At 67.9% G+C, this 55,040-nt stretch carries 55 protein-coding genes (2 of these 55 only partly in view); 18 read left to right on the top strand and 37 right to left on the bottom strand.

Annotated elements, in window-relative coordinates:
• A protein-coding gene (locus K2X73_RS09720) for an MFS transporter (protein WP_294110325.1) crosses the window boundary here: on the bottom strand, positions 1-270 show its 5' end (the start). It extends 987 nt beyond the left edge of the window; the window shows 270 of its 1,257 coding nt (coding positions 1-270); its start codon is at positions 268-270; the stop codon falls past the left edge of the window.
• Positions 271-380: 110 nt separating this feature from the next.
• Here K2X73_RS09720 and K2X73_RS09715 point away from each other — a divergent pair, with 110 nt between their 5' ends.
• A complete protein-coding gene (locus K2X73_RS09715) occupies positions 381-2,081 on the top strand; it encodes a DUF885 domain-containing protein (protein WP_294110323.1) in 1,701 nt (566 codons plus the stop codon).
• A gap of 136 nt (positions 2,082-2,217) precedes the next feature.
• On the opposite strand, the gene K2X73_RS09710 is transcribed toward K2X73_RS09715, so the two are convergent.
• Genes K2X73_RS09710 through hpnI form a run of 3 tightly spaced genes read right to left on the bottom strand, consistent with a single transcriptional unit; the run spans position 2,218 to position 5,584 of the window.
• A complete protein-coding gene (locus K2X73_RS09710) occupies positions 2,218-3,612 on the bottom strand; it encodes an MFS transporter (protein WP_294110321.1) in 1,395 nt (464 codons plus the stop codon).
• 14 nt (positions 3,613-3,626) lie between these two features.
• A complete protein-coding gene (gene hpnK, locus K2X73_RS09705) occupies positions 3,627-4,466 on the bottom strand; it encodes a hopanoid biosynthesis-associated protein HpnK (RefSeq protein WP_294110319.1) in 840 nt (279 codons plus the stop codon).
• Positions 4,463-5,584 carry a bacteriohopanetetrol glucosamine biosynthesis glycosyltransferase HpnI gene (gene hpnI, locus K2X73_RS09700; RefSeq protein WP_294110318.1) on the bottom strand — a complete coding sequence of 374 codons (1,122 nt, stop codon included), beginning with the start codon at positions 5,582-5,584 and terminating at the stop codon, positions 4,463-4,465. The genes hpnK and hpnI overlap by 4 nt, the downstream gene beginning before the upstream one ends.
• Before the next feature lie 118 nt (positions 5,585-5,702).
• Here hpnI and K2X73_RS09695 point away from each other — a divergent pair, with 118 nt between their 5' ends.
• Both K2X73_RS09695 and K2X73_RS09690 read left to right on the top strand, forming a co-directional pair.
• Positions 5,703-6,026, top strand: a complete 324-nt coding sequence (locus tag K2X73_RS09695) for a hypothetical protein (protein ID WP_294110316.1) — start codon at positions 5,703-5,705, stop codon at positions 6,024-6,026.
• 59 nt (positions 6,027-6,085) lie between these two features.
• Positions 6,086-6,607, top strand: coding sequence for a hemerythrin domain-containing protein (locus tag K2X73_RS09690; RefSeq protein WP_294110313.1), 522 nt, complete (start codon positions 6,086-6,088; stop codon positions 6,605-6,607).
• On the opposite strand, the gene K2X73_RS09685 is transcribed toward K2X73_RS09690, so the two are convergent.
• The 3 genes from K2X73_RS09685 to K2X73_RS09675 all read right to left on the bottom strand — a co-directional run bounded on the left by K2X73_RS09685 (position 6,604) and on the right by K2X73_RS09675 (position 9,961).
• Positions 6,604-7,512: a DMT family transporter gene (locus K2X73_RS09685; protein ID WP_294110311.1), complete on the bottom strand. Its 909-nt coding sequence runs from the start codon at positions 7,510-7,512 to the stop codon at positions 6,604-6,606. The genes K2X73_RS09690 and K2X73_RS09685 overlap by 4 nt on opposite strands.
• Before the next feature lie 85 nt (positions 7,513-7,597).
• Positions 7,598-8,665, bottom strand: a complete 1,068-nt coding sequence (locus K2X73_RS09680) for a deoxyhypusine synthase (protein WP_294110310.1) — start codon at positions 8,663-8,665, stop codon at positions 7,598-7,600.
• Between the two features lie 75 nt (positions 8,666-8,740).
• Positions 8,741-9,961, bottom strand: a complete 1,221-nt coding sequence (locus tag K2X73_RS09675) for an alanine racemase (RefSeq protein ID WP_294110309.1) — start codon at positions 9,959-9,961, stop codon at positions 8,741-8,743.
• A gap of 142 nt (positions 9,962-10,103) precedes the next feature.
• Between K2X73_RS09675 and K2X73_RS09670 the strand changes: the two genes are divergently transcribed.
• Positions 10,104-11,066, top strand: a complete 963-nt coding sequence (locus K2X73_RS09670; RefSeq protein ID WP_294110308.1) for a threonine/serine dehydratase — start codon at positions 10,104-10,106, stop codon at positions 11,064-11,066.
• On the top strand, positions 11,063-11,242 hold the full coding sequence (locus K2X73_RS09665; protein ID WP_294110306.1) for a hypothetical protein: 180 nt from the start codon (positions 11,063-11,065) through the stop codon (positions 11,240-11,242). The genes K2X73_RS09670 and K2X73_RS09665 overlap by 4 nt, the downstream gene beginning before the upstream one ends.
• 125 nt (positions 11,243-11,367) lie before the next feature.
• Here K2X73_RS09665 and K2X73_RS09660 read toward each other — a convergent pair whose 3' ends face one another.
• The gene (locus K2X73_RS09660; RefSeq protein WP_294110304.1) at positions 11,368-12,024 is read right to left on the bottom strand and encodes an alpha/beta hydrolase; all 657 of its coding nucleotides are present in this window, start codon (positions 12,022-12,024) and stop codon (positions 11,368-11,370) included.
• A 93-nt stretch (positions 12,025-12,117) separates the two neighbouring features.
• On the opposite strand from K2X73_RS09660, the gene K2X73_RS09655 reads away from it, so the two are divergent.
• The 3 genes from K2X73_RS09655 to K2X73_RS09645 are packed head-to-tail and all read left to right on the top strand — an operon-like array spanning position 12,118 to position 14,557.
• Positions 12,118-13,164, top strand: coding sequence for an aminotransferase class V-fold PLP-dependent enzyme (locus K2X73_RS09655; RefSeq protein ID WP_294110302.1), 1,047 nt, complete (start codon positions 12,118-12,120; stop codon positions 13,162-13,164).
• The gene (locus K2X73_RS09650) at positions 13,161-14,228 is read left to right on the top strand and encodes a cysteine desulfurase family protein (protein WP_294110300.1); all 1,068 of its coding nucleotides are present in this window, start codon (positions 13,161-13,163) and stop codon (positions 14,226-14,228) included. Before K2X73_RS09655 ends, K2X73_RS09650 begins: the two co-directional genes overlap by 4 nt.
• Complete coding sequence (locus K2X73_RS09645) at positions 14,225-14,557, top strand: 2Fe-2S iron-sulfur cluster-binding protein (protein WP_294110298.1); 333 nt, start codon at positions 14,225-14,227, stop codon at positions 14,555-14,557. Before K2X73_RS09650 ends, K2X73_RS09645 begins: the two co-directional genes overlap by 4 nt.
• A gap of 17 nt (positions 14,558-14,574) precedes the next feature.
• On the opposite strand, the gene K2X73_RS09640 is transcribed toward K2X73_RS09645, so the two are convergent.
• The 8 genes from K2X73_RS09640 to K2X73_RS09605 all read right to left on the bottom strand — a co-directional run bounded on the left by K2X73_RS09640 (position 14,575) and on the right by K2X73_RS09605 (position 21,057).
• On the bottom strand, positions 14,575-15,474 hold the full coding sequence (locus tag K2X73_RS09640; RefSeq protein WP_294110296.1) for a cation diffusion facilitator family transporter: 900 nt from the start codon (positions 15,472-15,474) through the stop codon (positions 14,575-14,577).
• Between the two features lie 113 nt (positions 15,475-15,587).
• Positions 15,588-16,280 (bottom strand): HAD hydrolase-like protein, encoded by a 693-nt coding sequence (locus tag K2X73_RS09635; RefSeq protein ID WP_294110294.1) that lies wholly within the window; start codon positions 16,278-16,280, stop codon positions 15,588-15,590.
• Positions 16,231-16,698: an EF-hand domain-containing protein gene (locus K2X73_RS09630; protein WP_294110292.1), complete on the bottom strand. Its 468-nt coding sequence runs from the start codon at positions 16,696-16,698 to the stop codon at positions 16,231-16,233. The genes K2X73_RS09635 and K2X73_RS09630 overlap by 50 nt, the downstream gene beginning before the upstream one ends.
• A gap of 66 nt (positions 16,699-16,764) precedes the next feature.
• Complete coding sequence (queA, locus tag K2X73_RS09625; protein WP_294110290.1) at positions 16,765-17,790, bottom strand: tRNA preQ1(34) S-adenosylmethionine ribosyltransferase-isomerase QueA; 1,026 nt, start codon at positions 17,788-17,790, stop codon at positions 16,765-16,767.
• Positions 17,791-17,844: 54 nt separating this feature from the next.
• A complete protein-coding gene (locus K2X73_RS09620) occupies positions 17,845-18,438 on the bottom strand; it encodes a malonic semialdehyde reductase (RefSeq protein WP_294110288.1) in 594 nt (197 codons plus the stop codon).
• 20 nt (positions 18,439-18,458) lie between these two features.
• Positions 18,459-19,031 (bottom strand): NifU family protein, encoded by a 573-nt coding sequence (locus tag K2X73_RS09615; protein WP_294110286.1) that lies wholly within the window; start codon positions 19,029-19,031, stop codon positions 18,459-18,461.
• Positions 19,032-19,062: 31 nt separating this feature from the next.
• Positions 19,063-20,121 carry a patatin-like phospholipase family protein gene (locus K2X73_RS09610; RefSeq protein ID WP_294110284.1) on the bottom strand — a complete coding sequence of 353 codons (1,059 nt, stop codon included), beginning with the start codon at positions 20,119-20,121 and terminating at the stop codon, positions 19,063-19,065.
• Positions 20,122-20,187: 66 nt separating this feature from the next.
• Positions 20,188-21,057 carry an aspartyl/asparaginyl beta-hydroxylase domain-containing protein gene (locus K2X73_RS09605; RefSeq protein ID WP_294110282.1) on the bottom strand — a complete coding sequence of 290 codons (870 nt, stop codon included), beginning with the start codon at positions 21,055-21,057 and terminating at the stop codon, positions 20,188-20,190.
• 231 nt (positions 21,058-21,288) lie between these two features.
• Between K2X73_RS09605 and K2X73_RS09600 the strand changes: the two genes are divergently transcribed.
• Complete coding sequence (locus tag K2X73_RS09600) at positions 21,289-24,195, top strand: M16 family metallopeptidase (protein WP_294110280.1); 2,907 nt, start codon at positions 21,289-21,291, stop codon at positions 24,193-24,195.
• Between the two features lie 3 nt (positions 24,196-24,198).
• On the opposite strand, the gene mfd is transcribed toward K2X73_RS09600, so the two are convergent.
• A complete protein-coding gene (gene mfd, locus K2X73_RS09595; RefSeq protein ID WP_294110278.1) occupies positions 24,199-27,651 on the bottom strand; it encodes a transcription-repair coupling factor in 3,453 nt (1,150 codons plus the stop codon).
• Between the two features lie 141 nt (positions 27,652-27,792).
• Entirely contained in the window at positions 27,793-28,059 is a 267-nt protein-coding gene (locus tag K2X73_RS09590; RefSeq protein WP_294110276.1) for a succinate dehydrogenase assembly factor 2, read from the bottom strand.
• 71 nt (positions 28,060-28,130) lie between these two features.
• Between K2X73_RS09590 and recG the strand changes: the two genes are divergently transcribed.
• The gene (recG, locus tag K2X73_RS09585) at positions 28,131-30,191 is read left to right on the top strand and encodes an ATP-dependent DNA helicase RecG (protein ID WP_294110274.1); all 2,061 of its coding nucleotides are present in this window, start codon (positions 28,131-28,133) and stop codon (positions 30,189-30,191) included.
• A 62-nt stretch (positions 30,192-30,253) separates the two neighbouring features.
• Here recG and K2X73_RS09580 read toward each other — a convergent pair whose 3' ends face one another.
• Positions 30,254-30,724, bottom strand: coding sequence for a pyridoxamine 5'-phosphate oxidase family protein (locus tag K2X73_RS09580; protein ID WP_294110271.1), 471 nt, complete (start codon positions 30,722-30,724; stop codon positions 30,254-30,256).
• 123 nt (positions 30,725-30,847) lie between these two features.
• Here K2X73_RS09580 and K2X73_RS09575 point away from each other — a divergent pair, with 123 nt between their 5' ends.
• Positions 30,848-31,792, top strand: a complete 945-nt coding sequence (locus tag K2X73_RS09575; RefSeq protein ID WP_294110269.1) for an MBL fold metallo-hydrolase — start codon at positions 30,848-30,850, stop codon at positions 31,790-31,792.
• A gap of 313 nt (positions 31,793-32,105) precedes the next feature.
• On the opposite strand, the gene K2X73_RS09570 is transcribed toward K2X73_RS09575, so the two are convergent.
• From K2X73_RS09570 to K2X73_RS09560, 3 genes are all read right to left on the bottom strand, one after another.
• A complete protein-coding gene (locus K2X73_RS09570; protein ID WP_294110266.1) occupies positions 32,106-33,284 on the bottom strand; it encodes an acetyl-CoA C-acyltransferase in 1,179 nt (392 codons plus the stop codon).
• A gap of 12 nt (positions 33,285-33,296) precedes the next feature.
• The gene (locus tag K2X73_RS09565) at positions 33,297-33,785 is read right to left on the bottom strand and encodes a carboxymuconolactone decarboxylase family protein (protein ID WP_294110264.1); all 489 of its coding nucleotides are present in this window, start codon (positions 33,783-33,785) and stop codon (positions 33,297-33,299) included.
• 107 nt (positions 33,786-33,892) lie between these two features.
• Positions 33,893-34,354 (bottom strand): MaoC family dehydratase, encoded by a 462-nt coding sequence (locus K2X73_RS09560; protein WP_294110262.1) that lies wholly within the window; start codon positions 34,352-34,354, stop codon positions 33,893-33,895.
• A 95-nt stretch (positions 34,355-34,449) separates the two neighbouring features.
• On the opposite strand from K2X73_RS09560, the gene putA reads away from it, so the two are divergent.
• The gene (gene putA, locus K2X73_RS09555; RefSeq protein WP_294110260.1) at positions 34,450-37,557 is read left to right on the top strand and encodes a bifunctional proline dehydrogenase/L-glutamate gamma-semialdehyde dehydrogenase PutA; all 3,108 of its coding nucleotides are present in this window, start codon (positions 34,450-34,452) and stop codon (positions 37,555-37,557) included.
• A 199-nt stretch (positions 37,558-37,756) separates the two neighbouring features.
• Here putA and K2X73_RS09550 read toward each other — a convergent pair whose 3' ends face one another.
• From K2X73_RS09550 to K2X73_RS09535, 4 genes are read right to left on the bottom strand one after another with little or no spacing between them, the layout of a single operon-like run.
• Positions 37,757-39,199 (bottom strand): coniferyl aldehyde dehydrogenase, encoded by a 1,443-nt coding sequence (locus tag K2X73_RS09550; protein WP_294110258.1) that lies wholly within the window; start codon positions 39,197-39,199, stop codon positions 37,757-37,759.
• Positions 39,200-39,204: 5 nt separating this feature from the next.
• Positions 39,205-39,666 carry a hypothetical protein gene (locus K2X73_RS09545; protein WP_294110255.1) on the bottom strand — a complete coding sequence of 154 codons (462 nt, stop codon included), beginning with the start codon at positions 39,664-39,666 and terminating at the stop codon, positions 39,205-39,207.
• On the bottom strand, positions 39,663-40,394 hold the full coding sequence (locus K2X73_RS09540; RefSeq protein ID WP_294110253.1) for an A24 family peptidase: 732 nt from the start codon (positions 40,392-40,394) through the stop codon (positions 39,663-39,665). Before K2X73_RS09540 ends, K2X73_RS09545 begins: the two co-directional genes overlap by 4 nt.
• A gap of 16 nt (positions 40,395-40,410) precedes the next feature.
• The gene (locus K2X73_RS09535; protein ID WP_294110251.1) at positions 40,411-40,668 is read right to left on the bottom strand and encodes a hypothetical protein; all 258 of its coding nucleotides are present in this window, start codon (positions 40,666-40,668) and stop codon (positions 40,411-40,413) included.
• Between the two features lie 109 nt (positions 40,669-40,777).
• On the opposite strand from K2X73_RS09535, the gene K2X73_RS09530 reads away from it, so the two are divergent.
• A complete protein-coding gene (locus K2X73_RS09530; RefSeq protein ID WP_294110250.1) occupies positions 40,778-41,962 on the top strand; it encodes an acetyl-CoA C-acyltransferase in 1,185 nt (394 codons plus the stop codon).
• Between the two features lies 1 nt (position 41,963).
• Here K2X73_RS09530 and K2X73_RS09525 read toward each other — a convergent pair whose 3' ends face one another.
• The 4 genes from K2X73_RS09525 to dapB are packed head-to-tail and all read right to left on the bottom strand — an operon-like array spanning position 41,964 to position 44,893.
• A complete protein-coding gene (locus tag K2X73_RS09525) occupies positions 41,964-43,109 on the bottom strand; it encodes a mechanosensitive ion channel family protein (RefSeq protein WP_294110248.1) in 1,146 nt (381 codons plus the stop codon).
• Positions 43,110-43,137: 28 nt separating this feature from the next.
• On the bottom strand, positions 43,138-43,509 hold the full coding sequence (locus tag K2X73_RS09520; protein ID WP_294110246.1) for a hypothetical protein: 372 nt from the start codon (positions 43,507-43,509) through the stop codon (positions 43,138-43,140).
• Positions 43,509-44,168, bottom strand: a complete 660-nt coding sequence (nth, locus tag K2X73_RS09515) for an endonuclease III (RefSeq protein WP_294110244.1) — start codon at positions 44,166-44,168, stop codon at positions 43,509-43,511. Before nth ends, K2X73_RS09520 begins: the two co-directional genes overlap by 1 nt.
• Positions 44,165-44,893 carry a 4-hydroxy-tetrahydrodipicolinate reductase gene (gene dapB / locus K2X73_RS09510; RefSeq protein WP_294110364.1) on the bottom strand — a complete coding sequence of 243 codons (729 nt, stop codon included), beginning with the start codon at positions 44,891-44,893 and terminating at the stop codon, positions 44,165-44,167. Before dapB ends, nth begins: the two co-directional genes overlap by 4 nt.
• 108 nt (positions 44,894-45,001) lie before the next feature.
• Here dapB and K2X73_RS09505 point away from each other — a divergent pair, with 108 nt between their 5' ends.
• Both K2X73_RS09505 and K2X73_RS09500 read left to right on the top strand, forming a co-directional pair.
• Complete coding sequence (locus K2X73_RS09505; RefSeq protein WP_294110243.1) at positions 45,002-45,358, top strand: hypothetical protein; 357 nt, start codon at positions 45,002-45,004, stop codon at positions 45,356-45,358.
• 30 nt (positions 45,359-45,388) lie between these two features.
• A complete protein-coding gene (locus tag K2X73_RS09500; RefSeq protein ID WP_294110241.1) occupies positions 45,389-46,087 on the top strand; it encodes an NAD-dependent deacylase in 699 nt (232 codons plus the stop codon).
• Positions 46,088-46,268: 181 nt separating this feature from the next.
• Here K2X73_RS09500 and K2X73_RS09495 read toward each other — a convergent pair whose 3' ends face one another.
• Genes K2X73_RS09495 through lepB form a run of 4 tightly spaced genes read right to left on the bottom strand, consistent with a single transcriptional unit; the run spans position 46,269 to position 49,610 of the window.
• Entirely contained in the window at positions 46,269-47,222 is a 954-nt protein-coding gene (locus K2X73_RS09495) for a carbon-nitrogen hydrolase family protein (protein ID WP_294110238.1), read from the bottom strand.
• Entirely contained in the window at positions 47,210-48,106 is an 897-nt protein-coding gene (gene era, locus K2X73_RS09490) for a GTPase Era (RefSeq protein ID WP_294110236.1), read from the bottom strand. Before era ends, K2X73_RS09495 begins: the two co-directional genes overlap by 13 nt.
• Entirely contained in the window at positions 48,103-48,762 is a 660-nt protein-coding gene (gene rnc / locus K2X73_RS09485; RefSeq protein ID WP_294110362.1) for a ribonuclease III, read from the bottom strand. The genes era and rnc overlap by 4 nt, the downstream gene beginning before the upstream one ends.
• Positions 48,763-48,767: 5 nt before the next feature.
• Positions 48,768-49,610, bottom strand: coding sequence for a signal peptidase I (gene lepB / locus K2X73_RS09480; RefSeq protein ID WP_294110234.1), 843 nt, complete (start codon positions 49,608-49,610; stop codon positions 48,768-48,770).
• A gap of 103 nt (positions 49,611-49,713) precedes the next feature.
• On the opposite strand from lepB, the gene pgi reads away from it, so the two are divergent.
• Positions 49,714-51,201 carry a glucose-6-phosphate isomerase gene (gene pgi / locus K2X73_RS09475; RefSeq protein WP_294110232.1) on the top strand — a complete coding sequence of 496 codons (1,488 nt, stop codon included), beginning with the start codon at positions 49,714-49,716 and terminating at the stop codon, positions 51,199-51,201.
• Between the two features lie 13 nt (positions 51,202-51,214).
• A complete protein-coding gene (gene gor / locus K2X73_RS09470; protein WP_294110231.1) occupies positions 51,215-52,561 on the top strand; it encodes a glutathione-disulfide reductase in 1,347 nt (448 codons plus the stop codon).
• Positions 52,562-52,564: 3 nt separating this feature from the next.
• On the opposite strand, the gene arfB is transcribed toward gor, so the two are convergent.
• Together arfB and K2X73_RS09460 are read right to left on the bottom strand one after the other, a co-directional pair.
• Complete coding sequence (gene arfB, locus K2X73_RS09465) at positions 52,565-52,963, bottom strand: alternative ribosome rescue aminoacyl-tRNA hydrolase ArfB (protein ID WP_294110229.1); 399 nt, start codon at positions 52,961-52,963, stop codon at positions 52,565-52,567.
• Positions 52,956-53,615: an RNA pseudouridine synthase gene (locus tag K2X73_RS09460; RefSeq protein ID WP_294110358.1), complete on the bottom strand. Its 660-nt coding sequence runs from the start codon at positions 53,613-53,615 to the stop codon at positions 52,956-52,958. Before K2X73_RS09460 ends, arfB begins: the two co-directional genes overlap by 8 nt.
• Positions 53,616-53,669: 54 nt before the next feature.
• Between K2X73_RS09460 and K2X73_RS09455 the strand changes: the two genes are divergently transcribed.
• Complete coding sequence (locus tag K2X73_RS09455) at positions 53,670-54,404, top strand: M15 family metallopeptidase (protein ID WP_294110227.1); 735 nt, start codon at positions 53,670-53,672, stop codon at positions 54,402-54,404.
• Positions 54,405-54,489: 85 nt separating this feature from the next.
• Here the strand turns inward: K2X73_RS09455 and wrbA are convergent, their stop codons facing one another.
• Positions 54,490-55,040 carry the 3' portion of an NAD(P)H:quinone oxidoreductase gene (gene wrbA, locus K2X73_RS09450; RefSeq protein ID WP_294110226.1) on the bottom strand. 52 nt of this gene lie beyond the right edge of the window, so only the last 551 of its 603 coding nucleotides appear in the window; its start codon lies off the right edge, out of view — the gene reads right to left on this strand; its stop codon occupies positions 54,490-54,492.

Below are 55,040 nucleotides of genomic sequence, written 5' to 3'. Positions count from 1 at the left end.
AAGCGCGGCGCAGGCGCGCGCGATCCAGCGGCGATCGAAACTGTCCGCCGCGAGCCCGACCACCGGGGTGAGCAGGAACAGCGGCAGGAACTGCGCCGCGCCGACCATGCCGAGCAGGAAGGAGGCGTCATGCACGCTCATGCTCTGCCGCGCGAGCCCGTACACTTGCCACGCGAGGACCAGCGACAGCGAAGTCTGCGCGATCGTGGTCGCGAAGCGCGATGCCCAATAAGCGCGGTAATTGGCGATGCGGAACGGGTGCTGCTCCATGCCGCCTCGTGTAGAGCCCGATGGCGGCGGATCGCAACCGCCAAGCCAATCGCTTTTCTTGGGGCGGCTATCCCGCTAGCTATCGCAGCGAAAAGGTTTGGGGAGAGGTTATGCGCTTGAAATTCGTGGCCGCTTTGCTGCTCGCGGCGACCGCCGGCACCGCCGCCGCCCAGCCCGCCAAACCGTGGAGCGCCTTTCGCGACGCGTTCATCGACCGGCTGTTCCAGCTCGATCCGGCCTATGCCGTCTATCAGGGCAAGCATGACTATGATGGCCGCTTGCCTGATTGGAGCGCGGCCGGGCTGAAGGCGCAGGCCGATTTCTATCGCCAGACGATCGCCGCCGCGAAAGCGATCGACCCCAAGGGCCTGAGCAAGGACGATGCCTTCGAGCGCGCCTACCTGATCAAGGTCGCCGAGGGGCGGCTCTTCTGGCTGACCGACGCCGACCAGCCGCACCGCAACCCGGCTTATTATGTGAACAACGGGCTTGATCCCAACGTTTATATCGCGCGGCCCTATGCGACCAAGGCGGTGCGGCTGCGCGCAATGATCGCCTTCTTCAACCGTATCCCGACCGCCGCCACGCAGATCCGAACGAACCTGCAGGCGCCGTTGCCGGCGAGCTTCATTACTTATGGTGAGAAGGCGTTCGCGGGCTTCGCGGAATTCTATGGTGGCGATGCGCTGAAGGCCTTCGCCGAGGTGAAGAACCCCGCGCTCCAGGCGCAGCTGCGCGCGAGCAGTGCCAAGGCGGCGAAGGCGATGGCCGATCTCGCCAAATGGATCGCCGCGCAGCGCCCGCAAGCGACGCAGGATTTCGCGCTCGGCAAGGAGCGCTTCCAGCGCATGCTCGCCGCGACCGAAGCCGTCGAGCTGCCGGTCGAGCAGTTGCTCGCGCTTGGCGAGGCGGACCTGAAGAAGAACCAGGCCGCGCTCGCCGAGGCATGCGGCAAGTTCGCGCCCGGCGCGCCCATCGAGGCGTGCATCGCCAAGATGAACGCGAACAAGCCGGCTGGCGGCCCCGTCGCCGAGGCGCGCAAGCAGATCCCGGGGCTGCGCGCGTTCGTCGAGCAGAACCAGATCGTCACCATCCCCGGCACCGAACAGGCGCTGGTCGAGGAAAGCCCGCCCTATAACCGGCAGAATTCCGCCTATATCGATCCGCCGGGGCCGTTCGATAAGGGGATAGCGTCGGTCTATTACATCTCGCCGCCCGATCCCACGTGGAGCAAGGAAGTGCAGGAGGGGTTCATCCCCGGCAAGTTCGACCTGCTCTTCACCTCGGTGCATGAGGTGATGCCGGGGCACTTCCTGCAATTCCTCCACGCCAACCGCGCCAAGTCGCCGATCGGTCGCCTGTTCGTCGGTTATGCCTTCGCCGAAGGCTGGGCGCATTATGCCGAGCAGATGATGTGGGACGCGGGGCTGAACAAGGGCGATCCGGAGACGCATATCGGCCAGCTCGCGAATGCCTTGCTGCGCGATTGCCGCTATATTTCGGCGATCAAGCTCCATTCCTACGGCTTCAGCCAGGCGGAATCGGAGGCGCTGTTCAAGCAGCAATGCTATCAGGACGAAGGCACCGCCCGTCAGCAGGCGGCGCGCGGCACCTATGATCCGGCATACCTCAACTACACGCTCGGCAAGCTGATGATCCTGAAGCTGCGCGAGGACTGGACCGCGTCGCGCGGCGGTCGCCAGGCGTGGAAGGCGTTCCACGATGCGTTCCTGGGCTATGGCGGCCCGGCGATCCCGCTCGTGCGCCAGGCGATGCTGGGCGAGGCGGCGCCGACGGCGTTCGGGGGGTAGGGGCAGAGCTACGGCAGCCACGACAGCAATCGTCGTCGCCCCGGCCCCCGAGCCGGGGCCCCGCTTGTTCGTCGGTCGCAGGGCAGCGGGACCCCGGCGCGGGGGCCGGGGTGACGTGAATGGTGAGGGCTGCCCCTTAACGCGGCGCTCCCGATGCTCCCGGTCCGGCCACCGCCACCGCGCGGGGCTGGCGGATCGAGGGGCTGAGCCGCGCGACGCTGCACAAGGCGGCGACCAACGCGAAGCCGCCCGCCACGTATAGCGGCGTCACCCCCGCGCCCACGCCCATCGCCAGCAGCGCCGCGATCACCGTCGCCCCGCTGGTCTGCCCGACCAGCCGCGTGGTCGAAACCAGCCCGCCCGCCGCCGCCGCACGCTCGGTCGGCGCGCTGCCGATGATGAGGCGCGCATTGGGCGGCAGGAAGATGCCGAACCCCGCCCCACACAACGACATCCGCCAGGCGAGATCGAACCAGCTCGGATGCGGCGGCAGTGAGGCGAGGCTGAACAGCGCCGCGATCGTCACGCTCATCCCGATCCCGCCGAGCAGCCCGGCCGGCACCCGGTCCGATAGCCAGCCGGCAAACGGCCCGACGATGATGTTGGTCAGCGGCCAAGGCGCGATCGCCGCGCCGACCGCTGCCGGCGTGAAGCCATAGCCGTGCTGCAACCGGAAGGGCATGGCGAGCAGCACGGTCATTGAGGCGGTGAAGGCGGTGAACGAACTAACCGCCGACAGCGCGAGCACCGGCCGCGCGAGCAGATCGACCGGCAGGATCGGCTTCTCCGCGCGCCGCTCGCGCCGCACATAGACGATGCCGATCAACACCCCCGCGCCGACGATTGCCGCGGCGATCACCGGGCTGTCGCCATGCACGCCCGCTTCGATGCCGCCGGTCACCAGCCCGAACATCGCCGCGCAGAGGATGGCGCTCAACAGGTCGAACGGCTCGCGGCGAGGCGCGGGATCGGGCAGCGCGCGGCCCAGCGCGAGCGAGGCGAGCGCGAAGGGCACCGCGCTCGCGAACACCCAGGGCCAGGGCGCGACCGCGAGGATCAGCCCGCCAAGCGTTGGCGCGATCGCGGCGCTGGCGGCAACCGTCATCGAATTGACACCCAGCCCGCGCCCGAGCTGCTTCGCCGGATAGGTCGCGCGGATCAACGCCGCCGAAACACTGAGCAAAGCCGCTGCCCCGGTCGCTTGCACCGCGCGCACGATCAGCAGGAACGGCAGGCTGTTGGCGAAGAAGCACAGCAGGGTCGCGACCGTGAACAGCAGCTGTCCGCCCTGATAGGCGCGTTTCAGCCCCAGCCGCTCGCCAAGGCCCGACAAGGGCAGCAGCAGCATCACCAGCGTCAGTTGATAGATTGTGACGACGGCGACCGAGGCACTGTTCGTCACCCCCAGGTCACGCGCGATCGTGGGCAGCGCGACATTGGCGATGCCGCCGTCGATCACCACCAGCGCGGTGCCGAAACTCAAGGCGGCGATCGCCTGATAGCGGCGCGGGGTGGGGAGGCCGTCGGTCATGCCCGCGCCAACGCTCACGCGCGCAAATCGGCGAACCGCACTGGCCCCCCAGCGGCCGCCACCCCAGCCATCACGCGCGGATCGAGCAGCGCGCCCAGCTCCGCCTCGTACGAATAGCCCGGATAATGGCCCGGATAGGCGTCGTCGGTCGCGGGATGGGCGTAAATCTCGGTCACGCCGTCGGGCACGTGCGGGAGCAACCCCGCCAGGCGATCCGCCGTCACTGCGCCGCTCCAAGCAAGACCGAAGACTTGATCGGGCACCGACAGTCCAGCGCGCCGCAACCGGCGGCGCAGCAGCTTCGCCCACAGCCCGGCGATGCGCGCCTCGGCGCCAAGCTTGACCGGCTCGACCGCCGCGAGCGGGGCGAAGGGTTCGACCGGCGCACGCACCGCCTTCATGCCAAAGCGCCGTCCGATGGCGATCACCAGCCCCGCGATCGTCGGGTGCAGGTGGAAATGCTTGTGCGCGTTGACATGATCGAGCGGCAGCCCGGTGCGCGCGAAGGCCGCGAATTGCGCGGTGATCTCGGCCGCGAGTTGCGCGCGGGCGGCGGGCTTGAAGAACATCGTCGCTCCCGCGCGCGCCATATCGGTCCGGAAGCGACCGCTCGTATCGACCAGATCGGGCAGCTGCTCGGGCGGGAGCGCGGGCACGCCCTCCACCAGCACCAGATGCAGCCCGACGCCGAGCCGGGGCAGCCGCCGCGCGCGCGCGACGGCATCTTCGGCCGCAGGCCCTGTCACCATCAGGCTCGCGCAGCTGAGGACGCCATCGACATGCGCGCGCTCGACCGCCTCGTTCACTTCGAACGCGGCGCCGAAATCATCGGAGGTGACGATGATCCGCTTCATTGCGCCTCGATCCGCCCCGCCTCGCGCATCGCGAGCCGCGCGCCGCGCCACTCGACGCGGCGGACGAAAAAGCAGCTGACATGGACGCCGAACGTCAGCAGATCGCGCAGCGGCAGCAGCAGCCAAGGCGCGGTCTTGCACCCAGTGAGCCCATCCACCACCGCCGCAACCGTAAGCCTTGCCCCGATCGCGAGCGCCACCAGCGCCCCCGTCGCCCAACCGGGCGCGATCGCCAGCGCGGCGAGCGCGAAGGGCAGGGGGTGGAGAAGTGTCATCCCCACCATCCCGCCGGGCTTCAGATCGCGCACCGTCGCCGCCCAGCGCAGTTCGTGGCGCAACAGCGCGGGCAAGCTCGGCTCGACGCTACCATGGGTGACGATCACCGGCGCGAGCGCGACCTTCAGCCCTTGCGCGCGCACCGCCGCGCCGATCGCGTGATCATCGGCCAAAATGTCGGCGAAGGCCTCGAACCCGCCGATGCTCGCCAGCATCTCGCGGCGCAGCGCGATCGTCGACCCCATGCACGCGTCGCCGGTGCCGAGCGCGTCGGTGAACAAGACGCTGGGGAGGAACTGATAGCTCAGCATCGCCGCGCCGAGCAGCGACCAGAAACCGCCATCGCCGCGCCCGGCATAAGCGCAGGTGACGGCGCCCACCCCCGGCGTCGCAAGTGTCCCCGCGATGCGAGAGAGATAACCGCGCGGGGCGGCGATGTCGCTGTCCGAAAGCACGACCAGGTCGGCGTCGGCGGCGGGAGCCATGTTGACCAGGTTGCCCACCTTGGCGTTGGCGCCGTGGCGACGTGCATCGGCCACCAGTACCGCGCGGCGATCAGCGCCGGTGGCAAGCGCGGCGACCGCCTCGGCGGCGGGGTCGTCCTCACGCTGGATGCCGGCGACCAGCGTGATCGGCGCGGCCCAATCCTGATCGAGAAAGCTCTGCAGGTTGGCGCGCAATCGGGGCTCGGCGCCATGCAGCGGCTTGAGCAGACTCACGGGCTCTGCACGCCCGGGCGGCGCGGCACCAAAGCGCGCGCCGAAGCGCCAGCTCGCCCAAGCCGCCGCCAGCACCAGGCCGCTCCCGATCGCGGCTATGCCTCCCAGAATGATCACCAGCATCGCCCCGGCGCTTGGCACCCCCGGCGTGCCGCTGTCAAAGCCTGCGCGGTGCCCCCGCGCGCGGCGTGAAGCGTTTTGGTTCTTGCTGCATCGCAGCAGGCGGGTAGAAATGGCGGTGATGAGTCTGGAAGAACCTACCGGCCCGGTGCCGACGCTGCTGGCGGCGATCGTCCGGCGCAACTGCGTGACCGCGACCTATAATCGCGGAACGGTGACGCTCGCCCCGCACATCCTCTACACCCGGCATGACGAGCTGCATGTCGACGCGGTCGCGCTGGAGCGCGACGGGAAGGCGCCGCGCGAGCTGAAGCTTGGCACCTATCGCCTCACCGGCTTGGGCGACATCGCCGCCGCCGAGCGGCCTTTCTACCCGATCGAGGGCTTTGATCCCGCCGCCGAACGATACCAGGGTACCACCCTTCTCGCGGTCGACCGCGCCTGAGCGCGGAACCGGGGGCGCGCGCGAGCGATTGAAGCCGCGCCGGTTCCAGGAGGGTTAGCATGGCCAAGTCGAGCAAGCCGCAGGACGCCATCGCCCTGCTCAAGGCGGATCACCGCGCGGTCGAGGCGCTGTTCGAAAAGTTTGAACGCGCGCGCGGCGAGGCGACCAAGCAGGGCATCGCCGAGCATATCTGCCGCGCGCTGATCGTCCATGCCCAGATCGAGGAGGAAATCTTCTACCCCGCCTGCGAGGGCAAGGTGGACGACGACATGCTGAAGGAAGCGCGGGTCGAACATGACAGCGCCAAGCTGCTGATCCGCGACATCCTGGCGGGCGGCCCCGACGATGCCTTTTACGATGCCAAGGTGAGTGTGCTCGCCGAACAGATCGAACATCATGTCGGCGAGGAGGAAGCGCGGCTGGAGGGGATTTTCAGCCAGGCGCGGCGTGCTGGGTTCGATCTCGTCGCGCTCGGCACCGAACTTCGGACCCGCAAGGAAGCGCTGATGCGCGAGTATGAGCGTGAGTTGCCAATGCCAGAATTGAGCGCGGTGAAGCTGCCCGACGCGGTGCGCGCCTAAACGGGCTCGGCCATCGCCCCTTGCGTCTTCTCGCGCGCGCGCACCCGCTCGCGCCAGACGATGTAGAGGCCCGAGCCGATCACGAAGGGCGCGCCCATCCACGTCGTCCAGCCGGGAAGCACGCTGAACAGCAGCCAGCCGAACAGCGTCGCCCAAATAAGGCCGGTATAGTCCATCGGCACCACGATCGACACCGGCGCGAGCTTCAGCGACGCGGTCATGAACAATTGCGCCACGCCGCCACACAGCCCGACGAGCACCAGCAGGCCCCAAGTGGCGAGCGGATGCGGCATCGCGGTGAGCGCGAAGGCGATGCCGGTCGGCGGCACCGAAAGCGCGGAGAACCAGAACACGGTGGTCGCCGCGCCCTCGGTCTTGCCGATCTGGCGCAGCAGGATCGAGACGCCGGCGGAAAGCAGCGCGCCCATCAGCCCGGTGAAGACGCCGAGCGGCACCATTCCGCCGCCCGGCCGGGTGATGATCAGCACGCCGATGAACCCCGCGAGCACCGCGCCCCAGCGGTGCCAGCCGACCTGCTCGCGCAGCACCACCGCGCCCAGGATCGTCGCCCAGATGGGGAGGGTGAATTGCAGCGTGGTCGATTCGGCGAGCGGCAGCAGCAGGATCGTGCCGAACACGAAGCACATGCTCGTCAGCCCCATCGCGGTGCGCAGCAAATGCGCGCCGATGCGGCGAGTGGCGATCGTGCCGAGTCCGGGGCCGGCGGCAATCCACAAGGTCACCGGAATCAGCGCCGCGCTTTGGCGGAAGAACATGATCTCGGCGAGATGCGCGCCGCCGGCCTCGGCGAGTTTCACGACCGCGTTCATCACCGCGAACACGAATACCGAGGCGAGGCGCAGAAAAATGGCGAGCAGAACGCGATCGCCGGCGGGCTGAGGCATGGCGCAGGCTATCGGCCCTTGCGCGCCGCGTGGCAAGCCGATGCCGCGCTCCCTGGCGGGAAGCACGGCATCGGGCACAATTCGATCAGGCGAACAGCTGCGCCCAGCGGCGCTTCGGACGGTTCTTCCACAGCGCGCGGTGATAGGCGTCCGACGCGAGCAGCGGCATCACGCTGCCGGCCTCGGCGAACACCATCTGCTCGATCGCGGTCGAAACCTTGCCCCAGCTCGCCGCCTCTTGCAGCGTCGAGGACGAGCAGGCGCCGTCGCGGACATCGGCCACGGTGATCTGCACCGCGTATTTATGCACCGCCACATCCTCATGCCCCAGGATTTCGGCGCAGACGACCGTGTCCTGGATGAAGTTCTTCGGCACGCCGCCGCCGACCATCAGCAGGCCGCTCTCGCCGGCCTTGATCTTGATGTCGGTCAGCTCGCGGAAGTCCGCCACCGCGTCGATCATCAGATAGGGCTTGCCCTCCTTCATCCGATCGACCTGATGCTTGACGAGGCCGAAGCCCGCCGAGCTATCCACGAACGCCGGGCAGAAGATCGGCACGTCATGCTCATAAGCGAGTTTGACGAGGCTGTTCTCCTTTTCGCCGTGCTGGCTGAGGTAACGGCCCATCTCACGGATGAAGGCGCGGCTCGAATAGGCGCGCGGTTCCAGTTCGTTCGCGATCTTGTTGATCGTGAAGTCGCAGTCCTGCAGCTGCTCTTCGTCGATATAGGTGTCGTAGATGCGGTCGATATAGAGCGAGCGCAGCGTGTTATCATCGGGCACTTCCAGCGCCTGATAATGTTTGTGGCCGAGCCCTTCGAAGAAATCCATGTCGACGATCGTTGCGCCGGTCGCGACCACGCAATCGACCATGTTCGAGCGGACCAGCTCGGCATATAGGTCCATGCAGCCGCCGGCCGAGGTCGAGCCCGCGATGACCAGGAAGATCGTGCAATCGGGATCGGCGAGCATCTGATTGTAGATGCCGGTCGCACGCGCCAGATCACGGCTGGTGAAGCTCATCTTGCCCATCGAATCGATGATCGGGCGCGCGTCGAACGAGCGGATGTCGACATGCTCGACCTTGGTGGAGAGCAGTTCGGCCTTGCGGGTATCGTTGATGGCGCGTTCGGGCGCGTGGGTATCGGTCATCTTCAAACTCCAAAGGCCCCTTGCCCCCAGAGGAGGGGCAAGGGGTGTTCGTTGTTCAGTGTTGGCGGTGCTGCGTTACAGCTTCACGACGTTGGTCGAAACCGCCGCTTCGGGCAGATCGGTATAGAGCGAGACCATCGGTTCATCGTCCACGACGATCGTCTCGGTCGCGCCGAAGCCATTGAAGCCGGTGCGGAGCGCGGCACCATAAGCGCCGAGCATCCCGATCTCGATATAATCGCCGGCCCGCACGTCCGCCGGCAGCAGGAACGGACCGGCCATGTGATCAAGATCGTCGCAGGTGGGACCGTAGAAGCTGAACGGCATGTCGCGCACGGTCGACTCGGGCTCGCGCAGCAGCGCGACCGGGAAGCGCCAGCCGATATGCGCTGCATCGAACAACGCGCCATAAGCGCCGTCGTTGATGAACAGCTCGTCGCCGCGGCGCTTTTCCACGCGCACGATCAGCGAGCTATATTCGGCGCACAACGCACGACCCGGCTCCGCCCAAAGCTCCGCCGAATAGCTGACCGGCAGGCTTTCGAACGCGCGGTGGATCGTCTCGAAATAGCGCTCGAGCGCCGGCGGCTCCATCCCCGGATAGGCGGAGGGGAAACCGCCACCGACATCGACGACATCGACCGTCACCGCCGCTCCCACGATCGCCTGGCGCACGCGCTCCATCGCGTTCGCATAGGCGTCGGGCGTCATCGCCTGGCTGCCAACATGGAAGCAGATGCCCAGCGCATCCGCCGCCTGACGAGCCTGGAACAGCAGCTCTTTCGCCTCATCCGGCGCGACGCCGAACTTGGACGCGAGGCTCAGCTTCGAATGTTCCGACGACACGCGCAGCCGCACGCAGAGCGTCAGGTCGGTCGCTCCCTGGGTCGCGCGCATGATCTTCGCCAGCTCTTCCAGGCTGTCGAGCGAGAACACCCGCACGCCATGCTCGAAATACGCCTCGGCAATCGCTTCCTCGGCCTTGACCGGGTGCATAAAGCACAAGGTCGCCTCCGGCAGCGTTGCCGCGACGAGCCGGACTTCGCCAAGCGAAGCGACATCATAATGGGTGATGCCATTTGCCCACAGAACCTTGAGCAGGTCCGGCGAGGGATTCGCTTTTACCGCATACATCGAGCGGCCCGGAAACTTCTCAACGAAGAATCGAGCGGCCCGCGCCGCGGCGTGGGGGCGAATCAGCGTTACCGGCTGGACCGGGCGCATGGCGAGGGCGATCCCGCGAGCGGAATCGAAACGGGCAGTAGCTAGCCCCAGCGCGCTATGGTGCTTGTGCAACTCAAGGGACCTCCAATTGCCTTGCGGCAGACGTTGACCAAAAGCTGCCTTGCGGTTGGAAGTCCCATGGGGCAGCGGACGTGCGAGATAGGGAGCTAGCAGGCGTGTGTAAACAGCCAATTTGCGGGGGCGGGGAAATTTTATGACAGTTCGAAGACAGCCGACGCGCGCCGGGGTGCGCGATGCCGCGGCGAAGGTGGCGGCGGTCGTTCCGGCGACGCCCCTGTTCGCCCAGACGATCAATGGCGTGGAGGTGTTCTTCAAGGCCGAGTGCCTGCAGCCGATGGGCGCTTTCAAGCTGCGCGGCGCCTGGCACCGGCTGACCGCGATCGACGCCGATCAGCGCGCGGCAGGGGTGGTCGCCTTCTCCTCGGGCAACCATGCGCAAGGGGTCGCGTGGGCGGCCAAGCGGCTGGGGATGCCGGCGGTGATCGTGATGCCCGCCGACGCGCCGGCGGTGAAGCGCGATTCGACCCTCGCGCTTGGTGCCGAGGTGGTGAGCTATGATCGGATGCGCGAATCGCGGGAGGCGATCGCGGCCGGGCTCGCTCACGCGCGCGGCGCGGTACTGGTGCCAAGCTTCGACGATGCCTGGGTGATCGAAGGGCAGGGGAGCTGCGGGGTGGAGATCGCGCAGCAGCTGACGGCGCTGGGGCGTGACGCGCCGGCGCGCGTGGTGGTGCCGTGCGGTGGCGGCGGGCTCGCGGCCGGAATCGCGCTCGCTTTGCCCGAGGCGGCGATCACGATCGTCGAGCCCGAGGGGTGGGATGACATGCGCCGCTCGCTCACGGTCGGGGCGATCGAGCCCGTAGGCCCGCACGCGCCGCCGACCGCGTGCGACGCGCTGATGACGCCGCAAGTCTCGCCACTCACCTTCGACGTGCTGATGCGCCGCAAGGCCGAGGCGCTGGCGGTGAGCGAGGCGGAAACCGCGGCGGCGCAGCGCTGGGCCGCTTCCAAGCTGCGGCTGGTGGTGGAGCCGGGCGGCGCGGTCGGCCTTGCCGCGTTGCTCAGCGGCAAACGTCCGGTCGAGCCCGGTTCGGTGGTGGTGCTGTCGGGCGGCAATGTCGATCTCGACGGCTATGCCCGGACGCTCGCCGGATGAGCCCGCCGCTCACCCCGCTCGCGCGGGCGTTGCTGTCGATCGTGATGCTGGGCTCGATCCTGTGCGCGGGCGGCGGTGCTTGGCTGCTCGCCAAGCGGCGCGAACAGCGCAAGGCGTGGCTGCTGCTGGTGATGGCGCTGGTGCTGCTAGGGAATGTGCTGGTGTGGACCTTGTGAGCCGAGCCCATACGACGATAACTTCGTCACGGGCGAAGCCCGTGCCGTCGGTCGGCGCTATGGCACCGCCGGCCGGGCGCGCCGCTGGTTGCGATTTAGCTGCGCTAAATCGTTTGCGGCGCTCCTCACTTAATCGGGCAGCTCGGGTCCAGCCGGAAGTCCAGATAGCGATCGACGCTCGTCATCAGTTCGCCCATTTCGTCCTGGAAGAAATGGTTCGCGCGCGGGATCACGTCGTGGTGGATGGTGATGTGCTTCTGGGTGCGCAGCTTGTCGACCAGCTTCTGCACCGCGCTCGGTGTCACCACCTCGTCGCCATCGCCCTGCACGATGATGCCGGAGGCGGGGCAGGGGGCGAGGAAGGTGAAATCATACATGTTCGCCGGCGGCGCGACCGAGATGAAACCGCGAATCTCCGGGCGGCGCATCAGCAGCTGCATCCCGATCCAGGCGCCGAAGCTGACGCCCGCGACCCAAGTGGTGCTCGCCTCCGCGTGGATCGACTGCACCCAATCGAGCGCCGAGGCCGCGTCCGACAGTTCGCCGACGCCATTGTCGAACACGCCCTGGCTCTTGCCGACGCCGCGGAAGTTGAAGCGGAGCGTCGCGAAACCGCGCCGCTGGAAGGTCTTGTAGAGTTCCTGCACGATGCGGTTGTTCATCGTGCCGCCGCTCGACGGGTGGGGGTGAAGGATCATGGCGACCGGCGCGCGCGGGCGCGGCGGCGGCGCGAAACGACCTTCGAGACGGCCATCGGGGCCGGGGAAAATGACTTCGGGCATCGCACCTGGATCGAATAGGGGGCGCGCCAGTGGCGCAGGATAGAGCAACAGCTATATAGACGCCAACCCCGAAGAGGCAACTTTTTGCGAACAATGCCCCGTATCTATCTGGATCATGCGGCAACCACGCCGATGCGACCCGAGGCGAAGGCGGCGATGGCGGCGGCGCTGGAGCGTTGGGCCAATCCGTCGTCACCCCATGCCGAGGGCCGTGCGGCGCGCGCGGCGCTCGAGGACGCGCGCGCCCGGATCAAGGCCGCGCTCGGCTGGCGCGGCGAGCTGATCTTCACCAGCGGCGCGAGCGAGGCGCTGGGAATCGCCCTGAACCGCGCGAAGCTGAAGCGCCGGATCGTGAGCGCGGTAGAGCATGATGCAGTGTTTCGCGCGGCGCCCGATGCGGCGGTGGTGCCCGTCCGCGCGGGTGAAGTTGATCGAGGGGCGCTGGTCGCGCTGCTGGCGGGCGGTCCGGCGGTTGTCGCGATTCAGCACACAAATTCGGAGACAGGTACAGCCCTGCTGCCCTTCGCTGGCAGTAACGAGGTGGTGGACGACGTTCATGCCGCTGGTGGCATCGTGCTAATGGACTGTGCCCAATCGCTGGGCCGCGTGCCACCCCAGGTCGATCTGGCCGTGCTTTCAGCGCACAAGCTGGGCGGCCCGCCGGGGATCGGAGCGCTGCTGGTGCGCGATCTGGGGCTGCTCGATCCGGTAGGCGGGCACGAATTCGGCTATCGTCAGGGCACCGAAAATCTGCCTGCGATCCTGGGGTTCGCGGCGGCGGTGGAGGTGATGTCGGCTGGCTGGCGGGTTGACGCCGAAGCAATGGCCGAAGTGAAGAATGCGCTGTGGCGCGTGGGGGAGGTGATCGCCCCGGGCGTTCAGTGCGCCCACATCCTCGCCGTCGCCATGCCCGGCACGTCGGCGGCGGCGCAGCTGATCCGGTTCGACGCGATGGGCTTCGCGGTGTCGGCGGGCAGCGCCTGCTCGTCGGGTACGCTCAAGCGCAGCCGGGCGCTCGCCGCGTTCGGCGTGGACGAGGACACCGCCGCGCGCACAATCCGAGTGAGCTTCGGCTGGACCACCACCAAGCAGGAAATCGAAGCCTTCCGCGACGCCTGGCTGGAGGTAGCGGGGGCGTGATCTATCTCGATTACCAGGCGACCACGCCGCTCGCGCCGGAAGCGTTCGATGCCATGCTCCCCTGGTTGCGCGAGGGCCATGCCAACCCGCATTCGGCGCACGCGCCCGGCCGCGCCGCCAAGGCGGCGGTGGAGGTCGCGCGGGGACATGTTCTGAAACTGCTCCCTAAGGGCAAGCTCGCCTTCACCAGTGGCGCGACCGAGGCACTGAACTGGGCGATCAAGGGGACGCGTGGCCCGATCGTGACGATCGCAACCGAACATGCCGCCGTGCTCGATGCGGTGGCGGCGGAGGCGGCGCGCGGGCGGCCGGTGACGGTGCTGCCGGTCGATCCCCAAGGGCTGGTCGATCTCGAAGCCGCCCGGGCGGCGATCGTGCCGGGCACCGGGCTGGTCGCGGCCATGCTGGTCAATAACGAGATCGGGGTGATCCAGCCAATCGCCGAACTCGGTGCGCTTGCAAGGGCGGTGGGGGCGAAGTTGCTGGTGGACGCCGTGCAGGGCTTTGGCCGCGTGCCTCTGCCCGAGGCGGACTTCATCGCCTTTTCGGCGCACAAGATCCACGGCCCCAAAGGCATTGGCGCGCTGTGGTTCCGCGATGCGCCGCCCGCCGCGCTGCTCCACGGCGGCGGGCAGGAGCCGGAGCGATCGGGCACGCTCTCGCCCGCGCTCTGCGCGGGGTTCGGGGTCGCCGCGAAGCTCGCGGGCGTGCGCTTCGAGGAAGATACCGCCCATGTCGAGCGGCTGTATGGCATGGCGCGACAGGCGCTCGGCCCGGCCTGGACGATCAACGGCAGCCTTGAGCAGCGCTATCGCGGCAACCTGAACATCCGCCGCCCGGGGCTCGATGTCGCGCGGCTGACGAGCGCGCTGCGCAATATCGCCTTTTCGGCGGGCTCCGCGTGCGCGAGTGGCTCGGGGCGCACGAGCCATGTCTTGCGCGCGCTCGGCCTGTCGGACACACAGGCGCGGTCGAGCTTGCGGCTCGGCTTTGGCCGTTACACGCGCGAGGAGGAGTTGATGGAGGCGATCGAGCGGATCAACGCGGCGGCGGCGCGGCAATGATCCGCGTGCGCTTCATCGGCGCCGACGGGCACGAGCAGCTGGTCGAGGCAGCCACGGGCGATCGACTGCTCGATCTCGCTCAGGCGCATGGCCAGCCGCTGGAAGGCACGTGCGAAGGGCAGATGGCGTGCTCCACCTGCCATGTGATCGTCGATGCCGCCGATTTCGCCCGCTTGCCACCGCCGCGCGAGGAGGAGGAGGACATGCTCGATCTGGCGGTGGGCGCGACGCGCACCAGCCGGCTCGCCTGCCAGATCTGGCTCGAGCCCGCGCTTGACGGGTTGACGGTGCGGATGCCGCGCGAAACCCGGGATATGCGGGGACGGTAAGCGCGCCGTCGCGTGCCCTAATGATCGTGGATCAGGCAGGGCGCGCCCTGGTCGATCTCGATCTGGAGCGTCGGGTGATCGATCCCGAAATCGTGATGAAGCCGGTGGGCGGCCTCGCGCAGGAAGGCGTCGCCGGGGTGGCCGCCGGGCATTACCAGCCGCGCGGTGAGCGCGACTTCGGTGGTGCTCATCGCCCAGATGTGCAGATCGTGCAGCCGCGAGACGCCCGGCAGCGCGCGCAAGGCCTCTGCGACGCGCGCGGCATCGACGCTGCTCGGCACCGCGGCGAGCGCCATCACCACCGCCTCGCGCAGCAGCTCCCAGGTGCTCCACAGGATCATCGCGACCACCGCGAGCGAGGTGAGCGGGTCGATCCAGGCATAGCCGGTCAGCAGCACCAGCGCGCCCGCGATCACCACCGCCGCCGATACGCCTGCGTCCGCCATCATGTGGAGATAGGCCGCGCGCAGGTTCAAATCGCCGCGCCGCCCGCTCGCGAACAGCCAGGCGGTGAGCGCGTTCACGACGATACCCGCCGCCGCCACCGCCATGATCGTGGCGCCTCGGACCGGGCGCGGATCGCTGAAGCGCTGCACCGCCTCCAGCGCGATGCCGCCCGTCGCCACCATCAGAAACAGCGCGTTGGCGAGTGCCGCCAAGATCGTCGAGCCGCGCCAGCCATATGTGAAGCGCGGCGTCGCCGGGCGTCGCGCCAACGCCGATCCGCCCCACGCGACGAGCAGGCCCAGAACATCCGACGCATTATGGCCCGCGTCGGCGAGCAACGCGACCGATCCCGCCCACAGCCCCGCCACGACCTCTAGTGCTACGAACCCCAGGTTGAGCGCGATGCCGATCGCGAACGCGCCGCCATAATCTGCGGCATCCGGATGGTGGTGAGCATGGTTATGGCCCATTCCCCGGGGGATAGCCGAGCGAAGCCGCGGGGGGTAGCCCGCACGCGACGGGCGCATCCACTGCTTTTCGGGGGGCGTGCGTCGATCCGTGCACCACCGGCTGGCGGATGCCGCTAAGCTCCGTGTCCCAGCACGAAGGGCAGCACCTCGGTCGGCGTCTCGAACGCGGTGACGGGATTGAGTGCGGTCAGGATGTCGCGATTGGCATAGCCCCACAGTACCGCCGCGCCATCGACGCCGACCTTGCGCGCCGCGGTCAGATCGCGTGTCTCATCCCCGATCGAGAGGATCGCCGTATGCGGCAGCCGCGCGCGGCGGATCACCCGGCGGAAGCGCGGCGCCTTGCCGAATAGCGAAGCGCCGCACTCCCACTGTTCGATATGCCGGGCATTGTCCTCGCCCAGGATCGTGCGCGCGTTATGCTCAGCGTTCGAGGTCACGAGCGCGATCCGGATGCCGGCCGCGCGCAGATCGGCGAGCAGCGTGCTTACCCCGTCGAATAGTGCGATCTTGTGGGTTTCGGCTGCGAGCCGGCGGTGCAGATGGCGGGCGATGATTGGCAATTTCCAGCGCGGGATGCCGAGATGCTTGATCACCTCGCGCGTGGTGCGCCCACGCAAGCCCTCCACCTCATCGGGCGCGACCCGGCGGAAGCGGAAGCGATCGGCGAGATCGTCGGCGATCGACAGGAACCAGTCGCCCGAATCGGCGAGCGTGCCATCGAAATCGAGGATGACGAGCTGGTAGCGCAATCGCTTAACGCCGATCGCCGCGACCGCGTCGCCCGCCGCCCGGCCCCTCGCCAAAGCCGCCGCGGCCAAGGCCGCCGGTCAGCGTCAGCAGCTCGTTGCGGGTGATCGCGCCATCCTTATTGCGATCGAACCGGCTGAATTCGCGGGCGAAGGCGCCCTGCAGCTCGGCAAGGGTGATGCGATTGTCCTGATCGGCATCGACATCAAAGGGGCTGGGCAGGGCGTTGCGATCCCCCAGCCAGCGCTCGGCCCAATCGGCGAAGGCAATATAGCCGATGCTGCCCGCCTTCGTCGCGTCGCTCGCGGCGAAGCTTCGCGCGACGGCGGCGCTGAGTTCGGCAGGCGTCACCCTCGCGTCGCCGTCGGCGTCGCTCGCGGCGATGAACAGCGCCATTGGCTCGGCCATGATCGTCGATTGCGGCGGGGTGCGCGGATCACGCGGCGGTGGGGCTCCCTCCGGCTGTTGCGCCAACGCGGGCGCCGTGGCGAGAAGCAACAGGGGGGCAAGGCGACGCAGACTAGCTTTCACGGACGGCCTTCATGGAATGAGCAGCGACGAATCGCCATAGGAATAAAAGCGATAATCGTGCGCGATGGCATGGGCATAGGCCGCCTGCATCCGCTCCAGCCCCATCAGCGCCGAAACGAGCATGAACAAGGTCGAGCGCGGCAGGTGGAAATTGGTCATCAACGCATCCACCCCTTTGAAGCGATAGCCGGGGGTAATGAAGATCGCGGTGTCACCCTCGAACGGGCGGATCACGCGGTCGTCGCCCGCCGCGCTTTCGAGCAGACGTAGCACGGTCGTGCCAACCGCCACGATTCGCCCCCCACCCAAGCGTATGGCGTTCAAGCGATCGGCGGTCGCCGCGTCCAGCCGGCCCCATTCGGCGTGCATCTGGTGATCGTCGGTATCGTCGGCCTTTACCGGCAGGAAGGTGCCCGCGCCGACGTGCAGGGTTAGCGTCGCGTGCTGGATGCCCGCCGCATCGAGCGCCGCCATCAGCTCGGGGGTGAAGTGGAGCGAGGCGGTGGGGGCGGCGACCGCGCCTTCCTGCCGCGCGAACATCGTCTGGTAGTCGTCGCGGTCGCGCGCGTCGATCTCCCGCTTGCTGGCGATATACGGAGGCAGCGGCATGGTGCCGACGCGTTCGAGCAGCAGCTCGACGGGCTCGTCGCCTTCGAATTCGAGCGCGAAACTGCCATCGGCGGCGCGATCACGGGCGATGGCGGTCGCATCGGGGCCGAAGTCGATCCGGTCGCCATCGTGCAGCCGCTTGGCGTTGCGGATGAAAGCGCGCCAGCGGCGCGGGCCTTCGCGCTTGTGCAGCGTCGCGCCGATGCTTGCCTCGCCCCGCCGGCCCTCGAGCTGGGCGGGGATGACGCGGGTATCGTTGAACACCAGAATATCGCGCGGGGTGAGCAGGCGCGGCAGATCGCGCACGCCCGCGTCCTCGAACGCAGCGGGGCGCACCACGAGCATCCGCGCGGCATCGCGTGGGCTCACGGGGCGCAGCGCGATCCGCTCCTGCGGCAGCTCGAAATCGAAAGCGTCGACCTTCACCTCACCCTCCCGCCGCGCGCCATGGCGCGAGCGGGCGGGGCAGGGCAAGGATTTTCAGGCGATGCTGTTGAACCGCGCGAACGGCGGGCGCGGCGACCGGGGGAAGATCGTCGCCGGATCGCCCACACCCAGCGTTGCGATGAAGTTCGATTTGATCTGCGGCGTGTCCGCGAAGAAATCGGCGTCGAGTGCTGCGTTGTTGAAGCCCGACATCGGCCCGACATCGAACCCCAGCGCGCGCGCGGCGATGATCAGATAGGCGCCCTGCAGCGTCGCGTTGCGCATCGCCGATGCCTGGCGCAGCGCCAGATTACCCTCGAACCAGCTTTTCGCATCGGTATGCGGAAACAGTTCGGGCAGATGCTCGTGGAAATTCTCGTCCATGGCGACGATCACGGCGGCGGGCGCCGCCTTGATCTTCGGCGCGTTGGTGCCGCTGGCGTGCGCCGCGAGCCGATCGCGCGATTCCTGGCTGAGGCACCAGATGAAGCGCGCGGGCAGCTGATTGGCGGAGGTCGGGCCGAACTTCACCAGCTCCCAGATCGCGTGCGCGTCGGCTTCGGTGAAGGGCGCGTCGGTATAGCCATTCGCCGTGCGCGCCTCGCGGAAAATCCGGTCAAGCGCGGCGTCGCCGAGCTTCTCGTGCATCACACGTCCTTTCATTGGGGCTAGACCGCGCGAACCTCGGTCACTTCGGGTACATAATAACGCAGCAATTGCTCGATCCCGTTCTTGAGCGTCGCCGTCGAGCTGGGGCAACCGGCGCAGGCGCCGTGCATCGAGAGATAGACGCGGCCCTTTTCGAACCCGCGATAGGTGATGTCGCCGCCATCGCCCTGCACCGCGGGGCGGATGCGCGTCGCGATCAGATCCTGAATCTGCTCGACGATCTCGGCATCGGCCGGGTCGCTAGCGAAGGTCTCGTCCTCGCTCGGCACGCTGAAATCGGCGCCGCCCTGCTTGAACAGCGGCATGTCGGCGGAGAAGTGATCGAGCAGCAGCCCCAGCACGTCCGGCTTCAAACGCGCCCAATCAGTCCCTGGCGCGGCGGTGACCGAGATGAAATCTCGGCCGAAGAAAACGCCGGTCACGTCACCCAGATCGAACAGTGCTTCGGCGAGCGGGGAGGCGGCGGCGGCTTCCGCGGAGGCGAAGTCGCGCGTTCCCGAGGCCATCACGGCGCGGCCGGGCAGGAATTTGAGCGTCGAGGGGTTGGGCGTTGTTTCGGTTTCGATCAGCATGGGGATCATGTGGCGCGCGCGGCGCGAGCGATCAAGCCCGATCGGCCAGCCGCGCCGCCCATTCGTCCAGCAACACTGCGTTGCTCTTTTGTGGCTCGAACGGGTTGGTCGCCGCCAGCCAGTGTTCGACCAACCGGTTGATCGCGGCAATGTTGGCGGGGCTGGCATCGTCGAGTGCGTCGTTCACCCCCGCGAGCGGACCATCAATCCGGGTATAGCGGCGGTCCGCCGGCCTGATGTTGAGCAACTGGTTCATCTGATAGGCGGTGGTGCTCGATGCGCCCTGCATCAGGATCGAGATCAGCGGGTGGTCGCCGGCATGGAGCAGCCAGCCGATCGCGCCCCAACCGTCGATCAGGCGATAGGCATAGGGTCGGTTCTGGCTGCCGGTGCCGAGCGACAGCATTTCGATGCGATCCTCGCGCCAGCCGAGCTTCAGCGCCTCGACATAGGTCGCAAGGCTGGGATCATTGGCGAACACGCCACCGTCGATCAGCGTGCGCTTGGTGCGTTCGGGAGCCAGTTCCTCGATCCACGCCGGCGGGAAATAGGTCGGCGCGGCGGAAGTGGCGCGGGCGGCGTCGCGCAGCCGATAGTCCGCCTCGCGCGGATCGTTGCGATAGCCCGGGCCGCCCGCGAGGAACCGGGCCTGACGCGCGACGGTATCATAGGCGCAGAGCACGATATTGGTGAGCGCGGCGCTGAGCAGGCTCTCGCCCAACCGTTCGCGCAGCACGCGTTCGAGCGCGGCGGCGCTGTAGATCGGCCCGAGCAGACCCCGGAGCAGCTTGAACGGCACATTCGGAAAAATCTCGCGGCCATGATCGGCGTAGATCGACACCAGATCGGCGGGCGTGCAAGCGGCCACGCCCGCGACGCCACCCGGCGCCGCCAAGCCCGCGACGATGATCCCGCCGGTCGAGGTGCCGCCCATCAGATCGAAACATTGGTGGAGCGGCTTGGGCTGCTTGCCCCGGACGGCGCAGGCGTCTGCATAAAGCCGTTCCAACCGCAGCAGGATCAGCGCCGGCGCGAGCCCGCGAATGCCGCCGCCGTCCACCGTCAGGATGAAGCGCGTTCGCTGTTCCATACACTCCTCCCGCCAAGTGCGGCGGAGCGATTACCACGCGATGCGGCGTGTAGGCGAACGCTGGCGTTACCCGTCGAGCTGCTTCACCGCCGCGTTCCACGCATTGATATTGTCTCGCGCCTCCTGGACGAAAGCGGAGCGGCGGACGAAGCCCATGAAGAAGTCGGCGAACCACTTGCCCGGCTGGCGCAAGGGGCGCTCGAACTGGATCAGCAGGACGACGCGCGTCGATTCACTATCGTTCCACACCTCATGACGATAGGTGTCGTCGAACACGAGGGTCTCGCCCTCCGCCCAGCGGACGATCCGGTCCTTCACGCGCATCCGCACATCGCCATCGGTGGGGACGATCAGCCCCAGATGGCAGGTGATCAGTCCCTTGGTCACCCCGCGGTGATCGGGAATGTGGGTGCCGGGCGCGAGGATCGAGAAAAAGGCGCTGTTCAGGCCCGGCACCTGCTCCACCACCGCGGCCGTGCGCGGGCAGCGCGCCAGATTTTCCTCGATCGCATAGCCATAGCCATAGAGGAAAAAGGACCGCCACTTGTTCACCTCGGCGATCGAGCGGTGATCGGGCGAGATCGTGGCCAGCGATGGCGCCGCCTGGCCGACGAGCGCGACCGCCATCGCTTCGTCGCGGATCGCTCGCCAATTGTCGCGCAGCAATTGAGTCCAGGCGAAGTCGCGCACGTCGAGCACGGGATCGTTCGGCACCAGCGAGGAGGTGCCGATCAGATGATCGAAAATGCCGCGTAAAGCCTTGCCGAGCTTGATGATCGCCGGGCGGTTGCGCTCGGCCTTCATCTCGGCGCCGGGGGCAGGGGCGCCGGAAATGACGTTTAGATCGGGCACCATGCCGGCGGGCGCCTCATGCGCACCGCGATACGCCACTTCCTGGGCCGTAAACTCGTGTCGCGACAGGTTGGTGTCGGTCATTCATCCAGTTCCTGTTCGCACGCCCCGGCCGTGGATCACGCGTGGTGCCGTTTCTGCTGGACGAAGGCCTTTGCTGCTCTTGTTCGACATGGCGGCTAATGCTCTCATTCGGCGAAATAATGGCAAATCACGGCGGCTTCTTGGAGCTTTTCGCCATCGAAATGACCGGCGCTGGTAAAGGTCCGGCGTCGGACGCTGGCGCATGGCCCCGGGCGCGGCTAAACGAGTTGGATGACTCATGCGTTTCGGCGGTTGCCCGCCGCTTTCCTCGCCCTCGCCACGCTGTTGCTCCCGATCGGCGTCGGTATCGCCCAGCAGACCGCCCGCCCTACCGCGCAACAGGCGCCGGGTTGGCTGTATAAGGGCAGCGACATCACCCCCGATCCCGATTGGCGTTTTGGCGAGCTGCCCAACGGCCTGCGCTACGCGGTGCGGCGCAACGGGGTGCCGCCGGGCCAGGTGGCGGTGCGGGTCCGGATCGACGCCGGATCGCTCTATGAGGATGAAAGCGAGCGCGGCTTCGCGCACTTGATCGAGCATCTGTCGTTCCGCGGCTCCGCCTATGTGCCCGACGGAGAGGCAAAGCGCGTGTGGCAGCGGCTGGGGACGACCTTCGGTTCGGACACCAACGCGGTCACCTCGCCGGTTTCCACCACATACAAGCTCGACCTGCCCGGCGCGACCGAGGCGGGGCTCGACGAGAGCCTCAAAATCCTCTCGGGCATGGTCAGCCAGCCCAACATCACCGACCAGGCGCTGAATGCCGAGCGGCCCGTGGTGCTTGCCGAACAACGCGAGGCCCCGGGGCCGCAGGTGCGCTTTTCGGACGCGGTGCGCGAGACGTTGTTCGCCGGCCAGCCGCTCGCCGATCGCTCACCGATCGGCACGATCAAGACGCTTCAGGCGGCGACCGCCGACAAGGTGCTCGCCTTCCACGATCGCTGGTATCGCCCCGAGCGCGCGGTGGTGATCCTGTCAGGCGATGTCGATCCGGCGCTGATGGAACGGCTCGTCACCAAGAATTTCTCGAGCTGGCGCGGCAAGGGCGACAATCCGCCCGACCCCGATTTCGGCAAGCCCGATCCGAGCAAGCCGATCACCCGCGCGACCGCCGAAACCGCGATCCCGCCGCTGGTGCAGGTCGGCTTCATGCGCCCCTGGGTGTTCAACGCCGATACCGTGCTGTTCAACCAGAAGCGCATGGTCGATGTGATCGCGCTACGCCTGATCAGCCGCCGGCTCGAACAGCGCGCGCGCAGTGGCGGCAGCTTCATCGAAGCCAATGTCGCGATCGACGACATCCAGCGTTCGGCCAATGCGACCGTCATCTCGGTGGTGCCGACGACCGACTGGGTCGCGGCGTTGAAGGACGTGCGCGCGGTGATCGCCGATGCCGAGGCGACCCTGCCCGATCAGGCCGAGATCGATCGCGAGGTGGCCGAGTATGACACGCTGCTGCGCACCCAGGTAGAAACCGCGCGCGCGGAAGCCGGGGCGAAACAGGCCGATGATCTGGGCAGCGCGCTCGACATTCGCGAAACCGTCACCACCCCCGAAACCGCCTATCAGATTCTCCAGGGGGCAAAGCAGGCCAATTTCTTCACGCCCCAGGCGATTCAGGCCTCGACCCGGCGGGTGATGCAGGGGGCGTTGCGCGCGATCGTCAACACCCGCACCCCCGATCCCGCCGCCGCAACCAAGCTGACCCAGGCGCTGAAGGCCGATGTATCGAAGCTTGGCACCAAGCGCGGGCCGTTGGTGAAGGCCGATTGGTCGCAGCTTCCCGCACTTCCCGCGCCCGGCAAGGTCGTAGCGCGGCAGGCGCTGTCTGACCTGGGGATGGAGCAGGTGACGTTCGCCAATGGCGCGCGGCTGATGCTGTTCGCCAACAATGCGGAGGCCGGGCGCGTCTATGTCCGCGTCCGCTTCGGCGGCGGCTATAACGCGCTACCCGCCGACAAGCCGGCGCCGCTGTGGGCGGCGCCGCTCGCGCTAGTCCAGGCAGGGATCGGCACGCTCGACCAGGAAGCGCTCGACCAGCTGACCAACGGTCGGCGGATCGGACTGGACTTCGCGATCGACGACGACGCCTTCGTGCTCGGTGCGACGACCTCGCCACAGGATCTGGCCGATCAGCTGCGGCTGATCGCGTTGAAGCTCTACGCGCCACGCTGGGACGCGGCGCCGTTCGAGCGCGCCAAGGCCGCGACCCTGCTCGGTTATGACGGCTATAAATCGTCGCCGCAGGGGGTGCTGGGGCATGATCTGGAAGGCTTGCTCCGCGCCGGCGACCAGCGCTGGGCGACGCCCTCGCGCGCGGCGATCCAAGCGGCGACCCCGGCGCAGTTCCGCGCCTTTTGGGAGCCACTGCTCAAGACCGGCCCGGTGGAGCTGCAAATCTTCGGCGACGTGAGGGCCGAGGAGGCAATCGCGGCGGCCGCGCAGACCATCGGCGCACTGCCCTCGCGCGGCGATACACTCGAGCCGCCGACCAGCCCGAAATTCGCCGCGCACGTCACCCGCCCGGTCACGCGCACCCATACCGGCCCCGACAATCAAGCGGTGGCGGTGATCGCCTGGCCGACCGGCGGCGGGGTGGGGGGGATCAGCGAATCGCGTCGGCTCGACCTGATCGCGCAGATCTTCACCGATCGGTTGTTCGAGCGACTCCGCCAGGACGCGGGCGCGAGCTATTCGCCCAACGTCCAGAGCAGCTGGCCCGTCGGCCTGGCGAGCGGCGGACGTATCCTTGGCATCGGCCAGGTGCCGCCTGACAAGCTCGACTTCTTCTTCAAGCTGAGCCGTGAGATCGCCGCCGATCTCGCTGCCAACCCGATCGGGCAGGACGAGCTGCAACGCACGATCGGTCCCTATCGCCAGCTGATCTCGCGCATCGCGACCGGCAACACCTTCTGGTTCACCAACCTCGAATGGGCGACCTATGATCCACGCCGGATCGAGGCCTTGCGCGGGTTCAGCCGCGACCTCGCGGGCGTGACGCCCGAGGCACTGCGCGATACGGCGAAGAAATATCTGAAGCCTGAGAGCGAATGGACCTTCGCGGTGCTGCCACAGACCGCGCGCGCGGCGAACGACAATCGCCCCGCGCGCCCGGCCGGGCGGGCCAAGCGGCGGTAGGAATTACCCCGCCGCCTTGGCAAGACCCTTCGCCAGCTGCAGCGCGCCGTTCAGCCGTGCCTTCGGATCGCCCCAGGCGCGCGTCAGCACGAACTTGCTGTCGGGCCGCAGCTTCGCGATCGCCCCCAGCCGTTCGACATAAGCGAGCAGCCCCGGAACGTTCGGCGGGCGATCCTCATGGAAGCTCACCAGCGCGCCGCGCGGGCCAATTTCCATCTTGGCGATGCCCGCCTGTTTCGCGTGGAGCTTGATCTCGATGAGGCGCACGAGATTTTCGGTCGCATCCGGCAGGGCGCCGAAGCGGTCGATCAATTCGGCGGCGAAGGCTTCGATTCCCTGCGGCGCGTCGATCTCGTTCAGGCGGCGGTAGAGGCCCATGCGCAGATCGAGATCGGGAACATAATCCTCGGGGATCAGGATCGGCGCGTCGATAGTGATCTGCGGCGAGAAGTCTCGGCTTTGCTTCAGCTTGCCGCCGGCCTTGGCCTCTAGGATCGCCTCCTCCAGCATCGACTGGTAAAGCTCGTAACCGACTTCCTTGATATGCCCCGATTGCTCGTCGCCGAGCAGATTGCCGGCGCCGCGAATGTCGAGGTCATGGCTCGCCAGTTGGAACCCCGCGCCGAGCGAGTCGAGGTCGCTCAGCACCTTCAGGCGCTTCTCGGCGGTCTCGGTGATCACTCGATCAGCCGGCGTCGTGAGATAGGCATAGGCCCGCGTCTTCGATCGTCCGACGCGCCCGCGCAGCTGATAGAGTTGCGCCAAGCCGAAGCGATCGGCGCGGTGGATGATCATCGTGTTGGCGCTGGGGATGTCGAGCCCCGATTCGACGATGGTGGTTGAAACCAGCACCTCGAATTTCTTGTCGTAAAAGGCCGACATGCGCTCCTCGACCTCGGTCGGCGCCATCTGGCCGTGGGCGACGACATAACGGACCTCGGGCACCGACTCGCGCAGAAACTCCTCGATCTCGGGCAGATCGGCGATGCGCGGGGTGACGAAGAAGCTCTGCCCGCCGCGATAATGTTCGCGCAGCAGCGCCTCGCGCAGCACTACCGGGTCCCAAGGCATCACATAGGTGCGCACCGCGAGGCGATCGACGGGGGGCGTCTGGATCACCGAGAGCTCACGCAGGCCCGACATCGCCATTTGCAGCGTGCGCGGGATCGGGGTGGCGGTGAGGGTAAGGACGTGAACGTCGTTCTTCAGCGCCTTCAGCCGCTCCTTGTGCGTCACGCCGAAGCGCTGCTCCTCGTCGACCACCACAAGGCCCAGCCGCTTGAACTCGACCTGCTTCGCCAAAATCGCATGGGTGCCGATGACGATATCCATCGTCCCGTCCTGCAACGCCTCGCGCGTCGCTTTGGCCTCGGCGGCGGTGACGAGGCGCGAGAGGCGCCCAACTTTAAGCGGAAAGCCTTCGAACCGCTGGCCGAAATTCTGGTGATGCTGGCGCGCGAGCAGCGTGGTGGGGCAGATCACCGCCACTTGCAGCCCGGCCATCGCCGCGACGAAGGCGGCGCGGAGGGCCACTTCGGTCTTGCCGAAGCCGACATCGCCCACCACCAGCCGGTCCATCGGCTTGCCCGCGCCGAGATCGCCGAGCACATCAACGATCGCGCGGTCCTGATCGTCGGTTTCCTCGAACGGAAAGCGGTCGACGAAGGCGGCATAACCGCTCTCGTCCGGCTCGGCGACCACGCCCTCGCGCAGCGCGCGTTCGGCGGCGATCGCGATCAGCTCACCCGCGATTTCGCGGATGCGCTCCTTCATCCGCGCCTTGCGCCGCTGCCAGGCTTCGCCGCCCAGCTTGTCAAGGCTCGCGCCCTCGTCGCTGCCATAGCGGGTGAGGACGTCGATATTCTCGACCGGCACATAGAGCTTGTCGCCGCCCGCATATTCGAGCGCGACGCAATCATGCGGGCTTTGGCCGACCGGGATGGAGATCAGCCCGGTATAACGGCCGATGCCGTGATCGCTGTGGACGACGAGATCGCCGGGCGAGAGCGTCGCCAGTTCGGCGAGGAAAGCGTCGGTCGATTTGCGGCGCTTGGCGCGGCGCACCAGCCGGTCGCCCAGCATGTCCTGCTCGGTGAGCAGCGCCAGTTCCGGCCCGGTGAAGCCATGGTCGAGCGGCAGCACGGTGAGCGCGACATTGCCCGAGGCGGCAAGCCCTTGCGCCTCCTGCCAGCTTTCGGCTTTCATCAGCCGCTTGACACCGTGATCGGCGAGCAGCCCCGCCAGCCGCTCGCGCGCGCCGGGGGAGTAGCTGGCGAGCACCAGCTTCTTCTTGGCCTTGGCGAGCTTGGCGGCGTGATCGGCGACCGCTTCATAGACGTTCGCGCCCGATTGGCGTTCGGGGGCGAAATCGCGTGGGCCGTCGATGCCGAACTCGATCACCCGGTCGCTCTCAGGCTCGTGGAACGGGGTGAGCAGATGGACCTTGGCCGCCTCCAGCCGCTCGGCCCAATCCTCGCGGGCAAGGTAGAGCAGCTCGGGGGGCAGCGGGCGGTAGCTGCCGGGATCGGCCGATTGCGCTTTCACACGGTTGGCGTGGTAATCGGCGATCGCCTCGAATCGCGCCTCGGCCGCGCCGGGGACGCCGGCGTCGCGTAGGAAGAGCGCATCGTCGCCCAGATGATCGAACAGGGTCGCCAGCCGTTCCTCGAACAACGGCAGCCAATGCTCCATGCCCGCCAGGCGCCGGCCTTCGGACACCGCCTGATAGAGCGGATCGCCGGTCGCGCTCGCGCCGAACCGTTCGCGGTAGCGGCTGCGGAAGCGCTTCACGCTGTCCTCGTCGAGCAGGGCCTCGGACGCGGGGAGCAGGGTGAAGCCGTCGATCCGGCCCGTGGTGCGCTGGTCGGCGGGATCGAAGGTGCGCACGCTCTCGATCTCGTCGCCGAAGAAATCGAGGCGCAGCGCCTGCTCGGCACCGCTCGGGAACAGATCGACCAGCCCGCCGCGCACCGCATATTCGCCCGGATCGGTCACCGTTTCCACCCGGTGATAGCCGTTCGCCCGCAGCATCAGCGCGAGCCGATCGCGCGCGATGCGCTCGCCGGGCGCGAGCTTCGCCACCAGTTGGCGGATGCGGAACGGGGTGAGGGTGCGCTGGGTCGCGGCGTTGGCCGTGGTGAGGATCAGCTGCGGCTGCTCGCTCTTCGCCTGCAGCGCATGGAGCGTCGCGACGCGCTCGGCCATGGTGCGCAGCGTTGGCGAGGCGCGGTCATAGGGGAGGCAGTCCCAAGCCGGGAAGCTGAGTACCGCGAGATCGGGCGCGAAATAGGGCGCGGTCGCGGCGACGGCGCGCATCGCCGCTTCGTCAGGCGCGATCAGCACCACCCGCCCGGCGGCGCGGGCGAGGTCACCAAGCAGCCAGGGGACGAAGCCCGACGGGACGCCTGCCAGGGTGAGGGGGTGCGCGGCGGTGAGGATTTTTTGCAGGTCGGGCATGGGGGTCTCGGTCGTTGTCGGCGGGGGCGCGGTTGCCTCACCCCCTCACCCAACCCTCTCCCCCAAGGGGGAGAGGGCTATTCAATCATTCTTGTCAAAGCCCTCTCCCGCTCGCGGGAGAGGGTTGGGTGAGGGTGGCCCTTACTCCGCCACCGGCACATAATTCAGCGCCTTCAGCGCCTCCAGGATCGGCCCCCGGAACCGCGCCGGCGCCTCCGCCGTGCCGATCGCCCAGGCCATGATGTCGACATCCTGTTCCTCCAGCAGCGCCTCGAACAGCATCATGTCTTCATCGCCCCAACGTTGATGCGCGGCATCGAAGAAGCCGCCGATCAATAGGTCCGCCTCCTTGGTGCCCCGGTGCCAGGCGCGGTAGCGCAGGCGCTTCAATCTCGTCTCGCGGTCCATCGGGTTCCCCATAGGCGATTGGCCGGCAGCGCTTGGAGAACGCCGCCAGCTTGGATTAGGGCGAGATAGTCATGCGCCCCGAAATCCTCAATCCGCTGTTCGCCGAAGTCACGGTGCTCAAAGGCATCGGCCCGGCGCTCGCCAAGCCGCTGGAACGGCTAAAGATCGCGCGCGTGCTCGATCTGGCGCTGCATCTGCCGAGCGGCTGGATCGACCGCGTCGCGGTCGAGGAACTGGATATGGCGGACGCCGGACGGACGATCGCGATCACACTCACCCCCGTCGATTACCGGCAGAGCGGCAGCGGGCGGGGGCCGGTGCGCTGCCATGCAACCGACGCCAAGGGCAATTATGTGAGCCTCGTCTATTTCGGCGGCAATGCCGGCTGGGTGAAGAAGCTGCTGCCTTTGGGCGAGCCGCGCCGCGTCTCTGGCCGGCTGGAAATGTATGGGCAGGAACTCCAGATCATCCACCCCGATTATGTGCTGCCGCTGGACGAAGCCGGCAGCATTGGCGGGCGCGAGGCGATCTACCCGCTCTCGGAAGGGCTGACGTCGCGCCGGTTGGGGCAGCTCGCCGCGCAAGCGATCGAGCGCGCGCCGATGCTGCCCGAATGGATCGAGCCCGGCCTGCTCGCCCGTCGCGATTGGCCCGCCTGGCGCGCGGCGCTGGCGCGCATCCATGCCGATCCGCAGGACGCGAGCGCGCGAGCGCGGCTCGCTTATGACGAGGTGTTCGCCAACCAGCTCGCGCTGATGCTCGTGCGAGCGTCATCGCGTGCGCGGAAGGGGCGGGCACTGGCGGGCGACGGGCGGCTGCGGGCGATGCTCAACCTGCCTTACGCCCCCACCGGCGCGCAGGCGCGCGCGACCGCCGAGATCGAGGGCGACCTCGCCCAGAGCGCGCCGATGCTGCGCCTGCTCCAGGGCGATGTCGGCTCGGGCAAGACGCTGGTCGCCGCCATGGCGCTCCTGATCGCGGTGGAGGCGGGCGCGCAAGGGGCGCTGCTCGCGCCGACCGAAATCCTCGCCCGCCAGCATCATGACAATCTCCAGCGGCTGATGAGCGGGCTGCCGGTGAACCTTGCGGTCCTCACCGGGCGCGACAAGGGCCGCGCGCGGGAGGGCGTGCTGATGGGGCTGGCCGATGGCTCGATCGACATTCTGATCGGCACCCACGCGATCTTTCAGGAGGCGGTCGGCTATCGCGATCTTGGGCTGGTGGTCGTCGACGAGCAGCACCGCTTCGGGGTCGCCGAGCGGATGATGCTGACCAACAAGGGCCAGAACCCGCATCTGCTCGCGATGACCGCGACGCCGATCCCGCGCACGCTCACCCTCGCGCTCTATGGGGAGATGGACGTCAGCCGGCTCGACGAGATGCCCCCCGGGCGCCAGCCGATCCAGACGCGGGTGCTGAGCGAGGATCGGCTCGACGAGGTGGTCGCCGCGCTCGGCCGGCATCTGGAGGGCGGCGGCCAGGCCTATTGGGTGTGCCCCCTGGTCGAGGAAAGCGAGAAGACCGATCTCGCCGCCGCCGAGGCCCGCGCCGAGGCGCTCAGCGGCCGCTTCCCGGGCAAGGTCGGGCTGGTGCATGGCCGGATGAAGGGGCCGGACAAGGACCGGGTGATGGCCGACTTCGCCGGCGGACGCCTCGGCGTGCTGGTCGCGACAACGGTGATCGAAGTCGGCGTCGACGTGCCCAACGCGACGCTGATCGTGATCGAGGCGGCGGACCGCTTCGGCCTCGCCCAGCTCCATCAATTGCGCGGGCGGGTAGGGCGGGGGACGGGCGCCTCCAACTGCCTGCTGATCCGGGGGAGTGCGCTGAGTGAAACGTCGCGGGCGCGGCTCGCACTGATGCGTGACACCAATGACGGTTTCCGCATCGCCGAGGAGGATCTGCGGCTGCGCGGCGGCGGCGAGCTGCTCGGCACGCGCCAATCGGGCGAGGCGATGTTCCGGCTGGCGACGCCCGAATTGCTCCAGGAACTGTTGCCTGTTGCCACCGACGACGCCCGCCTGCTGATCGACCGCGACGGCGGCTTGAGTGGCGCGCGCGGGCAGGCGGCGCGCATCGCGCTCTATCTGTTCGAGCGCGATGCGGGGGTGGCGCTGCTTCGCTCGGGATAAACGCCCAACGGACAAGGGAGTCGCCCCAGCGAAAGCTGGGGCGATGCAATGGCTTTGGTCCGTTACCCCAAGCTCACCTCGGCATGCTCCCCCGTCTCGCTCGGCTTGATCGTGCCGCCGAACAGCATCTTCACCTGACCGGTGAGCGACACATCGCCTTCCCAGAATTCAGCGCTTTCAACATCATAGCGGAGCAGCAGCAGCTTCGGATCGTCCTTCCCGCCGGGGAACCACGCCTCGACCTGCTTCGACCACAAGCGGTCGACCATCGCCCGGTCCTCGTCCGCCGATAAAGTGCCATGGAGGCACGCGAAGAAATCATGTTCCTTGCTCACGAACTGCGCCATCGCAGCCCCGCCGACCGCAAGGCGATTATCGCGGCTGGTGAAGAACCACAGCCGATTCTGCCGATCCTCCAGCGTCTGCGCGGTCATCGGCTGGCTGTGATCGGGGGTGTCGTCCAGCCCGATCATGATGAAGGGGCTGTGCTTCAGCGCGCGGAAGAAACGGTCGATGATGTCGTGTTCAGCCATGATCCAACTCCTGGTTGCTAATCACGAAGAACAACGCCCCGCTGGCAGCGGGTTTCCTTGCGCACCGGAACGAAGCATAAGGGCACCACGTTTTCGCGGGGATGATGAAGGGACCGTTCATAAATGCATGATCTAGTGCGTGCCGCCGCACTCGGGCTGGCACTGGTTTTCACGACTCCCGCGATCGCCGCCGCCGCTCCAGCCGAGGGGCGCTATACGTCGAGCGGCGAGGGGCCGGTGAACAGCTGGTGGGTGGAAACGCCGCATGGCCAGCTGATCCTGTTCGATGCCCAGCGCGATACCTCGAACGCCAATCAACTGATCGCGGCGCTGCAGGCGACGGGAAAGCCGGTCGCGGCGATCTTCGTCACTCACCCGCATCCCGATCATGTGACCGGGCTCGGTCTCGTCGCCGCCGCGTTCCCGCAAGCCGCGGTCTATGCGAGCGCGCCGACCGCGGCCGAGATTGGCGGCGATACCCAGGGCCTGCTCAAGCTGGCGGCTGATGCCTCGCCCGGCGCGCTGCCGCCGCCGCACTTCACCCGCGTGCTGCGCGATAACGAGGCGGTCGCGGTCGACGGGATCGAGGTCCGCGCGCTGGTGCTGGGCGATGGCGAGAGCGTCGGCGTCGCCGCTTTCTGGCTGCCCAAGATGAAGCTGCTGGTGTCGGGCGATGTCGCCACTACCGGCTATGTCCCCTGGCTGGCCGAGGCGCGCACGCGCGAATGGCTAGCGCAGCTCGACGATCTGAAGAGCCGGGTGCCGAGCGGCGCGCGGACACTGCCCGGGCATGGCGAGCCGGCCGGTTATGCCAAGCTTTCCGGCTGGATGCGTGGTTATCTGCAGGCGGTGCGGCGCGAGGTGGGTGCGGCGCAACGCCCCAAGAGCCCCGAGGGCGTGAAGGTGACCGAGGCCGAGCGCGGCGCCATTGCCGCGAGCCTGACCAAGCAGTTTCGTACCAAGGGCGGCGTCGCGGGGTTGCCGATCGAGCGGCTGTGGAAGCTCAATATCGACGCGGTCGCCCGCGAGCTGACCGATGGGCTGAAAGGGTATCTGCCGGAGAAATAGAGGCGATCTTGGCGGTCAAGACCGCCATTGGCCGTCAGCGTGCGAGCGCATACCCACCCGCATATGGCGATTTTGGCGCACCGGGTAGATCTTCCGCCGGCCATACGGTCGGGCGCCTTTGACGGATGGCTGCGCCGCAAGGCTCTTTCGCCGCCGGGTCGGCGCCGACAAACACGTCATCGAGGCCGGGTAAACTAACGCAAATCAGGTGGTTTATGCGTCTGGCTGGCTTGCTGGATCGGCTAAACGGCGGCAATTTCCGCGAATGTTATGCCATGCCGGGCGGAAGCGTCACCCCCGCCCGGCAGACAGCTTACAATACTTCGAAAATCCCCGCCGCGCCCTGGCCGCCGCCGACGCACATCGTGACGCAGACATATTTCGCGCCGCGCCGCTTGCCCTCGATCAGCGCGTGGCCGGTGCAGCGGGCGCCGGTCATGCCATAAGGGTGGCCGATCGAGATCGAGCCGCCATTCACGTTGAGCAGCTCGTTGGGGATGCCGAGCTTGTCGCGACAATAGAGCACCTGCACCGCGAACGCCTCGTTCAGCTCCCACAGGCCGATATCGTCCATCTTCAGGCCCGCGCGCTCCAGCGCCTTGGGGATCGCATAGACGGGGCCGATGCCCATCTCGTCGGGCTCGGTGCCCGCCGCCGCCATGCCGACATAGCGGCCGAGCGGGGTGAGGCCGAGTTTTTCGGCGAGCTTTTCCTCCATCACCACGCTGGCCGAGGCGCCGTCCGACAGCTGGCTGGCGTTGCCGGCGGTGATCGTGGTGCCCGGGCCGAGCACCGGCTGCAGGCCGTTCAGGCCGGCGAGCGTCGTCTCGGGGCGGTTGCCCTCGTCCTTCGTCACGGTCACTTCGTGATGCGTGACTTCCTTGGTTTCCTTGTTCACCATCGCCATCGTCGCCGTCACCGGGACGATTTCGGCGTCGAACAGCCCGGCGGCCTGCGCGGCGGCGGTGCGCTGCTGCGATTGGAAGCCGTACTCGTCCTGCACCTCGCGACTGATATTGTAGCGTTCGGCGACCACTTGGGCGGTCTGCAGCATCGACATATAGACGTGCGGGTGCATCGCGATCAGCTCCTTGTCGGGGCCGATGCGCATTTCGGGGGTCTGCACCATCGAAATCGATTCGCAGCCGCCGCCGATGACGATGTCCATGTTATCGACGATCACCTGCTTGGCGGCGGTGGCGATCGCCATCAGGCCGCTCGCGCACTGGCGGTCGAGCGACATGCCCGGCACGCCGATGCCGAGCCCCGAGCGCAGCGCGACGTTGCGGGCGAGGTTGCCACCCTGCACGCCCTGCTGGAGGGCGGCGCCCCACACTACGTCATCGACCCGCGCGGGGTCGATCCCGGCGCGCTCGACCGCGGCCTTCACCGCATGGCTGGAAAGCGTGGGCGAAGGGGTGTTGTTGAACCCGCCGCGATAGGCGCGGCCAATCGGGGTGCGGGCGGTGGAAACGATCACGGCGGAACGCATAAGGTCTCTCCTTCAGGCGTCGGGAAAACGGGCGGCGTTGGGCTCCAGCGGCAGATCGAGCGCGCCGCAGATCAGCGACACGCCATGGTAGAAGCCCACCAGCTGGATGATTTCGAGCGCTTGCGCTTCGTCATAATGCGCGCGGAGCGCTTCCCACTCGGCGCTGGTCAGCTTCTTGTGATCGAGCAGCGCGTCGACGGTGGCGATCAGCACCGCCTCGGCGGGATCGTCCCAGGCCTCGGGCCCGCCATGGACAGTCGCGTGGACCTGTGCCTCGCTGAGCCCGACATGCGGCGCGAAGCCGGCGATATGAACGCCCCACTCATATTCATTGCCGCACTTGGCCGTGGTGCGATCGATCACGATCTCGCGCTGGCGCATCGACAGCGGCGAGGCCTTGTCGAGCAGCGAGCCGCCGCCGAACTTGCCCCAGGCGCGTTCATGCTTGGCGAGGGTGGTGAACAGCACCAGCGGCTCGGCGCCGCGCATCAGGACTTTCATCGCTGCGTCGAACGCGGGCGGGTATGGTTTGGTGAGCGGTTCCATCCGGGCCATAGGCGGCTTCCTCCCATGCCCTCTCCCGCGGGCGGGAGAGGGCTAGATGTATGTCACACAAAAATCTGGCTGATCCATTCGGCGATCATCGCGGGCTTTTCCTCGCCTTCGATTTCGACCGTGAACTCGTTGACCTGCTGCCACTGGCCGGGACGCTTTTCGGCCAGTTCGAGCAGCTTGAAGCGGCCCCGCACGCGCTTGCCCGAACGCACCGGCTGCATGAAGCGTACTTTGTTGCCGCCATAATTGACGCCCATCTTCACGCCTTCGATCTGCGGCGCGTCGGGCACCTTGGAGGACAGCAGCGGCATCAGCGACAGGGTGAGGAAGCCATGCGCGATCGTGCCGCCGAACGGCGTCATCGCCGCCATTTGCGGGTTCACATGGATGAACTGGTGATCGCCGGTCGCGTCGGCGAATTTGTCGATCATCTCCTGGCTCACCTCGACCCAGTCCGAGACGCGCTCGTGGCCCACTTGGCTCGCCGCCATTTCCTGAATCGTGATCGTCGCCATCCCATTCCCCTCCGGCTCAATTCCTTGCATAGGCGGCGCCAGCAATAGGCGCTTGGCCCCCGGCCTCGCAAGCGCCTTAGACCGAGGTTTGGAAGATGACGGCTGCCCTAGCGTCCACCCCGCGCGAAACCATGGCCCGGCTGTACCGCGCCGCCGAACCGCAGGTTCTAAAACCGCTGATCGAGCGCGCGCGCGCCACGCCCGAATCGCGCGAGCGTATCGTCGCCCACGCCGGCGGGCTGCTCGCCGATCTGCGCGCGGCGCAGGGGAAGGGCTGGGTCAACCAGTTCCTGCAGGAATATCGGCTCAACACCAGCGAGGGCGTCGCGCTGCTGAGCCTCGCCGAGGCGTTCCTGCGCGTGCCCGATCCCGAAACCGCCGATCTGCTGATCGCCGACAAATTGGGCGAGGCCGATTGGCGAACCCATGCCGGCCGCTCCAACTCGGCGCTGGTCAATTCAGCGACCTGGGGTCTGGTGCTCGGCCGCGCGCTGGTGGGGGAGGGCGCGCGCCAATCGACGCTACGCCGGTTGATTTCGCGCGCGGGTGAGCCCTTTGTTCGCCAGGCGGTCGGCGCCGCGATGAAGATGATGGGCGAAATCTTCGTGATGGGCCGCACCATCGACGAAGCGCTGCGGCGGATGAAGAAGCCCGAGCATCAGGGCTTTACCGCCAGCTTCGACATGCTGGGCGAGGCCGCGCGCACGCAGGCCGATGCCGAACGCTATTTCCAGGCCTATGTCGCGGCGATCGACGCGGTCGGCGCTGATCCGGCGGCGGGGCATTCGGTGTCGGTCAAGCTCTCGGCGCTCCACCCGCGCTATGAAGTCGCGCGCTGGGGCGAGTGCGTCCCCGCGCTCACCGAAATGCTCGAAGCGCTCGCGGTGCAGGCGGCGGGGAAGGGCATCGCGCTCACCGTCGACGCGGAGGAGAGCGAGCGGCTGGAGATGAGCCTCGACATCATCGGCGCAGTCGCGGGCCTGCCGCAGCTCAAGGGCTGGGAAGGCTTCGGCATGGCGGTGCAGGCCTATGGCAAGCGCGCGCGGCCGGTGATCGCCTGGGCCGACGAGCTTGGCCGGGTGATGAACGTGCGGCTGGTGAAGGGCGCCTATTGGGACAGCGAGATCAAACGCACCCAGGTGGAGGGGCTGAGCGACTATCCGCTGTTCACGCGCAAGGCCGCGACCGATGTTTCCTATCTCGCCTGCGCGCGCGACATGCTGGAGGCGCCGAACATCCGCCCCGCTTTCGCCAGCCATAACGCGCTGACCGTCGCGACGATCATGGACTGGGCGGGCAATGCCCGCGCGTTCGAGTTCCAGCGGTTGCACGGTATGGGCGACGGGCTGTACGAGCGGCTGGTGCGCGAGCGCGGTTATCACTGCCGCATCTATGCGCCGGTGGGCGGGCACCGCGATCTGCTGGCGTATCTCGTCCGGCGGCTGCTGGAGAATGGCGCCAATTCGAGCTTCGTCCACCAGCTGGCCGACGAACGGCTGAGCGAGGCGGAGATTTTGGCCGATCCGGTCGAGAAGGTCGCGGCGATCGGCGGCGCGCGGCATTCGGCGATCCCGCTGCCGACCGATTTGTTCGGCGGCGGACGGCGGAATTCGGCAGGGCTCGATCTGAGCGACCGGGGGGTGTTGGCGAAGACGGCTAACGCAATTTCAAAGCCCCTCCCCGTTGGGGGAGGGGTTGGGGGAGGGGTTGGGGGTGGGGGTGGGCCAGGCGCTGCGTTCGGCCCGGGAAGCCCCCACCCCAACCCAGCATCGCGTCGGTCAGGCTCCCAGCCTGGCCTGAACCGTGCGGGGCACGGTTCACCCGATGCTCCCGCAGGGGAGGGGCTTAACTTAGGACAAGTCATCACCCGCGCCGCCACCGCTTTCCCCGCCTGGTCCGCCCAGCCCGTCGAAGCCCGCGCCGAGTGCCTCGAACGCCTCGCCGATCTGCTCGAAGAGCATCGCGACCAACTGATGGCGCTCGCGGTGCAGGAAGCGTTCAAGACCATCCCCGACGCGCTTGGCGAAGTGCGCGAGGCGGTGGATTTCTGCCGCTATTATGCCGCGCAGGCGCGCGAACAGCTCCAGCCGCGCGAGCTCCCCGGGCCGACCGGCGAGCGCAATGTGCTGCGGATGGAGGGGCGCGGGGTGTGGGCGACGGTTTCGCCCTGGAATTTCCCGCTCGCGATTTTCCTCGGGCAGACGGCGGCGGCGCTCGTCACCGGCAACACCGTCGTCGCCAAGCCCGCGCCGCAGACGCCGCGCATCGCCGCCTACGCGGTGCAACTCGCGCATCAGGCGGGGGTGCCTGCGGACGCGCTGATTCTCGCGCCCGGTGGCCCGGAGGTGGGCGCGGCGCTGGTGGCGGACGCGCGCATCGCCGGCGTCGCCTTCACCGGCTCGACCGCGACCGCCAAGAAGATCGCGCGCGCGCTGCTGGAGGATGAGAACCGCCCGATCGTCCCGCTCATCGCCGAGACCGGCGGGATCAACGCGATGATCGTCGATTCAACCGCTTTGCCCGAACAGGTGGTGGCGGATGTGGTGACGAGCGCGTTCCGCTCGGCGGGCCAGCGCTGCTCGGCGCTGCGGCTGCTGCTGCTGCAGGAGGAGATCGCGCAAGGGGTGATCGAGATGCTGAGCGGGGCGATGGACCTGCTGCGCCTGGGCGACCCCGCCGATCCCGCGACCGACATCGGCCCAGTGATCGACCAGGCCGCCTACGACAAGCTCATGGCCTATCGCGAGAGCATGGCGGGGCGGATCGTGAAGACCGTCCCCGCGCCGGCGAGCGGGCTATTCGTGCCGCCGACGCTGATCCGGCTGGACTCGCCCGAACAGCTCACTCAGGAATGGTTCGGTCCGATCCTCCACGTCGCCACCTGGCCCGCCGGGCAGCTCGCCGAGACGATCGCCCGGGTCAACGCCAAGAATTACGGGCTGACGATGGGCCTTCACAGCCGCATCGCCGGGTCTTGGGACGTCGCCGAGCAGCAGGCGCGGGTGGGCAATCTCTACATCAACCGCTCGATGATCGGCGCGGTGGTCGGCTCGCAGCCGTTCGGGGGCGAGGGGCTTTCGGGCACCGGCCCCAAGGCGGGCGGGCCGCATTATCTCGCGCGCTTCTGCCTCGAACGGCACGTCTCGATCGATACGACGAGCGCGGGTGGGAATACGACTTTGCTGAGTTTGGAAGAGGTTTGATCGGTTCACGCGGAGACGCGGAGACGCGAAGTTTTGGTTCGCGCAGAGGCGCGGAGATCGCAGAGAAGGTAAATCAGGTGCCTAGGGCTATAGCCCGCGCCGTAGGCGCTTTGATCGCTACATTTGTAGGCGCTTCGCGCCGTCTTGAGCGCTCAACGCTCCCTCTGCGTTCTCCGCGCCTCTGCGTGAACCAAAAAACTCAAACCTTCATCTGCCGCTTCACGCTCGCCATCGTCGCCTTGCCATAAGGCGGCTTCAACCCGGCGAGCTTCGCGACATCGAGCTTGGGCTGTTCGTAGATCGCCTTGGCGTGGCTGAAGGTCTTGAACCCGTCATGCCCGTGATAGGCGCCCATGCCCGAGGGGCCGATGCCGCCGAACGGCAGCTCCTCCATCGAGACGTGGAAGATCACGTCGTTCACCGTCACCCCGCCCGATATGGTGCGATCGAGCACGCGGCGCTGCTCGCCGGCATCGTCGCCGAAATAATAGAGCCCAAGCGGCCGGTCGCGGCGGTTGACCTCGTCGATCGCGGCGTCGATGCCGCCGGCATAGCGCTTCACCGGCAGGATCGGGCCGAAGATTTCCTCCTGCATGATCGTCATGTCGTCGGTGACGTCGGTGACGATATGGAGCGGCATCTTGCGGCTGTTGGCGCTCGCGAAATCCTCGTTCGCCGGGTTCACCGTCTCGACCTTCGCGCCCTTCGCCCGCGCATCGTCGAGCCAGGCGTTCAGCCGCTCGAAATGGCGGTCGTTCACGATCGCGGTGTAATCGGGGTTGGCGAGCAGGCTGGGGTACATCGCGCTGGTCGCGGTCTTCAGCCCCTCGACCACCGCGCCTTCGCGCTCCTCGGGCACGAGCATGTAATCGGGCGCGAGGCAGATTTGCCCGGCGTTGAGCATCTTGCCGGTCGCCACGCGCCCCGTCGCGCGCGCGACATCGGCCGATTTACCCAGGATCACCGGCGACTTGCCGCCAAGTTCGAGCGTCACCGGCGTCAGATTGTCGGCAGCCGCGTGGAGGATATGACGGCCGATCCCGGTCGCGCCGGTGAACAGCAGGTGATTGAAGGGCAGCGAGGCGAACGCCTTGCCCACCTCGGGTCCGCCCGAGAAGAAAGCGAGCTCGTCGGCCGCGAAATATTGGGGGCAGACTTCCTCGAACAGCGCGGCGGTTTCGGGCGTGAACTCGCTGGTCTTCACCATCGCGCGGTTGCCGGCGGCGAGGATGCCGGCGAGTGGCGCCATCACCAGCTGGATCGGGAAGTTCCAGGGCGCGATCACCCCGATCACCCCCTTGGGCTGATATTCCACCCGCGCCTTCGCGCCGAGCAGGCCGAGCGGGAACTGCACCGGCCGCTTTTCGGGCCGCGCCCAGCCGTCGAGCTGCTTCAGCGCATGGGTGATCGGCGCGATCGAGCCGCCGATATCGGTGAGCATCGATTGTTCGCGGCTGCGGTGGCCGAAATCCTCGCTGAGCGCGGTACAGAAACGCTCGGCATGGTCGCGGATCATTGCCGCCGCGCGCTTCAGGCGGTCGCGGCGGACGCTCAGCGACACCGGCAGCTCGGCGGTGAAGGCGGCGCGTTGCGCGGCCAGGGTTTCGGTCATTGACGCCATGGCACTTCCCCTAAATCGCATAATCCCTAATTCGCGCAGCCGATGATGCCGACGACCGGCACGATCACCGTATCGGCCCCCGTCTTCTCGATCCGCAGCGATCCGGCCGGGATCACCGCGCCCTGGCTCAGATCGCCGCGCTCGACGATTTCGATGTCGAGCGACAGCTGATAATCGCCGCCGGCATAATCGCTGTGCGTCGCGAAGCCATAATTGCCGCCGCCTTGTTGCGCGGTGCGCACCAGATCGGTGAGCGTGCCCGCGGGGGCGAAGCGGATGCGCGCCGGATCGGCGTTCGCCATCGCGATCAGCGCGCGGTTGGTGGTGTTGGTCCACAGAAACGCAGCGCAGCCCGTCGCGGGAAGCTCCTGGGGCGGGATGGCGCCGATCGGCAGGCCATCGACCGAACGCGGCAGCGGCCGGGGCGGCGCCTTTTCGGCGGCGAGCGCGGCCGCGGGGAGCAACAGCAACGCGGGGAACAACCTCATGGGCTCGCGCTTAGCATGGCGAGCTCCGCTGGGTAAGCCGCGATCGCGAGCAAGGTGCCGAGCGGCAGCGCGTCGTCGGCGCGTACCGCTCGCCCCGTCATCAGGCGAAAGCCGGCGACGCCGAGCCCGATCAGCGCGGCGAGGAGCAGAACGAAGGGCAGCAGTCGCCAGCCAAGCCACAGCCCGATCGCGCCGAACAATTTGGGGTCGCCGCCGCCCAGCCCATCGCGGCCGCGCGCGGCCTTGTAGCCGGCCCCGATCGCCCAGAGCAGCGCGAAGCCGCCGGCACCGCCGATCAGCCGATCCAAGAGCGGTGGGTCAAGGCCGAGGACGGCGCTCGCCAAGCCGGTGAGAGCGAGCGCAAGGTTGAGCTCATCGGGCAGCCAGAACTCGGCGAGATCGAGCGCGGCGAGCGCGAGCAGCAGCCAGCCGAACACCGCCGCGCCAACACCCTCAACGCCCGGGGCGATCCAGCCGGCGCTGAGGCCGATCAGCAACGCCGCCGCCTCGATCCGTCCATGGCGTGCGTCAATCGCCGCGCCGCAGTGCCGGCACCGCCCGCGCTGCCACAAGGCGGAGAGTAGCGGTACCAGCTCGTGCGCGCGCAGCGTCGCGCCGCAGGCGTCGCACGCCGATCGCCCGCCGAGCACCGATCGCTCCTGCGGCCAGCGGATCACCAAAGCGGCGATGAAGCTCCCGAAAATCGCCCCGAGCAGCCCGAGCAGCACCGCCCAGCGCCAGGGCTCAGCCGGGAGGGCGCTTGCGAATGAGGTAGCGATAGACACCCAGCAGATTGATCCCGAACAGCACCGCGTTCTGGGTGGCGAGCGCCGCGTCCTTCGTCAACAGCGCGCCCGAGATCCAGCAGATCGACGAAACGATGAACAGGACGAAGCCATAGCCCGTGATCTTGCGCCCCAGATCGAGCGAAACCATCGCGGCGGCGATCATCCCGGAGCCGGAGGCCGCCCACTTCAGGGTCATGGTGAGCGGATCGGCCATGGCGAGCGAGACGCGCGGGGCGGGCTTGGGGTTCCGTCATGCTTCCGGCTTCAAACCGCCGCTTATTCATCCTAGATGCGCGGGCACCTTATTCCAGGAGTCCGCTCGCATGGCCGCCGATCCGATCGTCATCGTCTCTTACGCCCGCACGCCGATGGGCAGCTTTCAGGGCGCCCTGGCCGGCGCGAGCGCGACCGAGCTGGGCGCGGCGGCGGTTGGCGCCGCCCTGGAGCGCGCGGGACTGTCCGGCGAAGCGGTCGAGCGCATCTATATGGGCTGCGTGCTGCCGGCCGGGCTCGGCCAGGCGCCGGCGCGTCAGGCGGCGCTCAAGGCCGGGCTGCCGCTTCACGTCGAGGCGACGACCGTGAACAAGATGTGCGGTTCGGGAATGCAGGCCGCGATCATGGCGCACGACACGCTCGCTGCCGGCTCGGCCGACATCGTCGTCGCGGGCGGCATGGAAAGCATGACCAACGCGCCCTATCTCTCGCTGGCGCATCGCGGCGGCGCGCGGATCGGCCATGATCGGCTGATCGACCATATGTATCTCGATGGCCTTGAGGACGCCTATGCGCCCGGCAAACTGATGGGCAATTTCGCCGAGGATAGCGCGGCCGAATATCAGTTCACCCGCGCCGAGCAGGACGATTACGCGATCACCTCGCTCACCCGCGCCAAGGCCGCGCAGACGAGCGGCGCGTTCGATCGCGAGATCGTGCCGGTCGAGATCACGACCCGCAAGGGCGCGGTGACGGTCGACAAGGACGAGCAGCCGCAAAAGGGCGATCCCGCCAAAATCCCGACGCTCAAGCCCGCCTTCGCCAAGGACGGTACGGTCACGGCGGCCAATGCCTCGTCGATTTCGGACGGCGCGGCGGCGTTGGTGATGATGCGCCAGTCGACCGCCGAGAAGCTCGGCCTCACCCCCGTCGCGCGGATCGTGGCGCACGCGGCGCACGCGCATGAGCCCGCCAAGTTCACCACGGCGCCGGTGCCGGCGATCAAGAAGGCGCTCGCCAAGGCGGGTTGGGCGGTCGACGAGGTCGATCTGTTCGAAGTGAACGAGGCGTTCGCGGTCGTCGCGATGATCGCGATGCGCGAGCTCGGCATCCCGCACGACAAGCTCAACATCCATGGCGGTGCCTGCGCGCTGGGCCACCCGATCGGCGCGAGTGGCGCGCGGATCATGGCGACGTTGATCTCCGCGCTGCAGAAAACCGGCGGCAAGCGCGGCCTTGCCTCGCTCTGCATCGGCGGCGGCGAGGCGACGGCGGTTGCGCTCGAGCTGGTGTAGCTTAGCTCGCCGCCCCCGGTGCGGCATAGGGCATTACCATCTTCCCGTCCGGCGCGGCGGTGAACGTGGTCTGGGTGGGATAAGCGAACTCGATCCCCTCCGCCGCGAAGCGCTTCAGGATCGCGATGCCGACGTCATGCCGTGCCTTGTACCAGGCGGCGAAATCGGCGCTCGGCGTGTCATACTCCAGTTCCACGTCGAGGCTGGAGGCGTTGAAGTTGGCGAACCCGGCCTGGGCGAACCGCTGGCCGCAGCGCTCGACCTCCTCGCGCAGGATATCGGGCAGGCGGTCGATCAGCTCGGGCGGGGTCTGGTAGGTCACGCCGAGCACGAAGCGGTTACGGCGATGGTCGCGCTGGGTGATGTTCTGGATCGACTTATCGAGCAGCTGCTTGTTGGCGATGATGTGCAGCTCGCCGCTCGCGGGGCGGACGCGGGTCGACTTGAGCCCGATCTGCTCGACTGTCCCGGTGGTCTGGTCGAAGCTGATCACGTCGCCCCGGCGGAACGGCTTGTCGAAGATGATCGCGAGCGCGGCGAACAGGTCTCCGAAAATGCCTTGCGCGGCGAGACCAATCGCAATGCCGCCGATGCCAAGCCCCGCCACCAGCCCGGTGACGTTCAGCCCGAGATTGTCGAGCACCACCACCAGCGCGATCGCGAACACCGCGAAACTCACCAGCACGCGCACGATATTGATCGCGCTGCCCAGCGTCTCCCCGGCATATCCGTCGTCGCTGGCATTGGCCTCGACGATGCCGAGGATCAGCTCGCGCGCCCACAAGGCCCCCTGGAACACCCCGGCGATGATGAACAGCGCGTGGACCGCGTCGGACAAGCCGCTTGGCGGCACCGCGATCCGCCGCGCGAGTTCGAGCGCCACCGCGAGCGCGAAGAAGCGCCCCGTGCGCGACAAGGTTCGCCCCGCGATCCGCCACCAGCCGAGCTTGCCGGGCCGATCGCGGTTGCACAGCGCCACGCTTGCCCGGCGCGCGGCACGGATGACGATGTAGGTGATGACCGCGACCACCGCGGCGATCGCGATCTCGATCCAATGATGGCGCAGCCAGTATAGGCTCTCCGAATAGAGCGCGCCGAAATCCATGCTGAGCGAGGGCAAATTGAGGCTGGTCTTGGCTTGCGGCATCAGGCTTTCCTGCGATCGACCGTGGCGCTCAGCGCGCGGCTTTCCAACCGCCCGTAAGCGTCACCGGCTGGAACGGCGCCAGCGCGCAGCGGGCGCCCGCCGGGACGGGGGCGGTGTTGACGACGGTGATCTGATCGCTCGCGCACAGCTGGTTGCCGGTGCTGGCATAAGCGAAGCCGCGCTGATAGCCGAGATCGGGGCACTCCTGCGCCAGGGTGACGCGGTAGACCTTGCCGCCGAACAGCACGAAGTCGATGATGCGGTCCGAACGGACGATGCTGTTCTGGATGCGGTGCCGGGGCAGGCAGAGTTCGGGCGCTCCCACGGGGCTCGCCGCCGGGATCGGGCGATCGGCGGCCGCCATCAAGGCGAGCGGGGCCAAGAAAAGCGCGACGCGCATCACACCTCCTTTACCCGCTTGGTGGGCGCGGGTGTCTTCTGCTTGAACGCGCACAGATCGGCGACGCTGCATCGCCAGCATTCGGGGGTACGGGCCTTGCAAGTGTAACGACCGTGCAGGATCAACCAGTGATGCGCATGGAGCCGGAAGGGCTGGGGCGTCGCCTTATCGAGCTTCAGCTCCACCGCGAGCGGCGTCTTGCCCTTGGCGAGGCCGGTGCGGTTGCAGACGCGGAACAAGTGCGTATCGACCGCGAAGGTCTCCGCCCCGAACGCGACGTTCATCACGACATTGGCGGTCTTGCGCCCGACGCCGGGGAGCTTTTCGAGCGCGTCGCGGTCGGCGGGCACCGCGCCGCCATGCTCGGCGATCAGCGCTTCGCTGAGCGCGATCACATTCTTGGCCTTGGAATTGAACAGGCCGATCGTCTTGATGTGCTCCTTCAGCCCCTCCTCGCCAAGCGCGACCATTTGCTCCGGCGTTGTCACCTGCTGAAACAGCCGCCGGGTCGCCTTGTTGACCCCCGCGTCGGTCGCCTGCGCCGAGAGCACGACCGCGACGAGCAGGGTATAGGTGTTGACCGATAGCAGCTCGGTTTCGGGATGCGGATTGTCGGCGGCGAGCCGGCTATAGAACTCGATAACCTGCGCCTTGTTCATAGGCCGAGCACCTGCGCCATCGTATAGCGCCCCGGCGCCCGCCCGGCGAGCCAGCGCGCGGCGGTGATCGCGCCGCGGGCGAAAATCTCGCGATTCTCGGCGCGGTGGCCGAGCTCGATGCGCTCGCCCGGCCCGGCGAACACCACCTGGTGGTCCCCCGCGACCGAGCCGCCGCGCAAGGAGGCGATGCCGATCGTCCCCTCGGCCCGGTCCCCGGTCAGCCCGGCGCGGCCGATCACGGCGAGCTCGCCCAGGCTGCTGCCGCGCCCTTCCGCCGCCGCCGCGCCGAGCAGCTGGGCGGTGCCCGAGGGCGCGTCGACCTTGGCGCGGTGGTGCATCTCGACGATCTCGATGTCCCAGCCCGGCCCCAGCCGCGCCGCCGCCTCGCGTACCAGCCGCGCGAGCAGAGTGACGCCGAGCGAGGTATTGCCGGTCTGCAGCACCGCGATCTCAAGCGCGGCGGCGTCGATCGCGGCGTGATCGTTGGGGGAAAGGCCGGTCGTGCCGATCAGGATCGGCGTCCCCGTTTCGGCCGCGACCGCGAGATTGCCGGGGAGGGCGCGGGGATGGGTGAAATCGACCAGAACGTCGGCCGCCTCGGCGAGCGCACGAACGTCGCCCCCGGCGTCGACCCCGCCCGCGAGTCGCGCATCATATTCGGGAATGGCGGCGGCGATCGCTCTCCCCATCCGCCCCGCGCTGCCCAAAATGCCGATCGCTACCATCGCCTGCTCCTTGCCGGTCGCATGGCAGATCGAGGGTAGGGGTGCCAAGGGGTTCGGCTCGCGTTCAGCTCACGGCGTTATGAATCGGCGCAAAAGGGAGGATCCGCGATGCGAGTTGCTTTGCTGCTGTGCTTGTCGTTGCTGCCGGCGCCGTTGGCGGCCCAGTTCGCGCCGCGGAACGGACCGCCGATCGATCTGCCCCGTCGGCCGATCGACATTCGCACGACCCCGCCGGAACCAGGGCCGTGGCAGGATCTGCGCGAGACGCGCGACGTGATCCGGCGCGAGCGCGATGCCGGGCGGCTGACCCGCGGCGAGGCGCGCGCCTTTCGGCGAGAAGCGTGGGCGATTGACGCGCTTGCCGACCGGTATGGCGCGGACGGCTTGTCGGCATCGGAGGCGCAGGAACTGGAAAACCGCGCTCGCGTGCTACGCGACATGGCGCAGGCGCCGCGGCGGCGCTAGGCTGGGCGCTTAACGGTCGAAGCGAGCACGATGAACATCGTCATCCTCACCGGCGCGGGCATTTCGGCCGAATCGGGCATCGCGACCTTCCGTGGCCCCGGCGGTCTGTGGGAGGGCCACCGGATCGAGGATGTCTGCACGCCCGAGGCACTCGCGCGCGATCCGGCGCTCGTCCACCGTTTCTACGATCTGCGCCGCGCCGCGCTGGAAACGGTGGCGCCCAATCCGGCGCATGAAGCGCTCGCCCGGCTCGACCTCGCCTGGCCGCACGATCTGCTGATCGTCACCCAGAATGTCGATGACCTGCACGAGCGCGCGGGGGCCAACCGACTGTTGCACATGCACGGCGAGCTGCGCTCGGCGCTGTGCGCGGCATGTGGAGCCCGGCGTCCCTGGCGGGACGCGCTCCCACCCGGCACGGCCTGTTCCCGGTGCGACGCGCCCGCGCTGCGCCCCGACATCGTGTTCTTCGGGGAAATGCCCTATGCGATGGCGCGGATCGAGGAAGCGCTGGCCCAGGCCGATTTGTTCGTGTCGATCGGAACCTCGGGCGCGGTCTATCCCGCCGCGGGCTTCGTCCGCCTCGCCGCTGCTTATGGCGCCCGCACGATCGAGCTGAACCTTGAACCCTCGGAGGGCAGCGACTGGTTCGACGAAAGCAGAAACGGCCCCGCCAGTACGCTGGTCCCCGCCTGGGTGGACACGCTGCTCGCCGACGCGCTGGCGTAACGGCGGCGCCTGGCATGGCCTTGAAAGTGGCCGGAACAAGTCAGGTCAGCGGGGCGGCGCGGCCAAGGTGTTGCGACGGCAATCGGTGAAATACCCTCGCTTTAGGGTGGGGACATCACTTGCTATTTTGGGCTTTCGCAGACGTTCGCTCAGATCGACGCGAGCGTCGGTTTCTGCCGCGCTAGACCACCCCATTCTGTTCGCGCCGATCGACCCGCAGCTCGAAAATGTCCGGCCGGCTATAATGGCCATCGACATCGAGCGCGGCGAGGCCACGGCCAATCGCCGTCAGGTCGAGATCGGCGGTGATGATCTCCTCGCCATCCCCGGCAAGCGCCAGCACATCGGCATTGGGCGCGACGATCGCACTGCCGCCATGTTGCAGCAAACCCTCGGGCATCGCCTTCAGCAGCGCTTCGGCATCGGCGTCTCCGCCCGCGCGCGCGAGGCCCTCGATCACCTGGTCGCGCGTCTGCACGGTACCCGCCGCGAGCACGAAGCAGCGCCCCTCGAACGCATAATGCCGGCTGGCGAGGATGTGGACGTCGCGCACCGTCGGCCAGGCGGCGACATGCACCGCTTCGCCCGCATGGTGCAGCGTCGCGCGGACGAGGGGCATCCAATGCTCCCAGCAAATCGCCTGGCCGATCGTCCCCCAGCCGGCATCGGTGGTGGTGAGAGTCGAGCCGTCACCCCGCGCCCAGATCAGCCGCTCGCCGTGCGTCGGCACCAGCTTGCGGTGCTTCACCGGCGGCAGATGAGGGCGCAGCAGCATCTGGGTGTTCTTGAGGCTCGACCGCACCCGCTCATGCACGCCGACCGACACATAGGCACCGGCGGCATCGACCATTGCCTGGATCGGTTCAAGCCGCGGATCGTTCTCGCGCAGCGCTTCATCGAGCAGCAGGCCGTGAAGCGCCTGCGCGCCGCGCTGATCCCACAAGGCGGCACCGGGCGCCTCGTCGAGCCAGATCGGATAGCCGCCCAGGAAAGTCTCGCCGAACGCGATCATCCGCGCGCCCGTGTCGAGCGCGTCGCGCAGCTGCCTGGCCATCCGCTCGATACCATAGGTCACGGCGACCGGCACCGGGGCGGCCTGCACCACCGCCGCCTTGATCTGTTTCACTCCACCCATTCGAGCCCGATATCCCTGTAGAAGCTGCGATCCTCGTCCCAATCGGCCTTTACCTTTACATGCAGGTAAAGATGGACCGGGTGACCGAGCAATTGCGCGAGTTCAGCCCGCGCGCGCGCGCCGATCTCCCGGATTCTTGCGCCGCCCTTGCCGAGGACGATCGCGCGCTGCGTGGGGCGGGCGACGAGGATCTGCTGGTGGATTTCGACCGAGCCGTCCTCGCGCTCGCTATATTTTTCGGTCTCGATCGCGCTCGAATAAGGCAGCTCGGCATGGAGCTGGAGATAAAGCTGTTCGCGGGTGACCTCGGCGGCGAGCATCCGCTCGGTCGCGTCCGACACCTGATCCTCGGGAAAATGCCAGGGGCCGGCGGGCATCGCGCCGGCGAGCGCGGCCTTCAGCTCGGCGAGTCCGTCGCCGGTCTGCGCCGAGACGAAGAAGGTCTCGTCGAAGGTCGCCAGCTCGTTCAGCCGCTGGGCGTGGCCAAGCAGCCGCGCCTTGTCGGCGAGATCGACCTTGTTGAGGATCAGGAACTTGCGCTCGGATCGGCTCGCCAGCGCCTCGGCGATGGGCGCCACCTTGGGGCCGAGCCCGCCCTTGGCGTCGACCACCAGCGCGATCAGGTCGGCGCCCTCGGCTCCGCCCCAGGCGGCGGCGACCATCGCCCGATCGAGCCGGCGCTGCGGCTCGAAAATGCCCGGCGTGTCGACCAGCAGCAATTGCGCATCGCCCTCGATCGCGACGCCCAGCAGGCGCGTGCGCGTGGTCTGCGCCTTGGGGCTGACGATCGCGACCTTCTGGCCGACAAGCGCGTTGACGAGGGTGGATTTGCCGGCGTTGGGCGCACCGACCACGGCGATCACGCCGCAACGGGTTTCGGTCATCGTGCCTCCAATTGCGCCAGAAGCGCGGCGGCCGCCGCTGTCTCGGCTTCCTGTTTCGATCCGCCGGTCGCGGTTGCCTCGGCGAGCTTGCCAACGCTTACCCGTACGGTGAAGCGCGGGGCGTGGTGGGGGCCGGCGCGGTCGATCACCGCATATTCCGGCGGACGGCGGCCTTGGGCTGCCGCCCATTCCTGCAGCGCCGATTTGGGATGCTGCGGCGCGCGCAGATCGGCGCTCACCCGCGTTGCCCACAACCGCCGGACCGCCGCGCGCGCGGGATCGAAGCCATGTTCCTGGTAGAAGGCGCCGATGAGTGCCTCCACCGCGTCGCCCAGCACATTATCCGAGTCCGAGGCGCCATCATCGCGCGCCTGCTTGCCGAGCTGAAGCTGCGCCGGAACGCCCAGTTCGCGGCCGATCTCGGCGCAAACCGATCCGGTGACGAGCGCGTTCAGCCGCTTCGAGAGTTGCCCCTCGCTCTCGCCGGGAAAGCGCTCATAAAGCCATTCGGCCATCACCAGCGCGAGCACCCGGTCGCCGAGAAACTCCAGCCGCTCATAATTGTCGGCGCTGCGGCTGCCATGCGTCAGCGCGCGAACGTAGAGCGCCTCGTCGCGCGGGGGGAGGCCGAACGCCTCCTCGATCCAGGCCGCCAGCGTGTTCAAAAGCCACGTCCGATCCGGTCCCAGCGCGCCGCGCTCGCCCAGGTCCAGGGCAGCAGCCACTGCGCGCTGCCGTCGGTCGAGAAGAACATGAACACCGCTTTGCCTTCCAGATTTTCCACCGGCACGAAGCCGATGCCGCCCCCCGCCACCGCTGGAAAGCGGCTGTCGGCGCTGTCGTCACGGTTGTCGCCCATCATGAAGACATGGCCCGGCGGCACATGGAACACGGGCGTGTCGTCCCCCGGCGAGGCGCCGCGATCGAGCACCGTATAGTGCCGTCCGCCCGGGAGCGTCTCCCGATAAGCGCGGTAATGGCAGAAGAACTTGCCGCGGATCAGCTCGCGGTACGGCTCGGCGCATTTGTCGAAGCCGTAATTGGGGGTGAGCGCGATGCGGAAATCCTTGAGCGGGGTGAGCGGTAGCGGCTGGCCATTCAGGATCACCTGGCCGCGGACGAGCTGGATCGAATCGCCCGGCAGGCCGATCACCCGCTTGATGTAATCGTCGTGGTCGAGCGGCGGCGCCTTGAACACGACGATGTCGCCTCGCTGGGGCAGGCTGGCGAACAGCTTGCCCGGGATCAGCGGCGCGCTGAACGGCAGGCTGTGCCGTGAAAAGCCATAATTCCATTTCGAGACGAACAGATAGTCGCCGATCAGCAGGCGCGGCAGCATCGATTCCGATGGAATGACGAAAGGCGACAGCAGGAAGCTGCGGAACAGCGCGACGCCCAGCACCAGCCAGAGCAGGAACCACAAATTATCGCGCAGCTCGCCCTGCGCGGAACGGCGGGCGGGCCGGGGAGCCGCATCGGGCGGCGGCACGGGGGATTGATCCATCGTGGCGGCGCTCTGCGCCTAGCGAGGCGGGGCGTCAAGCGGGGTGGCGGGGGCGGCCCCCAAGCGCTAAGCGGCGGGCCTAACGCCCGCAGGGAGTAGCAGCATGACCGCCTGGGACGCCATCACCGCGCTCGCCCCCGATCGCCTGGACGCGCTGTTCGCCGCCGATCCCGATCGGCTGCAACGGCTGACGCTCGACGTCGCGGGCATCCATTTCGATTGGTCGAAGACGCATCTCACCGCCGAGGCGCTTGCCGCGTTCGAGGCGCTGGCGAAGGAGCGTGATCTTGCGGCCAAGCGCGAGGCGCTGTTCGCCGGTGCCGCGGTCAACGCGACCGAGGGCCGCGCCGCCGAGCACAGCGCCGAGCGTGGCGAGGGGTCGCCCGAGGCCGTCGCCCGCGCGGCGCAGCTCCACGCCCGGATGCGCGCGCTGATCGACGCGATCGAAGCAGAAGCATTCGGCCCGATCCGCCACGTGCTCCATATCGGCATCGGTGGCTCGGCGTTGGGGCCGCAGCTGCTGATCGACGCGCTCGGTCGGGAGGAAGCGCGCTACGAGGTGGCGGTCGTCTCGAACATCGACGGACTCGCGCTTGAGGAGGCGTTCCGCCGCTTTGATCCCAGCGCGACGCTGATCGTGGTCGCCAGCAAGACCTTCACCACCACCGAAACCCTGCTCAACGCCGAAAGCGCGCTCGCCTGGCTGAGCGAGGGCGGGGTGGCCGACCCTTATGGCCGGGTCGTGGCGCTCACCGCCGCACCCGAACGCGCGGTCGACTGGGGAGTCGACGACACCCGCGTGCTGCCTTTCGCCGAGTCGGTCGGCGGGCGCTATTCGCTCTGGTCGTCGATCGGTTTCCCGGCGGCGCTCGCGCTGGGGTGGGATGCGTTCGAGGCGATGCTCGACGGGGCGGGGGAGATGGACCGCCATTTCCGCCTGGCCGCGCTCCACGAGAATGCGCCGGCGCTCGCCGCCTTCGCCGATCTCTTCTACGCCCAGGTCGAGCTGGCGGAGACGCGCGCGGTGTTCGCCTATGACGAGCGGCTCCGCCTGCTGCCACCCTATCTCCAGCAGCTGGAGATGGAATCGAACGGCAAGGGTGTCACGATCGAGGGCGCGCCGATCGGTCGCCCCACCGCCCCGATCACCTGGGGCGGGGTGGGGACCGACGCGCAGCACGCGGTGTTCCAGTTGCTCCACCAGGGTACGCATCTGGTGCCGGTGGAATTTGTCGCGGTGATCGAGCCGGGCGACACGCTCGCCGAGGCACATCACCGCCAGCTGCTGCTCAACGCCTTCGCGCAAGGCGCCGCGCTGATGCAGGGCCGCGCCAACCCGGACGATCCCGCGCGCGCCTATCCCGGCGATCGCCCATCGAGCACGGTGCTGCTCGAAACGCTCGATCCGCGCACGCTCGGCGCGCTGATCGCGTTTTACGAAGCGCGCACATTCGTGAACGCGGTGCTGCTCGGCATCAATCCGTTCGACCAGTTCGGCGTGGAACTGGGTAAGGAAATGGCGAAGGCGGCGGGGCAGGGGGGTGACTTCGATCCTTCCACCACCGATCTGATCGCGCGCGCCTTTGGCTGAGACGGGAAGCGACATGAGCGATTTCGATTTTGATCTGTTCGTCATCGGTGGCGGATCGGGCGGGGTACGCGCCTCGCGCGTCGCGGCGGCACACGGCGCCCGCGTCGCGGTGGCCGAGGAATATCGTGTCGGCGGCACTTGCGTGATCCGCGGCTGCGTGCCCAAGAAACTGCTCGTCTATGGCGCGCATTTCGCTGAGGATCTGGCCGACGCCCGCTGCTTTGGCTGGGACGTACCCCAATGCAATTTCGATTGGGCGCGGCTGCGCGATAACGTGCTCGCCGAAGTCACCCGGATCGAGGGCGCCTATACCGGCACGCTCGAAAACCATAAGGTTCAGTTGTTTCACCAGCGCGCGGTCGTCACCGGACCGCATTCGGTGCGCCTGGCGGACGGGACCGAGTTCACCGCCGAACGCATCCTGATCGCGACCGGCGCGCGGCCGCAAATCCCCAGCTGCCCCGGGCACGAGCATGGCATCACTTCCAACGAGGTGTTCCATTTGCCCGCGATCCCCAAGCGCATCTTGATCGCGGGCGCGGGCTATATCGCCAATGAATTCGCGGGTATTTTCCACGAGTTCGGCGCGCATGTGACGCTGATCAATCGCTCCGACCAGATCCTGCGCGGCTATGATGAGCAGATCCGCGACCGGCTACTCCAAATCTCGATGACCAAGGGCATCAATTTCCGCTTCAACGCCAGTTTCCGCGGGATCGAGAAGCTCGGGAACGGCCAGCTGCGCGTCTCGATGACCAATCACGACGATATCGACGTCGATTGCGTGCTGTTCGCCACCGGCCGCGTGCCCAACACCGAGGGTCTGGGGCTGGAAACCGCCGGGGTCGAGATCGACGATGCGGGCGCGGTGAAGGTGAATGACGATAACCAGTCGACCTGCGCGAGCATCTATGCGGTCGGCGACGTCACCAACCGCGTGCAGCTCACCCCGGTCGCGATCCGCGAGGGGCAGGCCTTCGCCGACACCATCTATGGCGGCAAGCCGACCAAAGTCGATTATAGCTGCATCCCGAGCGCGGTGTTCAGCCACCCGCCCCTCGCGGGCGTCGGCATGACCGAAGGGCAGGCGCGGACCAAACTGGGCTCGGTTCGGGTTTATACGTCGGACTTCCGACCGATGAAGAATGTGCTCGCCGGCCGCAACGAGCGCGCGCTGTACAAGATGATCTGCGATGGCGCGAACAACCGGATCGTCGGCATCCACATGATCGGGCCGGACGCGCCGGAGATTCTGCAGGTCGCGGCGGTCGCCATCAAGGCGGGGCTGACCAAGGATCAGTTCGACCAGACCGTCGCGATCCACCCGACGATGGCGGAGGAGCTGGTGCTGTTGCGGTAGGTCTTATTCCACCCGCACTTTACCGCGCGCCGCCTTCACGTCGCTGCGCGCCTTCTTCTTTTCGATCCGCTTGGCCTTGGCCGCCTTGCTCGGCTTGGTCTTGATCCGCTTCTCGGGGCGGCGAAGGGCGGCCTGGAGCAGCTCGTTCAGCCGCTCGCGCGCGTCGAGCCGGTTGGCCTCCTGGGTGCGGAAGCGGCGGGCGACGATCAGCAATTCGCCCGCCGTGGTCATACGCGAACCGGCGAGCGTACGCAGCCGGCGATAAACCTCGGGATGCAGCCCCAGCGCGAATACATCGACGCGGAGCTGCACTGCCGTCGCGACCTTGTTGACATTCTGCCCGCCCGGGCCGGTTCCCGCCAGGAAGCGTTCCTCGATCGCCTCGGCGGGAACCTCAATCATCCGCGAACCCCGCTGTGATGAAGCGATCGGGGGTCGGGGCGAGCGCGCTCGCCGGCGGCTTGGCGCCGCGCGGCACGCTCAGCGCGGCGGCGTGAAGCAGCAGCGGCACGCCGTTCGCGCGACCGTACACCGGATCGCCGCGCACCGGGCAGCCCAGTCCCTCGGCGGCGTGGACACGGATCTGATGCGTCCGCCCGGTTTCGGGGACGAACTCGACCAGCGCGCGCCCATCGGCCACGCGTATCAATCGCCAATGAGTGCGCGCCGGCTTGCCCTTGGCGCTCGGCACCATTCGCCAGCCACGCTCGACGCTGCTCACCTTGGCGAGCGCGAGGTCGATTGTGCCGCTCTCACCCTCGGGCACCCCGTCGAGCACCGCGCGATAGCGCTTCTCCACGCTACCCGCCTCGAACGCCTGGGCGAAACGCTTATGCGCCTTGGGATTACGCGCCAGCAGCAGACAGCCCGAGGTGTCGCGATCGAGCCGGTGGACCGGCAGCGGCCAGCGCTGAAACCCGAACGTCAGCGCCTGCAAATGGTTCTCGATGCTCAGGCTGCCGTCGCGCGGCGCATCGACCGGCAGGCCGGCGGGCTTGTCGAGAATTATCGCCTCGGCGTCGATGAAAAGCACGCGATCAGTGAGCATGGTTATGCCTTGCCACCATCGTCGCCGCCATGCCAGAGCGGCGTTTGGATGGGAGGGGTGATGCGAAACAAGCCGTTGGTAGCGTTGGTTTTGTTCACGGCTCCCGGCGCGCTTTCGGCGGCGCGACTCTGCCCGGGGCAGGAGGTGGCGGCGATGGCCGACGGGCGGATGCTCGGCCATCTGCCCTATGAGGAGGCGCGCGCGGAGGACCTGGTGCCCGCGCCTGCCGGCTTTGCGATCGGCGGCAAGTGCCAGCTGCGGCGCGAAGTCGTCGCCGATCTGGAGCGGATGCTGGCCGCGGCCAATGCCAACCCCGAGCTGCGCGGCGCGGTGCGGGCGGTTTCGTGCCACCGATCGATCGCGCGCCAAGGGCAGGTGTTTTGCGGCCAGATCGGCCCGCGCAAGCGATCGCGCGACGCCGCCGATCGCGCCCGCTGGGTCGGCCCGCCGGGCTATAGCGAGCACGCGACCGGCTATGCACTCGATTTCGGCACCCGGCCCAGTCGCGGCTGCCATGACGTCGATCCGTGCTTCGCGCGTACCGCCGTGGGGCGCTGGCTATTGGTCCATGCGCCCGATTTCGGGTTCGAGCTGAGCTTCCCGGCGGGCAATGCGCAGGGTGTGTCCTATGAGCCGTGGCACTGGCGCTGGGTGGGTACGTCGCTCGCCGCGCCGGGGGCGGCGGCGGCGCGGACCATCTTCACCCGCGCCCGTGCAAGCTTCGCCGCGCAACCGGCGGTTGCCGACAATCCTGCGAGGGCGCTGAGCCCGGGGCCGGGGTTCAACTTAAGATAGCGCCCGTGCGTCGGGGGCGGGGGCATCCCTCAACGTTCGTCAGAGGTGAATTGGGGCGACGGGGAGCCGCGTCGCCCCAGCAGCTTCACGCCGTCAACTTCGCCGCCACCTCGGCGATCCGGCGGCCCTGGTAGCGGGCACCGTCGAGCTCGGTCGCGCTCGGCTGGCGGCTGCCATTGCCGTCGGCGATGGTGGTCGCGCCATAGGGCGATCCGCCCTTCACCTCATCGACCCCCATCTGCGCCTGGAAGCCATAATCCAGCCCGACGATGATCAGCCCCAGATGGAAGAGATTGTTGATCACCGAAAACAGCGTCGTTTCCTGGCCACCATGCTGGGTCGCGGTGGAGGTGAAGGCGCCGCCGACCTTGCCGTTGAGCGCGCCACGCATCCACAGCCCGCCGGTGGTATCGAGGAACGCCGCCATCTGGCTCGCCATCCGGCCATAGCGGGTGGGGGTGCCGACGATGATCGCGTCATAATCTGCGAGCGCATCGGGGCCGCTGATGACCTCATGTTTGAAATCGGTCTTGAAATGCGCCGCCGCCACGACTTCGGGCGGCGCGGTTTCGGGAACGCGGCGCACATCGACCTGCGCGCCGGCGCCGCGCGCGCCCTCGGCGACCGCCTCGGCCA

The sequence above is a fragment of the Sphingomonas sp. genome (assembly GCF_019746665.1).
Classification (GTDB): domain Bacteria; phylum Pseudomonadota; class Alphaproteobacteria; order Sphingomonadales; family Sphingomonadaceae; genus Sphingomonas.
This window is presented reverse-complemented; position numbering and strand designations above follow the sequence as displayed.

Excerpts from the sequence above, each read along its gene's own strand:
- K2X73_RS09520 (WP_294110246.1), bottom strand. The coding sequence starts at position 43,509 with ATGCGCGTCGCGCTTTTCTTGGCCCCGCTCGCCTTGATGGCGGCCGCC.
- dapB (WP_294110364.1), bottom strand. The coding sequence starts at position 44,893 with ATGGTAGCGATCGGCATTTTGGGCAGCGCGGGGCGGATGGGGAGAGCG.
- arfB (WP_294110229.1), bottom strand. The coding sequence starts at position 52,963 with ATGATTGAGGTTCCCGCCGAGGCGATCGAGGAACGCTTCCTGGCGGGA.
- K2X73_RS09615 (WP_294110286.1), bottom strand. The coding sequence starts at position 19,031 with ATGCTGATCGAAACCGAAACAACGCCCAACCCCTCGACGCTCAAATTC.
- K2X73_RS09715 (WP_294110323.1), top strand. The coding sequence starts at position 381 with ATGCGCTTGAAATTCGTGGCCGCTTTGCTGCTCGCGGCGACCGCCGGC.
- K2X73_RS09695 (WP_294110316.1), top strand. The coding sequence starts at position 5,703 with ATGAGTCTGGAAGAACCTACCGGCCCGGTGCCGACGCTGCTGGCGGCG.
- K2X73_RS09500 (WP_294110241.1), top strand. The coding sequence starts at position 45,389 with ATGAACATCGTCATCCTCACCGGCGCGGGCATTTCGGCCGAATCGGGC.
- K2X73_RS09600 (WP_294110280.1), top strand. The coding sequence starts at position 21,289 with ATGACTCATGCGTTTCGGCGGTTGCCCGCCGCTTTCCTCGCCCTCGCC.
- K2X73_RS09685 (WP_294110311.1), bottom strand. The coding sequence starts at position 7,512 with ATGCCTCAGCCCGCCGGCGATCGCGTTCTGCTCGCCATTTTTCTGCGC.
- K2X73_RS09535 (WP_294110251.1), bottom strand. The coding sequence starts at position 40,668 with ATGGCCGATCCGCTCACCATGACCCTGAAGTGGGCGGCCTCCGGCTCC.
- K2X73_RS09550 (WP_294110258.1), bottom strand. The coding sequence starts at position 39,199 with ATGCGATTTAGGGGAAGTGCCATGGCGTCAATGACCGAAACCCTGGCC.
- K2X73_RS09645 (WP_294110298.1), top strand. The coding sequence starts at position 14,225 with ATGATCCGCGTGCGCTTCATCGGCGCCGACGGGCACGAGCAGCTGGTC.
- K2X73_RS09525 (WP_294110248.1), bottom strand. The coding sequence starts at position 43,109 with ATGCCGCAAGCCAAGACCAGCCTCAATTTGCCCTCGCTCAGCATGGAT.
- K2X73_RS09505 (WP_294110243.1), top strand. The coding sequence starts at position 45,002 with ATGCGAGTTGCTTTGCTGCTGTGCTTGTCGTTGCTGCCGGCGCCGTTG.
- K2X73_RS09620 (WP_294110288.1), bottom strand. The coding sequence starts at position 18,438 with ATGCACGAGAAGCTCGGCGACGCCGCGCTTGACCGGATTTTCCGCGAG.
- K2X73_RS09690 (WP_294110313.1), top strand. The coding sequence starts at position 6,086 with ATGGCCAAGTCGAGCAAGCCGCAGGACGCCATCGCCCTGCTCAAGGCG.
- K2X73_RS09605 (WP_294110282.1), bottom strand. The coding sequence starts at position 21,057 with ATGACCGACACCAACCTGTCGCGACACGAGTTTACGGCCCAGGAAGTG.
- K2X73_RS09565 (WP_294110264.1), bottom strand. The coding sequence starts at position 33,785 with ATGAAAGTCCTGATGCGCGGCGCCGAGCCGCTGGTGCTGTTCACCACC.
- K2X73_RS09665 (WP_294110306.1), top strand. The coding sequence starts at position 11,063 with ATGAGCCCGCCGCTCACCCCGCTCGCGCGGGCGTTGCTGTCGATCGTG.
- K2X73_RS09710 (WP_294110321.1), bottom strand. The coding sequence starts at position 3,612 with ATGACCGACGGCCTCCCCACCCCGCGCCGCTATCAGGCGATCGCCGCC.
- K2X73_RS09560 (WP_294110262.1), bottom strand. The coding sequence starts at position 34,354 with ATGGCGACGATCACGATTCAGGAAATGGCGGCGAGCCAAGTGGGCCAC.
- K2X73_RS09680 (WP_294110310.1), bottom strand. The coding sequence starts at position 8,665 with ATGACCGATACCCACGCGCCCGAACGCGCCATCAACGATACCCGCAAG.
- hpnI (WP_294110318.1), bottom strand. The coding sequence starts at position 5,584 with ATGCTGGTGATCATTCTGGGAGGCATAGCCGCGATCGGGAGCGGCCTG.
- recG (WP_294110274.1), top strand. The coding sequence starts at position 28,131 with ATGCGCCCCGAAATCCTCAATCCGCTGTTCGCCGAAGTCACGGTGCTC.
- K2X73_RS09660 (WP_294110304.1), bottom strand. The coding sequence starts at position 12,024 with ATGCCCGAAGTCATTTTCCCCGGCCCCGATGGCCGTCTCGAAGGTCGT.
- hpnK (WP_294110319.1), bottom strand. The coding sequence starts at position 4,466 with ATGAAGCGGATCATCGTCACCTCCGATGATTTCGGCGCCGCGTTCGAA.
- K2X73_RS09530 (WP_294110250.1), top strand. The coding sequence starts at position 40,778 with ATGGCCGCCGATCCGATCGTCATCGTCTCTTACGCCCGCACGCCGATG.
- lepB (WP_294110234.1), bottom strand. The coding sequence starts at position 49,610 with ATGGATCAATCCCCCGTGCCGCCGCCCGATGCGGCTCCCCGGCCCGCC.
- era (WP_294110236.1), bottom strand. The coding sequence starts at position 48,106 with ATGACCGAAACCCGTTGCGGCGTGATCGCCGTGGTCGGTGCGCCCAAC.
- putA (WP_294110260.1), top strand. The coding sequence starts at position 34,450 with ATGACGGCTGCCCTAGCGTCCACCCCGCGCGAAACCATGGCCCGGCTG.
- K2X73_RS09575 (WP_294110269.1), top strand. The coding sequence starts at position 30,848 with ATGCATGATCTAGTGCGTGCCGCCGCACTCGGGCTGGCACTGGTTTTC.
- pgi (WP_294110232.1), top strand. The coding sequence starts at position 49,714 with ATGACCGCCTGGGACGCCATCACCGCGCTCGCCCCCGATCGCCTGGAC.
- K2X73_RS09610 (WP_294110284.1), bottom strand. The coding sequence starts at position 20,121 with ATGGAACAGCGAACGCGCTTCATCCTGACGGTGGACGGCGGCGGCATT.
- K2X73_RS09545 (WP_294110255.1), bottom strand. The coding sequence starts at position 39,666 with ATGAGGTTGTTCCCCGCGTTGCTGTTGCTCCCCGCGGCCGCGCTCGCC.
- K2X73_RS09655 (WP_294110302.1), top strand. The coding sequence starts at position 12,118 with ATGCCCCGTATCTATCTGGATCATGCGGCAACCACGCCGATGCGACCC.
- K2X73_RS09640 (WP_294110296.1), bottom strand. The coding sequence starts at position 15,474 with ATGGGCCATAACCATGCTCACCACCATCCGGATGCCGCAGATTATGGC.
- K2X73_RS09580 (WP_294110271.1), bottom strand. The coding sequence starts at position 30,724 with ATGGCTGAACACGACATCATCGACCGTTTCTTCCGCGCGCTGAAGCAC.
- K2X73_RS09495 (WP_294110238.1), bottom strand. The coding sequence starts at position 47,222 with ATGGGTGGAGTGAAACAGATCAAGGCGGCGGTGGTGCAGGCCGCCCCG.
- K2X73_RS09455 (WP_294110227.1), top strand. The coding sequence starts at position 53,670 with ATGCGAAACAAGCCGTTGGTAGCGTTGGTTTTGTTCACGGCTCCCGGC.
- mfd (WP_294110278.1), bottom strand. The coding sequence starts at position 27,651 with ATGCCCGACCTGCAAAAAATCCTCACCGCCGCGCACCCCCTCACCCTG.
- nth (WP_294110244.1), bottom strand. The coding sequence starts at position 44,168 with ATGAACAAGGCGCAGGTTATCGAGTTCTATAGCCGGCTCGCCGCCGAC.
- K2X73_RS09590 (WP_294110276.1), bottom strand. The coding sequence starts at position 28,059 with ATGGACCGCGAGACGAGATTGAAGCGCCTGCGCTACCGCGCCTGGCAC.
- K2X73_RS09570 (WP_294110266.1), bottom strand. The coding sequence starts at position 33,284 with ATGCGTTCCGCCGTGATCGTTTCCACCGCCCGCACCCCGATTGGCCGC.
- K2X73_RS09670 (WP_294110308.1), top strand. The coding sequence starts at position 10,104 with ATGACAGTTCGAAGACAGCCGACGCGCGCCGGGGTGCGCGATGCCGCG.
- gor (WP_294110231.1), top strand. The coding sequence starts at position 51,215 with ATGAGCGATTTCGATTTTGATCTGTTCGTCATCGGTGGCGGATCGGGC.